We start from the raw sequence: 57,671 nt of genomic DNA, 5'->3' as shown, positions 1-57,671 counted from the left end.
CGAGCGAGGGTTTGTCTCCCCAAGCTTTCGAGAATTGCTTCTCTTGTTTCTGTGTGCCCCACAGTACATTTGAGAAATAAAAAGTTTAGTCTCTGATTTTGGCTTACATTAGTTAGCCCAGCTATGTTTTTCGTGGTTTTCGCCACCCACTAACCATTATTGTTTTCCGACCAGGCGTTTGAGCGTGGTGTCTCATGTGTATCGGCGGTTATTCTACCTGTAGTATAGTTATTGTACTCTACAATGAACACAATGCAAGAAAGTTCAAGAAAACACTTAACACAAGTTGATAATTAATTAAAGCCGTCAAGCTTATGACGGGGCTTTAGACCCAATTTCTTGGTAATTGTTGCAAAACTCAGTGAAATTTCTCACAATGTTTTCCGGCAGACTTTCACCATCTCAAATCTCCTCTGATATCCAGATGTTGATTGGGCTATTTTATGTATAGGACGCTACGCCTTGGATTGCAGGCCAGTAGTCGAAATAGTTCCCACTTTTACCTTGAAAAAACTTCACAGCGCGCCGGAATACATTCCCGGTTTGTTTAACTACCGGGGACATCTCGTGCGGGTCATCGAAGTGTGATCACTGATACAGGGGACGCTAAACCCGCGCTTAATTGGGGATAGCCCTGGATATACGCTGTCAATCTAATTCTTAACTTTTTAGATAATATTGTTCTGCTTCCGACCAATTGAGTTTAAGCAACGAATCATCTCCCCATGTCAGCTTGAGACTCGGTTTAATGGCTGTCACGCCCAAAGCGCTAATAATCTGCGCTGCTACAGCTTTCGCCAGTAGCGGCGGTACAGAATTTCCGACTTGGCGAAAACCGTGCCATTTTGTGACGTGAAATCTAAACCAGTCAGGATAGGAATGCAGTCGCGCAGCTTCTCTGACTGTAATGCACCGAGGGGCGATCGGGTGAATCGGTCTCGGCGAAGTATAAGCCCCCCTCGCCCTGTCGGTTCCCGCCCTGAGAGTGTTGCAAACTCCGTCAGGGTGAAGCTTGTAAAAACGGCTGATCGGCTCTTTTTCGCCGTGTTTGGCCGCCTGAAACCTTTCTATACATTCCTGAGAATGTTTAGTTCGCAAACTACAAGATAGGATTTGTCGATCGTACTCGCGATCGTAGGAATAATCATCATCCAAAGCATCAATTCCGCGCATTACACTCCCATAAGTGCTGCACTTTCCGTACTCCGCCATCACCCAATCTCTGTGTAGCAACTCGCTGTACTTTTCCACCTCCGGCAAATCTCCAATTGCATCCCAAACTGTCGGAACAGCAGGCAAATTAATTTTTTTATAACGTTTAGGAATTTTAATTTTCGGCAGTATAGTAGTTTGCTGAGGGTACTTGGGTAGCTCATAACCTTCTTTGCACCCAATCAAAAACAATCGTTTGCGAGCTTGCGGCACTCCATAGTTAACAGCGTTGAGAACTTGATAATTTTCTTCTACTTTATAGCCACGTTTCAGAAAAGAGCTAATTAAAACATTCAGGAGTTCTTTGTGTTCTCCTGATGCAATTCCCGGCACATTTTCCATTACAAAGAACTTGGGTTTTAGCTCCAAAACTAAGCGCTGAAAGTGAAAAATTAGAGAATTTCGCGGGTCGTCCACATCGCGCTTGCCCATCATGGAGAATCCTTGACAGGGCGAACCGCTGATTACTACGTCTATCTCGCGCCGCCCGATCGCCGATTTTTTCCGAATTTCTGAACCCTTAAGTGCTGTAACATCTTTGCACAGAATAGAGCACAGCGGGAAATTAAACTCGTGTGTGGCGCAGTGAATAGGGTCAATTTCGACTGAGGCAAGTACATCAAAACCTGCTTGTTCAAAGCCCAGGGTCATGCCGCCCGCGCCTGCAAATAAATCAACAGCGATCGGTCGCTTTTTCCGATTGCTTGGCATAACATTTCAATAACAAAGTTGCTTTAATAGAAATTCAGGAAATCAACCGCGTTTCTGGTAATAAATCGTGGGTTTGTCAAGGAGCCATCCACAAATAAACCAGGTTTATACATAACTTTTAAATACCAAAATTGCTTTAAGAAGCTGTATTTAATTTGACATTTTTCATTATTTCCGCAGCAGCCCGATCGCACACACCCACATCTCCGAGACTTTCGCGCATTTCCCGATAACCTGCCAAAGTTTGCTGGCGTCGATCGGCATTTTGCAGTAATTCCAGTGCGTGATTCACTATATTTTCCGCAGTCGCCTCGTCTTGCAGCAACTCCGGGACGATCGGCTTCATTTGTACCAAATTGGGCGGAGACATAAAAGGGATCGAAAATTTCAGGACGTGGCGAAAAATCCAAGCCGTAATTGGACTGACGCGATAGAGGACAACTTGCGGAACATCCAGCAAAGCCAACTCCAGATTAACAGTACCAGATTTAGTAATCGCCAGATCGGCAGCGGCTAATATTTCCAGAGTTTGATTTTCTAACAGAGTAGCCCTCAAACCGTAATTCTCGATCGCCTGTTCGATTTTGCTGCGGAAAGCTTTGTTAGCAAGCGGAATCCAGAAATGAACTTCCGGCAATTTAGCTTGAATAATTTGAGCGGCTTCAAATATAACCGGCATCAGGTACTTGAGTTCTTGGTGTCTGGAAGCGGGAATTAGGGCGATCGACACCTGTTCCGGCACAATTCCCAAAGTTTTGCGGGCAACTTCCCGGCTGGGCGCAGATTGCATTCTATCCACCAAAGGATGACCAACCCAACTCACTTGAGCTCCTTTTTTTTGATAATAACAAGCTTCCTCTGGGAAAATTGCCAAAAGTTGGTCGCAAATATTGACAATCAGATCAGTATTGCGAGGAGAAATCGACCAAACCCATTCTTGAGGTGCGATGTACCAAACCACCGGCAAATCAGGCAAACAGCGGCGGATGTAGCTGCCAATACCGAGATTAGGAGTCAAATAATCAATCAATACAACAGCATCCGGGCGGAACTTTTTGAGATATTGTTTAGCTTTTTGCTGAACTTTGATTGTGGGCCAAATGTAGGGCACTGATTCTATAAGACCCATAGAACCAATGCCCAAAGTATCGCCTAAAATAGTAGCACCCGCTTCCGCCATACGAGGGCCGCCCAATCCGGTTATTTCTAACTCCAAACCAGCGGCGACAGCGTAACGTTTTAAGGCTGCAACTAACAAAGCTCCTTGCAAATCGCCCGAAACCTCACCAGTGCTGATAAAAATTTTCATATTCGGACTTTATACAGGTGAGATGTTTGCTAATAACTCGGTAACAGCATCATATTGATCTGGCATATTAGCACAGCGTAGCAGTAATTCTAAGTCCAGATCGGGAAGGAATGCACTCCTGGCCATCTCCTGATAATTTTCACCTGTTAAGTAATAGAGAGATAACTGACTATTTTGCCAAAACCAGACTTCCCGAACGCCCAATCTTTTGTAGAACTCTAGAGTATTTATCCCACCACTGGTAATTACCACTTCAATAGCAATATCTGAGACTATTTTTGGCGTTCCTATATCATAGGAATCATCCGGCTCTTTTCTACCGCCTAATTCTCTGTTACCCAGAGTCGGGGCGCCCTTGCCGTAAAATCGAATCCCATTTGCTCTCATATATGCCTCTAGCAGCATACAGAGAGTTTTCTTGATGATTTCGTGTTCGGGCGAGACAGTCATAATTTGCAGTAGTCGATCGAGATAGAAAAATTTCACACCTCTGAAATCTTTAAAAGCTGCTTCTATAGCTTCAAATTGCTCCCAACTAACATCTGAGAACCTGATGCAGCCATCTGGTTCTGTTTCAGGGGATGTAGATTTGACTGAAGTATATACATTCATAGGGCAACAGTCGCTTAGTTCATAGGTTTATTCTACCTGATTCACTTTTTTCCAGGAATCAAACCGCGCCGCCCTTTGGTTATAGACTGCTGCACAAATCTCTGCAGGTGCTGCAAGTGGGGGTTTTCTGGCAACAAATCCAACTGTTCCAAAGCTTGATTTAGAGTGTAGCCAGAATGGTATAGAATACGAAAAGTTTTCTTCAAAACTAGCAAATCTTCTGGGGTAAAACCGGCGCGTTCGAGGCCTATTTTGTTGATTGCTCGCACTCTCGAAGGATTCCCCTCGACTAGCATATAAGGAGGTACGTCTCGATCGATCCTGCTCAAGCCGCCCACCATAGACAAGCGGCCGATGTGGACAAACTGGTGAACCCCCAAAACACCGCTCAAGCGGGCTTGAGACTCGATTTTAACGTGTCCGGCTAAGGCTACAGCATTGGCGATAATTACTCGATCGGCGATCGCGCAATTGTGTCCCACATGAACATACGCCATCAATAGATTATCATTGCCAATAGTCGTGCTTTCCCCCGCTCCAGTAGCGCGGTTGATTGTCACATATTCCCGAATGAGATTGTTGTCGCCAATTTTCACCCTAGTCAGAGAACCCTCGTATTTCAAATCTTGAGGTTCCAAACCAATCGCCGCACCGGGGAAAATTTGATTGCGAGCGCCTATTTCTGTTAGCCCATCGATAATTGCATGGGCGCCAATCTTAGTATCCGGCCCGATTTTCACTCTTTCCCCAATTACAGCATAAGCTCCCACTTCTACAGTCGGATGCAGTTCGGCGCGGGGATGAATCACAGCAGTTGGGTGAATCAAAGTAAGCATTTTTCAGTTGTCAGTTGTCTGTTGGCTGTTGTCCGTTGTCTGTTGACTGTTGGCTGTTGGCTGTTGCAATGCCCAATGCCCAATGCCCAATGCCCTGTTTGCCCAATGCCCAATGCCCAATCACCAATTTAATCTACCATTGAAAACATCAATTCTCCCTCACAAACTTTTTGTCCGTCTACTTCAGCCAGAGCCTGCATTTTTGCGAAGCGGCGGCGTTTTACCCACAGCAATTCTACAGTCATCAGCAACTGATCGCCCGGTACAACCTGACGACGGAACTTGACTTGATCAATTCCGGTAAACATCCACAATCCTTGCTTGATGTCGGGCAACTGAGCCAGAACAATACCGCCAACTTGAGCCATCGCTTCGACAATTAATACTCCAGGCATAATCGGCCGTCCGGGGAAATGCCCTTGAAAATGCGGTTCGTTGAAAGTCACATTTTTAATTCCTACAGCCTTCTCGGAGGGCACGTAATCAACAATCTTGTCAACCAGTGCAAAAGGATAGCGATGAGGCAATAATTTCTGAACTTCTTCGAGAGTAAAAGTAGATTTAACCGCTGGAGAATCCTCGCCGTTGTTGGTGGGGACGGATTCAGAATTAGCAGTATTTAGGGTGTTAACTTCAGTCAGCGTAGACATTGCTTGAAGACTTTTGAGGGTAGTATTGCAGAAGGCAGAAGGAAGAAGGAAGATGCAATCTTAACAGAAAATCACCTGTTTTTTCCTAACTTTTATCTAGGGTAGCTAGAGCTTCCGATTTCAGGGCTTGGGCGAGTTGGACGTGCAGGTTGTGACTGGCTTTGTAAGCCAAGTAGTGAGCTTTTGGCCAAGTTCCGAGCAGACTGAGGTCGCCTGCTAGGTCTAGGATTTTATGGCGCACTGGTTCGTTGGCAAATCTCAAAGGCGGGTTGAGCCAGCCGGATCGATCGCAAACTAGGGCGTTTTCTAGGGTACCACCTTTGATCAAACCTGCTTGTCGCAATTGGTCAACTTGGCGGGCAAGTCCAAAAGTGCGGGCTGGGGCGATCGCGCTAGCAAAACTTTCTGCCTCTGGCGACCAACTGTACCATTGATTGCCGATCGCCTGTTCCTCAAAATCAATTCCGTAACTAAATCGAGTTTCGGCTGAGGGTAAAGCCGCTGCAAAAGCATCCCCGTGGCGCACCCAAATTGGCTGTTCTAGGACGAAGGAGGCAGTGGAGTCTTGCTTCGATTCTTGAGGAACTAAGCCGGTATGGGCGATCGCCTCTACCCAAACCAGAGCCGAACCGTCCAGCAGAGGCACTTCCGGCCCATCAACCTCAATTCGAGCATTATCCGCTCCCATCCCAGCCAAAGCGGCTAATAGATGCTCTACAGTGCGAATTTCAGCATCGATACCTGCCAGTTCAGTTGAAAGTGCAGTCTGGCAAACCGCCTCAATTTTTGCAGGAATTCTCGGAGCACCAGGCAAGTCAATTCTGACAAAATAGCGGCCTTCCCCAACCGCAGCAGGCAAAACTCGGACGCGAGTTTGTTCGCCGCTGTGCAAACCGATTCCCGACAGTTCAAATTCAGATTTTAAGGTACGTTGAATAGTCATTAGTCATTAGTCAGTAGTTAGTAGTTAGTAGTCAGTAGTCAGTAGTTAGTAGTCAACTGTCAACTGTCAACTGTCAACTGTCAACTGCCAACTGCCAACTGTCAACTGTCAACTGTCAACTGTCAACTGTCAACTGCCAACTGCCAACTGCCAACTGCCAACTGCCAACTGCCAACTTAGAATCGCTCACCAATTCCAAAGTGAATTTGATTGTCGCCAGTGTCGTTGATACCGTAATCGATCCGGATCGGCCCTAAAGGAGATTGAATCCGCACGCCGAGGCCGTAACCGTAACCGCTACCCGGCTTTTCGCGAATACCGGCCGGGTCGCCCGGGACATCTTTGCCAGTGCCCAAGTCAGTGCCAGCATCCAAAAATAGCGCTCCGCCGATAAACGAAATAATCGGGAAACGGTACTCAACGCTGGCTTCTAGGAAGCTGCGGCCTGCTCCCAGGTCGCCTTCGGCGTACCCGCGCACCGAGTTGGCGCCGCCCAAGGCAAAGGCTTCGTAGGGAGGCAAATCTCCGAATACGGTGCCGCCTCTAAAACTGAATGCCAGGGTTTGAGGGCCGGGGGTAAAGTTAGTGTACTTGACTGGTAGATACAAGCTGTAGCTTGCCCGCAGGCGGTTTAAGAGGATGCTGCCGGAACCTACAGGAATCGATTGTTCCATCCCAAATCTGAGCAGGGAACCGCTAGTGGGGCGGAGAGGGTCGTTGCGCCGATCGCGTACAACACCTGCTTGCAAAGTTGTCAAGTCATCCGAACCCGAATCGCTAAAACTCAACTGGTTGCCGAGTTCGTCCTCGGATTCGCGCCTGCCTTTGCGATCGGTAATTGAGACTCGCTGGTACTGTAAGCCGACTGAAGCAGTCCACTCAGGATCGGCAAAAGGATTGCGCGACAGGGGACGGGTGAAATTGATGCCGGCCCCGGTGCGATTGATGCGGGGTCGATCCTCGTTGGGCAATCTGACTTCCCGTTCGCCGCCGTCAAAAATCACGCTGATCGATCGTCTTCTAAACGCATTAATCGTATAAGAAGTCCGGTAAGGATCGCCCGCAATCCAGGGATCTGTAAAACTCAGGTCAAACAGATTTTGGCGTTCCCCGATTTGCACCTCCGCGCCCAACTTTTGGTTCCTACCTCTGAAGTTTTGCTGCTGGTAACTCAGCGTACCGAACAAACCCGTCGCGGAACTCAAACCCGCACCTGCCGCCAGAGAACCGGTATTTTTCTCAATGACGTTGACAATTACCCTTGCCTTGCGGGGGTCAGTCGTTCCCGGTTCCAAGGCAAGTCGCACGTCTTCAAAAATTCCCAAACCAAACACCCGTCTCAAATCCCTTTCCGCCTTGGTGCGGTTAAAGATGTCTCCGGGCTTGAGTTCTACTTCGCGGGTGATGACAAACTGACGGGTGTTGCCTCCGATCGGCTGACCCGTGGCATCTGTTGCCTCTCCCTCCTTGTTCAGGAAGCGAACATCAACGGATTCGATCTGGCCTTCTGCCACTACCAGGGTGACAGTGCCGTCGTCTGCTACTTGCGGGGCATCAGTGATTTGGCCCAAAACATAGCCGTTGTCTTGATACCACGCATTAATTTTTTTCACTCCCTCTTCAAAGCGGCGGAGGTTGAGAATTTTGCCGTATTGATCGCGGAAGCTTTCGTCAATTACGCTTTGGGGCAGCACTTGCTGACCGGTGATTGTCACTCCCCGCAACACCGGATTTGGCTGCACAATAAAAGTCACCCGGACGCCCAACGGGGTGTCTTCCGGTACTGCCCGCACGTTTCTGAAAAAGCCCGTGGCAAAAATGGCGTTGATGTCTTGTTGCAGTTGGCTGCGGTTGGTCGTGCGTCCCGGTTGGGTGCTGATGACTCGGTAAATTTCGGTTTCCAAGTCTTCCGTCGCCCCGGTGACGGTAACTTCTGCAACTAGCACTTGCGGTTCGGCCGCCCCAGCGGGTGCAGGGGTTTGTCTAGGCTGCGGTGCTGGGCCAGGGGGCAATTGGGGAACCGTGTTAGCGGGCGGTCTCGTCGGGGCCGGTATTGTCGGAACTTGGGCGTTTTGAGCGATCGCCCCTGATACCTCTGGTTTCCCTAGCTCTGCTGCGATCCAGGCGGGCGTTACAGCCGATTCATCGGGGGGGAGCGAGCTGTCCTGTTGGGCGTCTGGCAGGGCGTTTTGGCTGCTAGAGGCGGAGGCGGGGTTGGATGCTAGCTCGGGTTTGAGTTGAAAGCTGGCAGGGGAAACCGGGGAGGGCGGGTCTGTGACTAGCCTTGGGGGTTCGCGGTCGTTTTCTCCTCTGGCAGGGGCCGCAGCTATTTTTAGGGCTTCGGCTTTGCTGGTTTTAGCGGCTTTGCGCTTTTGAGGAGGATTTTGGGTTAATTCGGGAATGGGGCGATCGGGTAATTCGATCGACGGGGCGGGCCGGGCGGCAGCCAAAGCTTCCTCTGCTGATTCAGAGTAGGATGTTTGGCCGTTTGCAGAATTTGATAACCCGAATGTTGCTGAGGCAGTAAAAACTGCCACCAATACAGCAGATAAACGCATTTTTGTTCACTTTTTTGGGCAATCCACACACCACATTAGTCATCAGTCATCAGTCATTAGTCATTAGTCATTAGTCATTAGTTATTGAGTCGGTTGAATTTGCCGCTGACTGCTAACTGTTGACTGCTGAGTGCTAAATGTCCGTGACAAACTGTGCAATTGTACCGCATTGTTAAGGCCTCTAGAGTTTCTGAGCTAGAACCCGCTGGAGAACTTGCTGGTAAGCGGTTTCCACCGATCCCAAGTCGCGGCGGAATCGGTCTTTGTCCATCACGCGGGCGTCGGGGTCGGTTTCTGCGTTGTCCCAGAGGCGGCAGGTGTCGGGACTGATTTCGTCGGCGAGGATCAGATTTTGATGTTGGTCGATACCGAATTCTAGTTTGAAGTCTACCAGCGTGATGCCGCACTGGCTGAAAAATTCTTTGAGTATTTCGTTAATTTCGCGGGCGGCGGTTTCTAGTTGGTCTACTTGTTCGGGGGTGGCTAGCTGCATTAGCAGCAGCCTGTCGCGGGTCAGCAGCGGGTCTCCCAAATCGTCGTTTTTGTAATAAAACTCCACCAGCGGCGGATTGACTATTGTGCCGAGGGCGAGTCCGGTTTGCTTGCAAAGACTGCCGGCGGCAATGTTTCTGACTACGACTTCCAAGGGCAAGATTTGGACGCGACAGACTCGCATTTGGTTGGGGGCTGGCGTGTCGATGAAGTGGGTGGGAATGCCTTTGGCTTCTAGCATCCGAAACAGGTGGGCGGATACGGCGCAGTTGATTTCGCCTTTGCCGACGATGCTGCCGCGTTTCTGGGCGTTAAAGGCTGTGGCGTCGTCTTTGAAGTGGGTCAGCAAAATTTCGCTGTCTTCGGTGGAGTAGAGGATTTTGGCTTTGCCTTCGTAGAGTTTGCGATCGGCTGACATGGCGATTAATAATGTAGATGAGTTTTAGATTTTACCGTAGCTCGATCGGGTGTTATTGGCGAGTTTTTGGATCTCCGCTGCACCGCTCATTCTCTGACGGGCGAGTACACCTGTAGGTAGATACCGTCATCGACCCCGGCATAAATGATTCTTGACAAAGGACAATAGAGATTAAACCTGCTGGGTTCGCGATCCGTCCTGACTAAACCTCGCCAACGAGACGGGCGCTTAAAAAACATCTATAAAATGGCTGATTTATGCAAGACAAAAAAATTCATATTCTCTTGGTAGAAGATGATGAGGTTGATGTGATGAACGTCCGGCGAGCTTTCAAAAAAAATAACATCGTCAACCCCCTCTACATTGCTGCCAATGGATTAGAAGCTCTAGCTATATTGCGTGGAGAAGGAAAAATTGATCCTCCAATGCCTCAAGCGCGCCGGTTGATTTTGCTGGACTTGAATATGCCGAGAATGAGCGGGATCGAGTTTTTGCAAGAATTGCGACAGGATGAATGTTTGAGGTCGATTCCGGTAATCGTCCTCACAACTTCTAATGAAGATAGAGATAAAGTAAAAGCTTATAATTTGAATGTAGCGGGCTATATTCTTAAACCTGTTACTTTTTCTAACTTTGTGGAAGTGATGGCTACCCTAAACAGATACTGGATGCTGAGCGAAATTCCCTAAAGTAAGGAAAATTCAATAAAAAATTTATTTTTTAATGTAGCTTGGTGATTTTTCTGCGATGCAGTTATTTTAATTCCTTTTTCCAGACAGCAGCTTTTTCGGAGTAATCCACAATTCGGTTTTTATGGACAAAATTCTCACAATTCTGATAGTTGATGACGATGCAGTCGATCGAATGGCGATCAAACGTTCGCTCAAGTCCGCTGGTGTTTCCGCAGGAGTTACTGAAGCAGAAGACTGCGCGGATGCGCTGGCCAAACTCTCGGTGAGCAAAAATTCTACGCAGGCTACTGCGAAACTCTCCAAACAAAATAAATCTCAACCTCTAAACGAGGTTGAGGAGACAGAAAATGGGCTGCTATTAAATCAAATATTTGAGTGCAAATTTGACTGTGTATTCCTAGACTACGGATTGCCGGACGGAGACGGACTGAGTTTGGTAAAAGATCTACGAGAAGCTGGGCTGAAGGTTCCCTTAATTGTACTCACCGGTCAAGGCGACGAACAAATTGCTGTGGAATTGATGAAGGCAGGAGCTTCTGATTATATCGCTAAAAACAAGCTTTCTCCCGAAAGTTTGTCTCGCAGTTTGTCCAATGCGATGCGCGTTTACCGCGCCGAATTTCAGGCGTTTCATACCAGTCAAAAACTCAAGGAAAGCGAAGAACGATATAGGTTAGTTTTAGAGGGAGTAAACGACGGAATTTGGGATTGGGATTTAAGTAAAAATGAGGTTTATTGGAACGATCGCCTTTTGGAAATTATTGGTTTGTCGCGAAAGCAATTTGGCAGGAGTATGGAAGCTCTATACAACCGCCTGCACCCCGATGACAAGGAGGGAATTATCGCGGCGATCGCCGCTCACTTGGAACAAGAAATAAACTATAATGTAGAATTTCGGCTACTACACTCGAACGGTGTTTACCGCTACTGCACTTCTCAGGGAAAAGCTCAGCGGAATGCCCAAGGAAAAGCACTGCGAATGGCCGGCATGATTAGCGACATTACTGAGCGGAAACAGGCGGAAAATGCTGTGGAAAGGGAACGGCAGCAACTGAGACAAATTATTACTTGCGTGCCTGTAGCAATGGCGATGTTCGATACGGAAATGCGCTATTTAGCTAACTCGCACAAATGGCTGACTCAATTTAATTTTGAGTGGCAGTCGCTGACTAATCTCAGTCATTACGAATTGTTTCCAGATACCCCGAATCGCTGGAAAGTAATGTATCAAGAAGTGCTCAGAGGTGAGGTAGTTTCTGTGAGCGAAGATGCTTGGGAACGAGCAGACGGCTCTGTTATTTACCTGCGCTGGGCCGCTCACCCTTGGTACAATCCCGACGGTAAAGTAGGGGGAATTGTGATGGTTGCCGACAAGATTAATGAGTTGGTAGAAGCGCGGGAAACTGCCTTAGAAGCTAGCCGGGTGAAGTCACAATTCTTGGCGAACATGAGTCACGAAATTCGCACTCCGATGAATGGGGTTTTAGCAATGGCTCAATTGCTGCTGCGCGCTCCTCTGGAACAGAAACAGCGGGACTGTGCTCAGACTATTTACCGCAGTGCTGAACATTTGCTGAACGTTATTAATGATATTCTCGATTTCTCTAAGATTGAAGCTGGAGAAATGCGGCTGGAAAAGGCTAATTTTGATTTGGATAGCTGTGTTGAGTCGGTGATAGAAATCGTAGCGCATTTGGCAGAAGAAAAAGGTATTGAATTGAATATTTTAGTTGACAGTTCCGTACCCAGAAAGCTGGTGGGCGACTCTGGCCGATTGAAGCAAGTTTTGCTTAATTTGACGGGGAATGCCATAAAATTTACCGATAGCGGTCAAGTTCTAATTCACGTAACGGTGAAACAGGGCAACCGACTGGCAGAGGGTAGACAAGGGGCAAGATTGCTATTTTCGGTGCGGGATACTGGCATTGGAATTTCGGCAGAAGGGCAAACAAAGCTGTTCCAATCTTTTTCTCAGGTAGACGATTCTCCTACTAGACCTTACGGTGGTACGGGTTTGGGTTTGGCTATTTCCAAGCAGTTAGTGGAGATGATGGGAGGCGACATTGGAGTTCGTAGTTTGCTAGGCAGCGGTGCGACTTTTTGGTTTGCTGTACCTTTGGAAAAACAGTTGCAAGTTGAGCCTAATAAACCCGAACTTGTGGGCAAGAAGCTGTTAGTAGTCTCTGGAAGTGCTTTGAGGAGGGCAGCGGTGCGATCGCTCGCTCAAAGTTGGGGTGCCCGCTGCGATGAGGCAGAAACTGCTGATGAGGCTTTGAGTTGGTTGAAAAATGCCCAGGGCGGGATTTTTCAGAATTCAGGGGAGGGGGGAAAAAGCTGGGATGTGGTGCTTGTGGACTTGCAAATGCCGGAGTTGGATGGGGAGGAATTTGCTAGGAAAGTGCGATCGACCTCGACAGTTGGCTCGTTAATCGCCATGACTGCTTTGCGAGAACAGCCGAAGGCTGAATCGCTTTGCAGTCGGGGTTTTAACGGATATTTGATCGAGCCGGTGCGGCCTAGCCGCCTGCTTGAGGCAATGCTTGCGCCGGTGAAGCGAACAGGAGATTTTGGGAGATTGGAGGCTGCTAATACTTGCAAGTTGCCACCAGTTAATTCTCAATGTATTACTCCCAATTCGCCGTCATCCCTGAAAATTTTGGTTGCGGAAGACCACCCGATCAATCAACAAGTTCTTGTCGAACAGTTGGCGGTTTTAGGCTATCAAGCTGACTGCGTGGTCAACGGTCAAGAAGCGCTGGATTTGCTGGCAAAAAAAAGCTATGATTTAGTGTTGATGGACTGTCAAATGCCGGTACTTGATGGTTACAAAACGGCGCAAAAGTTGAGACAAATCGAAGGAAGCGATCGGCATACTTTTGTGATGGCTTTAACTGCTCATGCTATGCCGGGGGAACGAGAAAAGTGTCTGGCGGCGGGGATGGACGATTATCTCAGCAAACCTGTAGATTTAGATGCTTTGGCGGCGGCCCTGAAAAAGTATGAAGCCCTAAATGTTCAGGGTGAAAATAAGTATGGAGTTAAAAGTATAAATTTGGAAAATAAATCTCAATTAGCAACAAATTATACAGAAGTTGTGGAAAAAGCGCAGGTTGTGGCTGGGCCGACACCAAGGGCGATCGCACTTCAAACTTGGGAACATAGAGACTACGACGGACTGTTCGACAAGAGCAGATTGGAGCAACTCAAACGAGTTAATATTAAATTGCCAGAGCGACTTTTGCAAGCTTTTGTGGCAGGCGCGCAAGCTGATGTAGCTGCTGCCAAAATAGCCGTAGAAGCTAAAGATTGGCAAGCTGTGGAATATCAAGCACACCGTCTCAAGGGAACTTCGGCTAATGTGGGAGTTGCTCTGATGTCGGATTTGGCCGCACAATTGGAGCATCAAGCGCGAGGCTTTCAATCTGAACCACCAGAGGTGCAATTGTTAAATATTGAGAGGGTTGAAAATATATTAGTGAGTTTGTCAAATCATTTAGCCAGAGTTCAACAATTTGTCGAAACTCGAATGTTTGGTTAGTCGGTTAGTCGATATTAGTCGGCGATTGAAATCGCGCCTAAACAAACGAAGTCCGCCTACGCGGACTAAGAAATAAATTCTTTCTTTCTTTCTTTTTTTCTTCACTCTGTGTTCTCTGCGTTCTCTGCGGTTAATTTAAAAAAAATAATTAATTTAGCTATGAATTACGATACCAGTACAAACACTGTTTTAGATGGCGATTCATTAGAAAATGATGAAAAACTGCTAACGCCTTTGATGGTTTTTGCTCAAGAAGTTTTAGTGTACGAAAACGAGGCTATCTCTGAGCAAGATTCTGTAAATGCTGTGCCGTACCCGCCAGATGAAAGCAATAATTTATGTGTTGACAATCTGGTGGCAAAAGTGTCTCGCTGCTGTCGGGAAAGCAAGGTAGGAAAAAAATTACCGACGGCTTTTTACGTTCACGTTTCGGCTTTGCAGACACTCAACCCTGTCCTTGGAATTTACGAAAATTGTGCCAGACGCACTCTCGAAAATATTGATGAAGCAACTTTAGTTAAAGTTTCACTCCGTCAACCTAAAATATCTTATCTTTTTTACCCTGATTTCGATACAGATGCTCATCCTGCTTTGCAAACCAGCATCCAGATTAATCTAGCAACAGGGGAAGTTAAATATTTCGATTACAGCAACAGCGAAAATCCCCCTGTTTTGCACCGCAAGGAAACTTTTGTAGCTGCAGATTATCCCCATTACGAAAAGTTTGCGAGGCTGACTCGCTGCGAGGAAAAGTGGGGGCTGCTTGACAATACTAGCGTTATCGGAACTCGCGACGGTTGGCTCAAATATTTGGGATATTGCGGTGTGGAAATCCAAGATCATACTGTTGTCGAGCGTTTGAAACAGGAGAATAGTGAGCTATCAATTCCTAAAATCGAGCGACACAAAGCTGCAATGGTACGCAATTCGCTTTCTAAACCTCTGCGTCTGGTTTTAGAAGCTGATTTAGCGAGGGACGGCGCGACTTTTTTTGATTACGGTTGCGGTTACGGCGGGGATATTAAATATATTGCACAAGAGGGTTATGCTATTTCTGGTTGGGACCCATACTATCAGCCGGATACTCCGCGAATTTGTGCTGATATTGTGAATATTGGTTATGTGATTAATGTAATTGAATCTTTGGCGGAACGCCGAGAAGCTTTGCTGAATGCTTGGGAATTAACTAAGAGTTTATTAGTTGTAGCGGCTCAGGTTTTGATTGATGATAGCGATCGAGGTCAAATTGCTTATGGGGATGGGGTGATTACTTCTCGGAATACTTTTCAGAAGTATTACGAACAAGAAGAGTTGAAGGTTTATATTGACCAAGTTTTGAGTGTTGATGCAATTCCTGTGGCTTTGGGGATTTATTTTGTGTTTCGGGATGCTGCGGAGGGTGAAGGTTTTCGTGCTTCTCGGTTTCGATCGCACTTATCGACTCCCAGAGTGCGATCGCAAGTTAAGCGGTTTGAGGATTATGCGGAAATGTTGGCTCCTTTGATGGCTTTTGTGAGCGATCGGGGCCGCCTTCCTGTTAAAGGCGAATTAGCTGAAGAATCGGTAATTAAGGGGGAATTCCACAGTTTTAATCGCGCTTGGAGGGTGATTTTGCAAGCAACGGATGCGGATGATTGGGAGACAATCGCCGACAAGCGCCGCCAGGATTTGCTAGTATATCTCGCTCTCAACGGTTTGGGCGATCGACCTTCAATGCGCCGACTCCCGGCTCAAATCCGCAACGACATCAAAGGTTTGTTTGACAATTATCAAAAAGCTTGCACTTTGGCAGATTTAATGCTATACAGTCTGAGCAAACCTGATATTGTTGCGGATTGCTGCGAAGATAGTGCGATCGGCTACAAACAGCCCGGTTCCCTTTCAGTTCACGTCTCTGCATTAGAAGAACTAGACCCTTTGCTCAGGCTCTACGAAGGCTGCGCCAACCGCACAATTGGCAGGCTTGACGGCGCGACAATCATCAAATTTTACGCTCGCAAACCTCAAATTTCCTATTTATTTTATCCCGATTTTGACACTAACCCGCATCCAGCCCTCCACACGGCTATGCACATACATTTGCGCGACCTTTCTGTCAGCTATCAAGACTATTCTGATTTGTATAATCCACCAATTTTAGTTAGAAAAGAAGCTTTTGTTAGTTCTAATTATCCCCATTACGAGAAGTTTGTAAAACTTACCCGCCAACAAGAAAAGTTAGGGATTCTCGATGGTGGCGCAGTTAAAAAACATCGGGAATGGGTGAAGTGTTTGGAGGAAAATTGCGTTAAAATTAAGGATCATAAGTTGTTTTGGCGATCGAATGCTGAGCCAGAAAAGTTGAAAATGCTGCAAAAAGCTGCCTCGGAACGTCAGCAGAAAAAGATTGAGCTTAATGCAAGAAAGATTGAACAAACCGCAGAGAGCACAGAGGGCGCAGAGGATGGAACGGTTAGTGGCGAACACAGTTAAAATTTGTTGGTGAGGCGTTTACAATTGAGGATTGGGCAGTAGTTTGAAAACGATAGTTTTTTGTGAATAACGTATTGACATTGTAAATACATTTTACCTATACTAGGGAGCCTGAATGGGGGTAGTCATGCACAGTAATGATATCGTTTTGTTATGCAAAAATTATAGTGATGTACAAAGTTAAAAATTGCCCGAATATGGTTTTGCAGTATTCAGCGCTACATAAAAACGGTTAGCTATTGCTTTTTGTGAGGGTGGTTAATTATAGTACAAATCCAGAATCTTTTGTCTACAATCAATAGAATAAACTTTCATTTTTAGTAATGTGTGATACTCGCTACAATCATTGATAGTTGTAAGTCGAGTGAATTCTGTAAGTCGAGTGAATGCTGTGGATGGAGCAACTGCTGTGAGCGATCCATTTAATTAGAGCTGCATGACATTTTGGGGTTCGATATTTTTCACTTTGTTCAAGTCAGTTAGATCATACCTCATTTTTTTGAGAAAGGCTATATTTAACAGTTACTTGTCCAAAAATAATTACAATATCCGAGCGCAGAAACCGTTGAGATACGAGACAAATGATTAATTTTAATATTAAATATTGTCGAGTTGCGAGCGAGCGCAAAAATACGAGTGAACGCCAAACATACTTATGCTTCATTCTCAAATTTTAGCGAGGCTAAAATTTGAGAATGAAGCCGCCCTGCCCCGCAGGGGGCAAGTTCCGTTTAATAATTCCGATACTACCGGAGTTGATATTACGGAGGGATTAAAGGAAAAAACTTTGCCTTTCATAGATCAACTTTGTACAAAATCTGCCTGTAAAGATTTGTGAATGACGACAGGTTTTGTACCATAAGACTGAGGCTAAAAGACGTGGTTTATACGAAAATATGGGCTTTGGTAACGAAACATCTCGGAATCAACCGGGTTTATTAGGAATAGTGCGAACCGGCCCCTACTTCTAAGACGTAACTTCCAACTCGCAACTTCTGAGTGCTGGTGTCCCTATTGCCGAAATTCTAGAGACCGGGGCAGATATATAGCAATCCTTGCAGGAGTCGTAATTTTTGTACCCTACCCTAACCCTCCCCGCGGGTTCGGGGAGGGAGTAAGAAATTCACAAATGATGCGAGGATTGCTATGGCAACCGCGCCAGAGGCTGAGGACGTTCTTAATGGCCCAAACCAATGCGGTCTATTACCCCTTCCCTCTGACTTCTTGTTACCCGATCGCCAAGTGAAATGGCGTTGTTCCTTCTTCCTTTTGCTATATGTCTCAGAAAGCAGTCCGGGTAATACAATTAGATTTAGAAACATGAAAACAGCGAAACCTTGTCAAACCTCACTAACAGGATGAAATTTATGCGTGTGACTACTGTTACGATTTTCAGCTTGATCGCTCTGCTCGCTCCAGGCTTAACCCGAAAGGCAACTGCTGCTTTTGACTCCGAACCATTTGTGCAGGAACAGTACCGCAGAGACTTTACGGCTCCCGCTGATCCTGGTGCGTCAGCATCGCCTGAAGGAAAGTCCCAAGCAGATATGTTTAACAAGCCTTTTTACGCGGGCGAGCAGCCGCCAGTGAGAAAGGAAAAAACTATCTCGGCGGGAGCTGACGGGCCAGAAGTTGCAGCCATACAGCAACGGTTGCAGGTGCACAGTTTCAAGGTGGGGACGATCGACGGTTCGTATGGCTCTCGCACTACATCGGCTGTCAGTGCCTTTCAGCAGTCTAAGGGTTTGAAGTCAGACGGCATTGTGGACAAAGAAACTTGGACAGCTTTAGCAGCAGATCCGGCGCCGGCTCCTGAAACTGTGCAGAGCAATGCTCCAATTCTGAGCAATGCTGCTGTTCCCGGCAATCCTCCAACTCTTCTCAATAAAGGCGCTGTTGGCTCCAAGGTGAAGACGTTACAGGTGCGTTTGGAAATACAGGGTTACGATCCGGGCCCGATAGACGGCATTTTTGGCGCTCGCACTGCTACGGCTGTCAAGAACTTTCAGAAATTTAAGGGTTTGACGGCTGACGGCATGGTGGACGAAACAACCTGGAAGGCGCTCGGCCAAAAGTAAGTGACCAGTGAAAAATACGGAAAATTGCTGTGGCGATAACTCATGATTGAACCCGGTGTCCCAAAATGACCGGGTTTCTCGATGTTGGGCGATCGAGCAATTGGGTCATTAGCCTGCGGATTTATCAGTGGGTCGCTTCCTTCAATTCTAAAATCTAAAATCTAAAATCTAAAATCGATTGACCGATCGCTCTGTTGTGTGGTAAAGTAGTTGAATGTCAAAATGCGGATATGGCGAAATTGGCAGACGCGCCAGATTTAGGTTCTGGTTCCGAAAGGAGTGAAGGTTCAAGTCCTTTTATCCGCACTACTATCAACGCTTTGTACATCAATAGTTTCAGGTTGTTTTCCCATGTCAAATTATTTGTCCGCGTTGACAGATTGCTGTCCGTTTGACAAATACAAGGTACTTTTATAGACGACCTTGGTTACGAGAGTAAAAAAGGGTATCAAAACAGCAATATTGGCAGTCTCAGCATTCGGGCCGGTGCGATCGCCCTTAAGACAGTTGGGTTTGGGGGCGCGACATTGGTAAACTGGGCGGTGTAGAATTATCGATCGAACAGGTAAGCCCGTGCTAGACGAACAAGCTAAAAAGACCATCTTGCGGAAAATCCCTCACGGATTGTACATCTGCGGTGTCAAAGACGGGGAGGAAGTCAACGGTTTCACCGCTAGCTGGGTGATGCAATCTTCCTTTACCCCTCCCTTAGTTGTCAACTGCGTTAAGCAAGACTCCAAATCCCACGGCATGATCAAAGCCAGCGGTGTCTTTGCTTTGAGTTTCCTAGAAGCAGGGCAAAAAGAGTTAGCCCAGAAATTCTTTAAACAGCAGCGCCGCGTTGGCAATAAATTTGAGGATGTAGAATTTTATCCCGGCGCGGAAACTGGTTGTCCGATTATCTCGGATTCTCTGGGTTACGTCGAGTGCAAAGTTGTCGGTTCTGTGGAACACGGGGATCACACGGTTTATGTGGGAGAAGTTTTGGCTGCAGGCGTCCACCGAGAAGGCAATCCGTTGCTGCTAGAAAGCACCGGTTGGAATTACGGCGGCTAATGATTTGGCAGTTGGCAACTGGCAGTTGTCAGTTGTCAGTTGTCAGTTGTCAGTTGTTAGTTGTTAGTTGTCAGTTGTCAGTTGTCGGTTGTTAAGGGAGGCGAGTTAAAATTAATAAAAAATCGGCGACAATTTTGTCGGCATTTTCTTCTGTCAAAATTGGTACGTGTACGAAAATACATTTGGTGCTAAGTTGAGAATCTGCAAGGTGTTTTAAAACTGCATAATAGAGGGCTTCACAAACAAATTTTCCGGCTTCGTGACTAATTTCGGTTGCAGCTAAATCAGCGACTAGCGGTTCTAGATTAACTGCTGTTTTCAGAATGTCGCTATCGCAGCAAGCGCAGGATTCTACGGTTAATTTTTGCCGACTTTCGGCCATGCCGCAGCAGATAATAGTGTCGGGTTGGATCTGGTTGATTTGGGCGATCGCTAAATTAGGTGCTAGCTGAAAATCTACTGGCAGTTTCCTCAAAAAAGTCAGAGAATCAGGCAAAGATTTGATTTGGGAAATCTTGGCTAATAAGTCGTCCGAAGAGTTGGATTTCTGATGGGGAAGCCAAGTATCAAATGAGGTTAGCAGGATTTTCGCCGTCATATTTGTGCAATAATACTGATATTGATAATATAAGGCAAGTAAGTCAATGTCTGTCATTGCAGTAGTAGACTATGACATGGGCAATCTGCACTCAGTCTGTAAAGGCTTGGAAAATGTGGGTGCAGTGCCAAAAATTACAGATTCTCCTGCTATAATCGAGCAGGCTGATGCGGTGGTTTTGCCGGGAGTTGGTTCGTTTGACCCGGCAATGCAGAACTTACGATCGCGCAATTTGATAGAACCGATAAAAAGTGCGATCGCCTCGGGAAAACCTTTTTTAGGCATTTGTTTGGGTTTGCAAATTCTGTTTGAAAGTTCCGAAGAAGGTGTAGAACCGGGATTGGGGGTTATTGCGGGAAAAGTGCGCCGATTTCGCTCGGAACCGGGTTTGACAATTCCCCACATGGGATGGAATCAATTGCAATTTACTCAGCCGGATTTGCCGCTGTGGCAAAATTTACCGTCTGATCCTTGGGTTTATTTCGTGCATTCTTATTATGTCGATCCAGTTGATTTGGAAGTGCGATCGGCAATTGTGACTCACGGTAGTCAAAACGTGACGGCGGCTATAGCTAAAGACAATTTGATGGCCGTGCAATTTCACCCGGAAAAGTCTTCGACTACGGGGTTGCAAATGCTGTCAAATTTTGTCAGTCTGGTGAGGGAAAAAGTACCTGCTTAGGTGGCATGAATCTTAGAAAAAACCCGGTAGATTGCCGAAACCGGGTTTGACATTTTTAACAGTCTTATTCCTTATTCCTTCTTTCTTATTCCTTATTCCTTCTTTCTTCTTCCTTCTTGCCTCTTCTTTCTTCCTTCTTCCTTCTTCCTTCTTCCTTCTTCCTTCTTCCTAAATGAGTTTAAGAATCTGTGGCAATCGCCAAATCAAAACCCTGCCGGGACTCGCAACTCGCCCTACACCTTCGCGAGTCAGAGAAGCTTTATTTAATATTTGGCAAGGGACGATCGCAAATTGCAGATGGCTTGACATTTGTACCGGCAGCGGTTCGATGGGTGCAGAAGCTTTGTGTCGGCAAGCCGCGAGTGTCACTGGCATCGAACAGTCGGCGAAAGCTTGTGCGATTATCCGCGAAAACTGGGAGCAAGTAGCAGACTCGTCCCAAACATTCCAAATACTGCGGGGAAACGCGACGGCGAAATTGGCGGCACTAGCGGGGCAGCAGTTCGATCGCATTTACTTCGATCCGCCCTATGCCAGCGACTTGTACGAACCTGTGTTAAACACGATCGCCAGCCAAGAAATGCTAGCACCAAACGGCGAAATCGCGATCGAACACAGCCCGGAGCGATCGACACAACCGATTTCCGGTCTAGAAATTTGCCGCCATAAAATATACGGCAATACAGCATTAACCTTCTATACCCGCAGTTGCTGATCGGCTCAAACCGCAGCAGCGTCACGCCTGGAGACAGAAATAAACCGGGTTTCGTGGCGTGGGCGCGCCCGGGACTAAAAGTTTTTCCCTTGGATACAATACAAATTTTTCCGATGAAGTTAAGCTTTGTGCGTAGGTTGTCTGAGCAAGTTGCCTCAGCAATTGACGAAATAAATGGAGTTTAGGCTGAAAATAAAGACTTTCAGTTGTAACATGAACCCAAAGTGTGAGTGTGAATATTCCTAAAGGAGTGAATATGGTTCAGACACCTTCGCGCCCTCGTGGCAGCGAGTTTCCGGCTGCTAACTCGGTACAGCCAGTCAAACGCGATACGATTCTGCTGGGAGATAGCCTCCCCCTGCCCAATACCAAACTCTTCGGCACAGACGGCATTCGCGGGAAAGTTGGAGAATTGCTGAATGCACCCCTAGCCCTACAAGTAGGCTTCTGGGCTGGACAAGTTCTACGGCAACATTCCCCTAACCAGGGGCCTGTGATTTTGGGGCAAGACAGCAGGAGTTCCAGCGATATGCTGGCAATGGCACTGTCAGCGGGTTTGACGGCCGCCGGTTTAGAAGTGTGGAATTTGGGATTGTGTCCCACTCCCTGCGTTGCTTATCTGGCAAGCGTTTCGGAGTCGGTCGGCGGAGTGATGATTTCGGCTTCTCACAATCCCCCAGAAGACAACGGCATTAAATTTTTCGGCTCAAACGGCTCAAAGCTGTCGCAGCAATTGCAGGAACAAATCGAAGCGGGAATCCGGGGGGCAAAGGTTCCGGTTGCTAGCTTGGCTTGGGGACACCACTACCATCGGTCTGAGTTGGTTAAAGATTATGCCACTTCCCTCTGTGATTCGCTGCAACAGATGAATTTGGAGGGAATGCGGATAGTTTTGGATTTGGCTTGGGGGGCGGCCGCGGGTTTGGCGCCGGCGGTGTTCGCGCAAATGGGGGCGGATGTGATCTGTTTGCACGACTCTCCTGATGGATCTCGCATTAATGTTAACTGCGGTTCTACTCATCTCGACAGTTTGCAAGCGGCGGTTTTGGAACACAATGCCGATTTGGGATTTGCTTTTGACGGGGATGCCGATCGAGTTTTGTGTGTTGACAACCAAGGTCGAACGATTGACGGCGATTACATTCTTTATCTGTGGGGCCGGCAGTTGCGCGACTCCGAACAGTTACCATCCAATTTAATTATTTCTACTGTAATGGCTAACCTCGGCTTCGAGCGAGCTTGGGAAGAATTGGGCGGCAAACTAACTAGAACCAACGTCGGAGATCAGTACGTTCACGCTGAAATGCAGCGCACTGGTGCGATGTTGGGCGGCGAACAGTCGGGACACATTCTTTGTCCGCATTACGGTGTCAGCGGCGACGGTTTGCTGACAGCTTTGCATTTGGCTTCGCTGGTGCGCCAGTCCGGGCAATCTTTAGCACAATTGGTAAGTGGCAGTTTCCAAACTTATCCGCAGTTGCTGCGAAATATTCGGGTTGAGGATCGCGAAAAACGCCTGAAATGGCAGGAGTGCGAGGCAATGCAAAGTGCGATCGATCGTGCTACAACAGCAATGGGCGAACAGGGACGGGTTTTGGTTCGCGCTTCTGGCACTGAACCGCTAATCCGAGTTATGGTGGAAGCTGCCAGCGCCGAATTGGCTAATTTCTGGACTGAAAATTTAGTTTTAGCCGTTCAGCAACACATAGCTATCTGATGGAAATGGGGCATTAATCTGAAGGAAGAAGGAAGAAGGAAGAAGGAAGAAGGAAGAAGGAAGAAGGAAGAAGGAAGAAGGAAGAAGGAAGAACCCTCTCTAAAAATATAGGGGATATTTAAACCCATTTCTCATTCTTTATTACCTCATTTTTATTCCCTCTCTCCTAAATAACTCAATCCTTCTTTCTTCATTTCCCCATTTCTGATTGTATGAACACCAAATCAATTCAAAATGGGCGGCTGCATCGAATTTCGTTAAAAATTTTAATTGTCGTCATATTAATAACGGGGATATGGTTTCGCTTTACTAATCTGGATCGAAAAGTCTACTCGTTCGACGAATCTATCACCTCGCTGCGAATTTCTGGCTACACCTGGACGGAAATGGTGCAGCAAGATTTTCAAGGCAAAACAATTAGCGTCGCAGATTTGCAGCGGAAATACCAGCAGATAAATCCCGAAAAAGGTTGGTTCGATACTGTTAAAGGTTTAGCTACAGAAGAACCTCAACTATCGCCGCTGTATTTTATTTTAGCCAGGTTTTGGGTGCAGTTGTTCGGCCCGCAAGTGGCGACTGTCAGAAGTCTTTCAGCTTTGATTAGTTTGTTAGTTTTTCCCAGCATTTATTGGCTGTGCTGGGAATTATTTCGCTCTGCGTCTGTGGGATGGGTGGCTGTTACAATCGTTGCTGTTTCACCTTTTCACGTCTTGTACGCGCAAGAGGCAAGACCCTACATGATGTTTGCAGTCCTAGTCTTGCTGTCGAATGCAATTCTGCTGCGGGCGTTAGCGAAGCCCTCGAAGAGGATCGCCCTACAAAATTCTCCTGCCACATCTAAATTGAGCAAGGCTGTTTGGTTTATTTATGCGATCGCCCTGACTTTCGGACTCTATTGTAGTTTATTATTTTTTTTAGTAGTATTCGCCCACGGCATCTATGTAATTATCACAGAAAATTGGCGTTTTAGCAAAACATTAATTGCTTATTTACTAGCTTCAGCGGCAGCAATAATGATTTTTGCTCCTTGGATTTGGATATTAGTTTATAACTCTGAAAAAATTCAGGCAACCGTAGGCTTTCCCCGCTTTTTCATGCCTTTGATGTCTTCACTTAAACCTTTAACTCTCATCACCTGCCGAATGTTTATCGACACGCATTGGGCAGGCGGAATCATCAAATCTGGCTCTAGAAATATGACTACAGATTTAATCAGACTGATTGTAGCCGCCGTATTGCTGTTAGCGATCGCACATTCAATATACTCGCTCTGCCGCTCAACTCCCAAACGAGTTGGGCTGTTTCTATTGACAGCGATCGGAATTACAGCGATAGTATTGATAGCAGTGGGAGGCATTGCAGATCGCTATCTGGTTCCCTATATTTTAGCAATCCAGATAGCTGTTGCCTATCTATTCACTGCTAAAATTGCAGCCGCCACCAATCCCCGCCAACAAAAACTGTGGCAGCTCGGTTTAATAGCGCTAATATCGAGTGGAATAGTTTCTGGTGCCGTCAGCTCACAGTCACAACTTTGGTGGAACAAGTATCCTTCTAGCACTAAATATAATCCGCAACTAGCCGCGATTGTCAATCAAGCGAAAAAACCTTTAGTAATCACTCACGGAGGCAACAACATCACAGGAAAAATACTGTCTGTCAGCTATCTGCTGAATCCACAAGTACAGCTTTTACTGGCAGTAAAACCCAAACAAGTCAAAATTCCTGACGGTTTTAGCGATGTATTTTTATACCGAGCTACAGAAGCATTACAATTTGAACTAGAAAAAGTGCAAAAATATAAAATCACACCAATTTACCAGCCGGGCGATGTTTGGCTTTGGCGTGTAGAGAAATAAGGAAAGTGGCAACTGCACATGATGATTTCTGTTGTGATACCTACCTACAACCGCGAGCAACCTCTGCGAGAGACATTGGCTGATGCGATTCGGCAAAATTACCCGAATTTTGAAGTGCTGGTAATTGATCAAACTCGCACCCATGAATCAGAAACTCAAGTTTATTTAGAGGAATTGGCAAATGCTGGCAAAATTCGCTGGTTTAGAGTAGATTGGGCGAGTTTGCCTGGTGCTCGAAATTATGCAGTGCGACGCGCAGTTGGAGAGATTATTTTATTTATTGATGATGATGTACAATTGCCAGATGGTTTTTTGGCGGCTCACGCTGACAACTATTTAGAAAAACCTGATGTGGGATGTGTGGCGGGCAGGGTTTTTGACAGAATGAAATTGGATTTTTCTGGAGGCGATTTGGCGATCGAATATTTGCCCTCAGAAGCGATGGATGCGGGCATTGCCTGGTATTTTATCGATTTGGTACATACAGTAAAACCGCAGCAGGTGCTCTCAGCTAGGGGCTGTAATATGTCATTTCGCAGGCAGGTATTTGCCGAATGCGGGCTGAGGTTTGACGAGCGGTTTGCAGGGAGTGCGGTGCGGGAGGAGTCGGATTTTTGTTTGAGATTGCGATCGACTGGCATGAAAATTTGGTACGATCCTAATGCGTGTTTAGTTCACTTAGGGGAAGAGAGCGGCGGATGTCACGATGTCAGTACGCGATCGATCGAATATCAAGTCACATTTTATCACAATCACTTTCTAATGGGATTGAAAAATTTAACAGCCTTTCAATGCCTGCGGTTTTTTGCGAAACTATTTGACTGCCACGTTTTGGGAAATCCGCCTTGCTATAAAAGCGCCTCCCCCATTAAAATCATAACGAGATTTGCTTTTTATATCCTGGGTTTTCTCAGTGCTATAAATACACTAATTCAATCTCTGTGGAATGATGGACAAATTTACAGCCATCAAGACAAGATTAACGCTCAATAATTACCTATTCCCCTTCGCCCTTCCCAATAAATGAGAATTCTCGTGGCTAGTCACACCTATATTGTGGACATAAATCGGGAAAAATTCAAGATATTAGCCAACCTAGAACCCGATATTGAAGTAACAGTTGTAGTGCCTCAGCGTTGGAAACCGGGAGGCGTACAAAATAAAATTATAGAAACGCCATTTTATCAAAAAGGCTCATTTAAAGTAGTTCCAGTCTCCAACTTGAGTCAAAACAATCAAGGATTGCTAAGCTTTGGCATTGATTTAATTAAAGTTTTGCAAAACTTTAGACCGCAGATAATTCAAGTTGAGCAAGGTTCAAAATCTATCGCTTGTGCTCAGTTAATCTTACTAAATAAACTGCTAAGATTGCAAGCAAAAAATATATTATTTACCTGGTGGAACCTGCCTTATCAATTGAATTGGCCAATTTCAGTCTTAGAAAATTACAATCTTCAGCACACCGACGGAATTATTGCAGGCAACCTAGATGGAGCTAAAATTTTGCGGCAGCGGGGCTATCAAGGTGCGGTAAAAGTAATGCCACAACTCGGAGTAGATGAAACTTTGTTTCGTCGCACTGGTAAAGACACTGATTTATCGCGCAGGTTCGGTATTGAACCGACTGATTTTGTGGTAGGATTTGTAGGGCGATTTGTTGAAGAAAAAGGATTGTTAACTTTAGCTGAAGCCTTGGCAGGGTTGAAAAAAAACTCTTGGAAGTGGCTGTTAGTAGGACAAGGAAAATTGCGGGCGCACCTCGCAGAAAAATGTATTGAATGGGGAATCAGCGACCGCATAATCTGGGTAGAAAGCGTTTCTCACGAAGAAATCCCCCCCTACATTAACTTAATGAACTGTTTGGTATTGCCATCGCAAACCAGCTATAAATTCAAAACTTTTACCGCTGTGGGCTGGAAAGAACAATTCGGTCATGTTTTAATTGAAGCGATGGCCTGTCACATTCCGGTTATTGGTTCCGACTGCGGGGAAATTCCCCACGTCATCGGCGATGCGGGGTTATTATTCCCAGAAGGAAATGCAGGGGTTTTGCGAGAGTGTTTGCAGAAATTGATGGAGTGGCAGGAGTTGGCAGCAGATTTGGGCGATCGGGGTTATCATAGAGCGATGAGTAATTATACAAATAAAGCTTTAGCTGAGCAGTTATTGGAATTCTACAAAGAATTGTTGTAACTTTTAGCTATAATGCAAGTGTTAAATAAAAACTGTGGTAAATGTCTATTCCTCCCGACATACGCTCTTTGGTTAACGAACTCTACCAGGTACTAGACGATAGTGAGCGCCAAGCAACGCTGGGACTTTTTGCACTTAGAAGAGCCATGTCTCTTTTTCCCCAGAATGAAATACTGATGCAATACTTTTCTTCGATCAGTAATTTTCAATTCTGCGTATCAGGTGTTCGCTTACAAGCAGAGCACATTGTGGGCAATATATTGCTGGATGGTGTGCCCGATGAAGATGTTCAAAAAGCAGGAGATTATTTAGCAGCCTTGCTACATATGGCTCCTGAATCGAGAATTATGATTGACAAAGTAGTTGAGAGATTAGAAGCATTGCCATGAAACAATTACCAGATGAAAGCCTCCTACTGGAAATCCTTGAAATTGTGAAAGCTGCGGAAGCAAAAGCCAGTGAAATGTATGAATTTTCCAAGACAATGGCTCACAATACCCAAATTACAGCAACAAAGAGAGAGGAAGCTGAACAGCTAGACGGGCAACCTTTTGCAGATAATTAAATTTGTCATGGGAGATGTTGGTATGTTGATTTAAATAACTATCCCCCCTGCGGATTCTCCAAATTATCTCCTCAATTTCCCTCGTCTACGGCGGGCCGAGTCAAATGGTACTCGGACTTTCTGGGGCCCTCGCTTCCCGAGGTATTGATGTCACAATTATCACCACAGATTCTAACGGAGATATCGGTCAACATCCCTTAGATGTGAGTCTAAATCAACCAATAAAACAAAACGGTTATCAGATTATTTATTTCCGCTGTTCTCCGTTTCATAGATATAAGTTTTTACTCTCGTTATTGCCGTGAAAGTTGCAGGGCGATCGCATGGGGGGGCTAAAAACCCCGTTTCTATGAGTTAGTTTTGCAAGGAACGAGAAATATACGAAGAAAGCGAGTTTCGGAGGTCTTTTGATAATCAGATGTATGTACTGCCAAAATTCCTCATCAATCAGGAATAAAACTGTTAAGTTCTTCGACTGGCAAATGTACTGTTGTTGAAGGATAGTCAGTTTCAGGATTGGGGCGATCGTATTCAATTAAAAGCCGTTTTGCGTGTTTAATTTCATCCTGGTGTCTGTCTTTTAGTTCCTCATAAATTGTCTCACTGTTTTTCTCATACTTGTGTCCCAGTAACTTCGTCAACATATTTTGATAATCTTTGCGAGAAATTCCAGTATTATAAAAATGGAAGTGTAGTAAATACCAAAGTTCAAAAGCATCATTGGAGTAAGCTACTTTAAAGCCGTTAGTTTTGGCAAGAGTTATAGCTGCATTAAAAATTTGGGCTTCGTGAGGATTTTTATCGTTTCTATCGCGATCGAACACACACCAAAATCGGTCTTTTTCGTCCGATTCTGAGTCGTTTTTTAATTCAATAGCTTTTTCTACTAAACTCTTCATATTTTTTCATTTCAGGGGACTTAAAAGCACAAGTAGAAGCTTATTATAATTAGAATCAGTGAGCCGCCCCTAGGAAGACCGCCAGCAAATGTCAGTAAATCAAAAAAGAAGCAAGCCGCATATGATGAAAGAATTAGAAATGCGATAGAGGGAAAGTTTGGGGGTTGCGGAAACGAAGATTCGGTATCAATCGAGTAATAGCAAAACTTGATTATACATCTGGTACAGTTATTGCAATTACTTTTTTGGTAATGAACCGATGCTTCCTGGTGGCGCCGGGTTTTTTGTGTGTTTTTATGTCTATTTGGAAAAAGAACACCTGTTTTGGGATTGATGATAATTTCCCATTATAATTGGAGTGGATTAACTCAGGAAAAGCTGATTTTTAATCGAGCTTGAATATATCGATCGCTCTTGCTAGTGATCTGCGATCACTTATTCAGCAAAACCTAATTACAAATTCCTAATTTATTGCCCCAAATTTGAGTTCGTACCAGCTAAATTCGGCCGCACTGGAATTTCAATCAAAAACTCCGCGCCCTCTCCCGGTGTCGAAATACAGCTCAATCTGCCGCCGTGGCGATCGACGATAATCGAGTGAGAAATCGACAGTCCCAAACCCGTGCCCTTGCCCACAGGTTTAGTCGTGAAAAACGGGTCAAACAGCCTCGATCGCACCGACTCCGGTATCCCCCGCCCGTTGTCCGCAATCGATACCGCTACGAAGCCAGCAGCAGCCTGATAACTGCGAATAGCGATCGTGCTGGGATGTCGATCGCGCTCCTCGATCGGACGCTGCTTGTCCCGTTCTTCCAAAGCATCGATCGCATTAATTAAAATATTCATAAATACCTGATTCAACTCGCCAGGAAAACATTCAATTTGTGGCAATAGTTGGTAATCTTTAACTATGTTAATTTCTCCATGACTGCTATGAGATTTTAACCGATTTTGCAAAATCATCAAAGTGCTATCAATTCCCTCGTGAATGTTGACCAACTTCCCAGCAGATTCGTCCAATCGGGAAAAGTTACGCAACGATTTCACAATCTCGACAATTCGCTCGGTTCCTACTTGCATCGAATTAAACAATCTCGGGAAATCCTCAGCAATATAATCCAAGTCTATTTCATTAATCTTCTCCAAGACTTGGGCTGGAGGATGAGGACAGTAATGCTGGTAAACTTTAATCACTTCCAGCAAATCTAAAGTGTAATTGCGAGCAGGATTGAGATTGCCGTGAATAAAGCTAACAGGGTTATTAATTTCGTGAGCAACACCAGCAACTAACTGGCCCAAGCTCACCATTTTTTCATTTTGAACGAGCTGAGCTTGAGTCGTTCGGAGTTTGTTAATAGCTGCTTCTAACTCTAGCGCTTTTGAACGTTCTCGCGCTTCCGATTCCTGCAAAGCTGACTCGGCTTGTTTGCGATCGGCAATTTCACTTTGTGCTTGCTCAAACAGCATTGATTGCTGGATCGCGATCGCCAACTGCACGCTAATTTGTTTGAGACACTCGACCTCAATTTCCTGCCAGTGACGGCTGCCCGCGCACTCGTGAGCAATCAATAGCCCCCACAACTTCTCGCCTTGCAAAATCGGCACTACCAAATTAGCTCGCACCTGAAATTGACTTAATAAATTAATGTAGCACTGGGAAAGACCTGCTTTGTAAATATCATCGACAGCTAGAGGGCGACCGTGTTCGTAAGCAGAAGCATAGCTGTCTTGCAAGCAGGAATCTTTAATAGTTATTCCCTGAATCGACTGCCAATTTTTGCCCACCGACTCGACCGTTATAAAACCGCTCCAATCGGGATTAAAGCGATAAATAACTGTCCGATCTGTTTGCAAAAACTGCCGTACTTCAGCAACAGTTTTTGTCAAAATTTCTTCTAAATTGAGAGAAGAGCGAATGCGTTCCAGCATTTTTACCACCAGGCGTTCTCGCTTTAATTGCTGGCGCAAGATAGCCTCGGCAAGTTTGCGAGCGCTAATATCTTCAATCACAGCAATTACATAGCTAGGTTCCCCAAACTCATCCCGCACTAAAGATACAGTCATATTAGTCCAAACAAATGAACCGTCTTTGCGAATAAAGCGTTTCTCAATGGAATAATTAAAAATTTGCCCAGCTAACAGTCTGTCGCGCGACTCGACATCTGCTGCTACATCTTCGGGGTGAGAAATATCCCCAACATTTCGCGCTTTCAGCTCCAATTCTGAGTATCCCACAATATTGCAAAAGCCTTGATTTGCATTCAAAAATTGACCGTCGCGCCACACTTTAACAATGCCAATCGCCGCTTGTTCAAATACAGCTCGAAATCGCTGTTCGCTTTCTTGTAAAGCAATTTCTGCTTTTTTGCGATGGCTAATATCCATTGCCGTGCCACACAGCCGCACCACCTGACCCAACTCATTTTTAACAGCTTTTCCTTTAGCGTTAACGTGCCTAATTTCTCCTGATGGAAAACAGATGCGGTGGTCGATGTCGTAAGCTGTCCCTTCAGTCACTGCGTTTTGCACAACTTGTGTAAAATTTTCTTTGTCATCGGAATGAATTTGCTCTAAAAGTTCTTCCATTGTCGGCGGCTGATTCAATTCTCTACCGTAAACTCGAAATAGTTCTTCCGACCAAGTAATAATTCCTGCCTCAATATCGAATTCCCAATTGCCGATGCGGGCTATTTTTTGCGCTGCTTGCAACTGTTCGGCAAGTTGTTGCAAAGATGCGATCAACTGAGTTTTTTCGGCTTCTGCTGCAACGCGGACACTGATATCTTTGTGAGTGCCTGTTATCCGCAACGGCGCACCCCATTCGTCGTACTCGACTACCTTGCCCATCGCCAGAATCCACTGCCAATTGCCCGCTTTGTTGAGCATCCGAAATTCAAATTCATAGATATCAGTCTCACCTTCCAAATAGGAATTTAAAGATTCCATTACCTTCACTCGGTCTTCAGGGTGCAGCAAGCTTTCCCAACCTTTGAGTTTGTTTTCAATTTCGGTTTCTGCGTAGCCTAGCATTGATTTCCAATAAAAGTCGAAATAAGTTTCACCAGTAGCTATATTCCAATCCCACAGCCCCAAAGAGCTGCCTGAAACTGCCAATTGCAATCGCTCTTGACTGAGTTTTAATGCTGATTCAGTGCGTTTTATTTCTGTGAGATCGGCAATTATGGCTATCATTCCTATCGGCTGACTAGCGCTATCTTTAATGCAGTCAGCTCGCAAGAAAGTTTCTATAATATCGCCATTTTTACTTTTGATTTCTATTTCACTTGCCCAGGAAAAACCTTTCCGCAGCACCCTAAATAACTTTCTCAAATCTTGAGATTTGGGGTACATTACTGCTGGGCCTCCGGCATTATTTAGTTCATCAACTGTATAGCCGTAGCGCTGAATAAATGCTTGATTGTGATAAACGGAATAACCGTCCAAATCTGCGATCGCGATCGCATCACTAGCGCTGTCTACAGCTTGAGTTACCAGGCACAGAGTCAGTTCGGCTTGTTTGCGATCGGTAATGTCAAAAATCGCTCTGTCGAGCCACAAAACTAGCCCTTCTAGATTGTAAGTTGGCCTACCTCTTTCCGACATCCACCGCACCGCCCCGTCATCGCGAACAATCCGGTATTCTAGATTGTACGGCTGTTTCGACTCTACTGCTGCGCTGATTTGTCGATCGACCATTTCCTTGTCTGCCTCGTGGACAATGCTCGCCAAACTCAAGCCGTTGTTGCCAATAAAATCCCCAGCAGGATACCCACTAATTACCTCAATTTCATCGCTAATAAATACCATCGTCCACTCAGCATCGTACAAGCTGCGGCAAATAGCGCCTGGGATATTCTCAACGAGCGATCGAAATCTGGCTTCGCTCTCCCGCAAAGCGGCTTCTGCCTGTTTTAAATCAGTAATATCCAGCACCATGCCTTCCCAAACTATATCCCCTTCCTGTTCTATTTCCGTCGGACAATTAACTCGTTCCGGTCTCGAAACCCCTTGCATCCACTTAAGTTTCCCCGACGGTACAATCGCGCGCCATTCCTGCTGCCAGGGCTGCATATTTGCCGCAGAGACAGCAATAGATTCTTCAAATTTTTGACGATCATCTGGATGAATAAAACTAAAAAGGAGTTGAGGATTATGCTGAATATTGTCTGGTTCCAATTCAAATAAATAGCGACTGCCAGAAGAAATATAAGGGAAACTTCTTTGGCCGTCGATTGAGAGACGAAATTGATAAATTATTCCCGGTAAATTGGCAGCAAGTTGCCGAAGTCTAGCTTCGCTTTCTTGCTGCGCTAATTGTTTGCGCCTATCCTCAGTGATATCTCGAATTATCCCGACGAGAATTTTACTGCCGTCGATATTTTCAAAGACAGTTTTTTTAGTAGACAGAATGTGCTTTGCACCGCTGCTGTCTGTAAATATTTCCTCGGTTTCGTTTTCTTTCCCCGTCCTAAACACTTGTTGGTCAGTATGCCAAAAAATCTCAGCTTCTTGTTGGGGAAAAAAATCGTAATCCGATTTGCCCAGCAGTTCCTCGCGCTGCTTCCCGATCAGCTTGCAAAAAGCATCATTTAACAGTATCCAGCGGTGCTGTTCATCCTTGACAAAAAGTGGGTCTGCAACTGTATCGATTGTATAATTCAAAAACATTTTACTAGCTTCAAGTTCGGAAACTGCTAAAATTTTATCGGTAATATCATTGATAGTTCCTGTTGTCCCCAGCGCCGCGCCGTTCCAGCCAAAAATAAAAAATTCTTGCACTTCTACCCACCGAATTTCCCCATTTTTGGTAATATATCGACTTTGGTAACAACAGGATGTTTCTTGATTTGGTCTCTGACCTCTAAACGAATTTAAATATTGGTATTGATCCTCAGAATGAATGTAACTCAAACAGGAAGTCCCTAAGCTTTCATCAACGGTAAATCCGGTAATTTCCGTCCAAGCCGGATTCAGAAAAGTCCAATTGCCAGCAGTATTTGTTTCAAAAACGACTTCTTTGATATTGCCAACAACCTGCTGGTATTTTTCTTGACTTTTTTGCCATTCTGCTTGCCGTTTCTGGCGGGCGATCGCGCACCTGAGCGTCCGCACCAGCAGCCGGCTGTCTACCTGTCTTTTCACCAGATAATCTTGGGCGCCGGCGGCAATTAACTCGACAGCCAGTTGTTCGTCATCTGCGGCTGTAAGAATGACGATCGGAGTATTTATACCGCAATCTTGAAGGCGCAAAAAAGTATTAAATTTTAGGCTGTCAGGAAGTGAAATATCTAATAAAATTACATCAAAAATTTTGTCGCTTAAAATTTCTATCGCTTCCCGGAGGCGGACTACATTGGTGACATCAATTGATTGTCTTAGTTGGGGTTCAGACAGCAGTCCTTGAATGAGTTCTGCATCTTCGGCACAATCTTCTACTAAAAGAATTTTTAAACAAGCAGGCGTTAAAGTTGACTCAAACACAGATGTCATACCATTTTATATTTTTGATTTGAGATTGGGAATGACTGATGACTATCGCAGTTTGGTTCTTGCGTACATTGGCATTTTTTTTACTGCTATCCTTTAGCTATTTTTTAGTAATTATAAAATCTCACCAGCGGATGCAGCTACCTAGCTGATGATTGGGGAACTTGAACCGCAGCATTTAGAGTGCGCTGTGTGGTTGCAGACCCCGCAGATTTATTTGTAGAATTGAGTTGTTCGCTGCAAGTTTTCCGCCTCGCCCCAAACCTAGTGGCCCAAAACTATCATCCTCTTACCAATATGGCAACTCAACTCTATTTTAATTTACAACGTTTGGCAGGGGAATAGCAAGAGGCAAGTCAAAAGAGCGCGGAGTCATCAGGATTTGCATTGCTGATAGCCTTTGAAACTTTAGATTTTAAATAGCCGTTTAAAGCTTGCCTAAAGTAAAATTATTTATTGGTGAAATGGTATTACTAATAAGCTACGATAATTACCGTTGATTTACAAAATACGCTCTGAGATTGTGTTCGGTTAATTGTCCGCAATTAGCGCCTATTTGTATTGAGCAATGCAAATCCTCTCTTGATCGAGGAACCAAGACTTGCATTCCTTGCTACAAACCTAATTACCAACTTATAGCGTATTCCGGGTTTATGAAGTACACCGCGCTCTCACGGGGTTTCTTTACAGTTCTCGCATCCTTACTGATGCTGTTGCTCGAAACCCGGTTTATCCGTACTACATCTACATGGACTATGCTGTAATTACGGTTGTCTAACCGGACACAATTTAACTCAGTTGAGTCGCTCAATTTGTCTGCGGTTTTGGCAGCACAACTGTAAATACGCTGCCTTGACCGACATTTGTGCTAATAGCAATCTCACCGTTAAAAGGTTTTAAAAGTTCAATACAAGTATAAAGTCCTAGACCAGTTCCTGTCGGTTCGCCTTCGGTTTTTTCCTCGCCTTTAGGGGGCTTGGATGTGTAAAAAGGGTCAAAAAGTTTTGACAAATCTTCAGATGATATGCCGCATCCCGTATCTGCAATATCCATGTATATGTTCGAGTCGTCTTGCCGAGTGACGATAGTTATTTCTCTGCTTTTCTTTTCCCACATAGCATCCATTGCATTATTGATTAAATTATAAAATACTTGAGAAAGATAGGAATAAATTAATGGAATACTGGCAATTTCTTCGTCATAAAAGTATTTTTTTCTAATTTTATTTTTAAAATACAGGTTGCCTTCCAATAGCTGAATTTCTCTCTGCACTAAATCGTTGATATTCACCGGGTGCAAATCTTGCTTTTGCTCGTTTCGGCTTTTCATCATCAGAGTATCCATGATCTGATTGATTTTTGTGACAGCTTGAAAAATATACTTGGTATAATTAAACAGAGAGTCTTCTTGAATTTGTGTGGCTTTTGTTTCAATCAAATCGACGCTAGTCTGGATCACTTGCAGCGGACTTTTGAGATTGTGAACCATTCCCTGGGTCAAACGTCCGATGATGGCTGTTTTTTCCTGGTTTATTAATTGCTTGGTTTTTTGTTCAACAAGTCTTTCCAGGTTTTGGTTGAGGTGGGCCAGTTCGAGGTTTTTTTCTTCGAGTTTTTTTTGCAAGCTGCGGATTGTTAAGTGGGTTTGAATCCGGCTCAAAACTTCTTCGTGCTGGAAAGGCTTAGTGATGTAGTCAACGGCTCCTGTCTGAAAGCCTTTTACTTTATCAGGCGTATCGGAAAGGGCGCTCATAAATATGATGGGAATATCTTGCGTTGACGGGTCTGCTTTCAAACGTCGGCAAGTTTCAAAACCGTCAATTCCTGGCATCATGATATCCAAAAGAATCAAGTCTGGATGGATGTAGTCAATTTGCTCGATCGCACTTTCGCCGTCTAGAGCCACTAATACTTTAAACCCGTAATTCCTTAACAACTCGAAAAGTACGTCAAGATTTGTTTGGTTGTCATCGACAATTAGTATGATGCTTCTTTCTGAATTCTTATCGTTCATATTCAAGGGAAATATTCAAATTTTTGAGTTTTGAGTTGTAGTTTGCGAGTTTAAATCGGGTTCAAGTGATTTTCTGCGGCTCTAGAAATCCGGTTGCTTCCTAGATGCCTTTATTTGCAATCACTCTTTTCTTTTGTAAGCGGGTTCTCCTGCCACCCCACAAGAAATTCAGTCTCTGTGGAAAAAGCCGGAAAGCCTGTTGCTGACAATGGTACAAGATCAGAGATTTAACTGATTTTGAGTTGTCTGTTAGCTACCGCCAATTTTAGGACAAATGTTGCTTCAAAAAATCTCGAATTTGCTTGAGCTGAAATCCTTTAGCAAGTTGGCGCAGGTGATGAACGAAAGGCACTAATTTCGGATCAGAATTTTCTAGTTTAGCAGTTTCTTCTAGAATAGCTTCAATATCCCCCATTGCAGCAAATCTTAACATTGCCAGCACTGACTCTGAGGCAGGAGAAACCATCGTTGAGTCAGCAGCAGCAATCTCAGAGGATGCTTTTGCAGTTTGAGCTTTCCGCTTTTTGGTTTTTGATCTTTCTTCGTAAACCCATTCTAGTCTCAAATGCAGGCGCAATAATTCTAAAAGCTCATTAGTTTGAATCGGCTTGGTGAGAAAATTATCGCAACCTGCAAGTATGCTCTCTTGCTTGGTAGTCTCGTAAACGTTAGCGGACAAAGCAAGGATAACCGTATTTTTTAATTCCGGCAACTGTCGCAGCCGCCTGGTAGCTTCCCAACCGTTCATTACGGGCATCAGCAAATCCATTAAAATTATATCCGGTAGAAATTCCTGTGCTTTATGCAAGCAGTCTTCACCGTCTGTAGCTTGTGCAATTTCAAAGCCCAAACGAGAAAGCAGCCTGTGCAGCATGGCACGATTTACTTCGTGATCGTCCACGATTAGCACTTTCCGCTGCGAGCCGGTAAAACCGACAAGCCGCCTTTTTTCTTGCCGGGAGGGGAGCTTAGAACACTGGGCGACTGCTGGCAAGTCTAGATCCAACCAAAATATGCTGCCTTTGCCGGAGGTACTTTGGACGCGAATTTGGCTGCCCATCATTTTGACTAATTTTTGGCTGATGGAAAGTCCCAGTCCCGTGCCTTCGACGAAATTGTTATGATCGCCCACTTGATGAAAAGGCAAAAATATTTCTTCTAATTTATTCTGAGAAATGCCAATGCCCGTATCTTCGATTTGAAAGCGAATTTTAGGGGTAGGGGATCGGCCGCTATTTTCTGCTGTTATCACCTCCCCCAATTCTGTTGTTCCCAGTGGCGGGCTCGACATTTGCTGCGCGTCTAAAATCGCGGTCAAATTTATCGTTTGAGTGGCAATTTCCGCTGTCAAACTAGAATTTTCGCAGTTGGTTTGAGGATAATTATCGGGAAAATTTTCTGCATAACCGACTTTGAATGTAACGCTGCCGCTGTTCGTAAACTTGACGGCATTACTGAGCAAATTAATCAAAACTTGACGCAACCTTTTTTCGTCTGCTAAAATACCGTCTGGCAGCGCTGACACCTGCTCGTAATTAAAGGCAATTCCTTTTTGAGCCGATCGCATCTGGAACAAATCACTAATACTTTTAACAAAGCTGGAAAAATGCACGTTTGTCAGCGACAGTTCCATTTTACTAGCTTCGATTTTTGAGAGGTCTAAAACATCATTAATCAGCATCAGCAGGTGGTTGCCACACTGGTGAATGTTGTTAAGACTTTCCTGTTGATCTGTGGTCAGGTTTTTATCGACTTTGAGCAGTTGAATGTATCCCAAAATTCCGTTCAAAGGCGTCCGCAATTCGTGGCTCATGTTAGCGAGAAAGTCGCTTTTAGCGCGGTTGGCGGATTCGGCGGCTTCTTTAGCTAATTGCAGGGCGGCTTCTGCAAGTTTGCGATCGGCAATTTCGGTTTGTGCTTGTTCAAATAGCATTGATTGCTGAATGGCGATCGCCAACTGCACCCCCAATTGTTTTAGGCACTCTCCCTCCAATTGCTGCCAGGAACGCGGGCCCGTGCAGTGGTGAGCAATTAACAGCCCCCACAAGTTTTCGCCTTGCAAAATCGGCACTACCAGATTCGCTCTCACATCAAGCCGAGTCAACAAAGCCAAGTGGCACTCGGCCAGGCCGGCATTGTGAACATCTTCTATGGCTCTAATTCTAGCGTCTTGGTAAAGAGGCACGTAGGCTGCCCCGAAACAGGGGTCATAAATTTCCATTCCTACAATTGGTCGGACATTTTCGGCAACCGACTCGACAGCGATAAATCCGCTCCAATCCGGATTGAATTGGTAAATAATAGTGCGATCTACTTGCAAAAAATGCCGCACTTCTTCGACACTTTTGGTAAGAATTTCTTCCAGATTTAGAGAAGATCTAATGCGTTCCAGCATGGCTACTGCCAACTGTTCGCGTTTTAATTTTTGCCGCAAAATCAGTTCTGATTCTTTGCGTTTTGTGATGTCGGTAATTACTCCTATTAAGCCGATGTAATTTCCATTAACATCTTGAATACTGTCGGCTCGCACCAGAGCAGTTACTGCTTCACCGCTTTTAGTTTGCAGCGCAACTTCACCACACCAAGAGCAACCTTGGCGAAGGCTTTTATAGATTTGTTTGTAATTTTTATGCCGGACGTAAAGCGCTGCTATATCGCCAATATCATTTAGTTCATCAACTGTGTAGCCGTAGCGCTGAATGAAGGCTTGATTGTGGTAAATAGACCGCCCTTTCAAGTCGGCGATCACGATCGCGTCGCTGGTACTTTCGACGGCTTGAGTGACCTGCAGTAAAGCTAATTCTGCTGCTTTGCGATCGCTAATATCCGTCATCGAACCCACCATCCGCAGAGGGTTTCCGGCTTCGTCCCATACTGCTTGAGCGCGGGCGAGTACCCACTTATAGCTGCCGTCTTGGCACTGCAAGCGGTATTCGGCGGCGTAATTCGGGATTTGGCGATCGAGATAACCTTGGATCGCTGCTTGCACTCGTGAGCGATCGTCTGGATGGATGCGATCGATCCATGCGCTGTTGCTGCTTTCCATTTCGCCGTCTGCGTAACCGATAATTTCTTGCCAGCGGGCCGATCGAAAAGCTTCATTTGTTTGAAGATTCAGATCCCAAATTCCGTCTTGATTGCCTTTGAGAACTAACTGCCAGCGTTCTTCGCTTTTACGCAATTCTTCTTCGGCTTGTTTGCGCTGAATGTGATCGCCCAACTGAGTCGCTACAGCCTTGACCAACTCTACTATACGCGGTTCCATAATCGAGCGGTCGCGCTTGCAGAATACTAAAACTGCCAGCACCTTTGAACTAGCGTTAATCGGCACTCCGAAACAAGCTTTCAATCCGACTGATGCCGCCATTTGCGATCGGGCAAAAAGATGATTTGTGGCTAGAGAAATATCTTCAATCCATTCTACCTTTCTCGTTGACCAAATGCGTCCAGGTACTGCCACTCCGGCGGCGAATCTAATTTTTTTACTTTCGCGCCCGAACCTATCTAAATCGCGATCGCTAGCGTACCAAGTTTCGCTGTGTTCCAAAAAAGTACCATTAGCAGTCGGTATCCAAGCTTCCGCAAAATTCCAGCCGATCGCATTGCACAGCAACCGCAGGATATCTGGGAGGGCACTCTGAAAATCGGCCGACTGACTAATGGCTTGAGTTGCTGCCAGCAACAGCTTTATTTCATCTTCTACTTGCTTACTTTCTGTAATATCAGTTCCCGTACCGAGAATTTGTTTTAACTTACCGTCTGCTGTTTTCGCAAATACAGTATCTCGGCTGACCATCCAGCGCCAAGAACCATCCTTGTGCCTAATTCGGTATTCAATTTCAAAGATATCCCCTTCGCTGCCTGTTTCGACTTGCTGTAAATAATCAGGCATTTTGATTGAATCTTCGGGGTGGATTAAAGTTGACATCATCCACGGCCCGAGTGCCTGGACCTCCTCTAATGTATAGCCTAGAATGTGGTATATAGAAGCGTTTGCATAGATATTTTTTTGTTCTATTAAGTCGTAAACATACAACATATTAGGACTTGCCCCGGCAATTTGTTGAGTTAACCGCTGGCTTTCTCGTAGTGCTGCTTCGGTTTGTTTTCTTTGGGAAATATCACGAACAATGCAAATGATTTCCCCGTCGGGCAGCATTGTCAGGGAGACATCTATAGGGATTTTCGAGCCGTCGCGGCGGCATCCTACTGTTTCGGTGTTGTAACAACCTTTCTGCACTAAAGCCGGCACAACTTCTTGCTCAAATCTTGGCAATTCTGAACTTTCGTAGAAGACTGTCCAATTTTTTCCTAACAGTTCTTCGACAGAGTCGTAACCGTAGATTTTTAGTCGGGCTGCGTTGCAATAAATCACGTCTCCGCCGGCATCGAGTATGGCGATACCTTCGGAAGCCGCTGCCATTGCTGCTGCTTGCCTCTGGAGTACAGACTCGGATCGTTTGCGTTGAGTGATGTCGCGGACGATCGCGATAATTTCGTCATCCGTGCAGAAAACAATTCTCGCTTCAAAATCGTACAGTTCATCATTAAATGACATTTGATATTCTACAACTTGAATCTCGTCGGTGTCGATCGCTTTTTGGTTGGCCGACAAGATTTTTTCAACAAAAGTAGCCGGTAATATGTCTTGTGCTTTTTTGCCAATTACTGTTTTTTGATGTAGGAGATTCTGGAAATCTTTGGCTGGTTTGAAGTCTACAAAAGTGCCGTCCGCCCGACAGCGAAATATCATGTCTGGTATCGCATTTAAAAGAGCGCGATTAGTGGCTTCGCTTTTCCGCAATTCAGCTTCAGCTTGCTTGTTCAATGTAATGTCACGAGCCACTGCATAAATTAAACCTTCTTCTGCAAACGGCGATGCTGTCCACGACAGCCATTTATAAGTACCATCTTGGCAAAGATAGCGGTTTTCTAAGCTAATAACGGGGTGGCTTTTTTTAAGTTTTTCTAATTCCGCTACAGTAATTTCTAGGTCTTCTGGATGGACTAATTCTATCAAAGGTTTGGCTAAGATTTCATCACTGCTATAACCTAATACATTTGACCAAGCGGGGTTTAAGCGTTTGAAATAGCCATCAAAACCTGCAATGCAAAGTAAATCCAGCGAGAGATTAAAAAATCGATCGCGGTCTTGCTGGGTTTGTTTTAATTCCGTAACATCCATCACCAAACCGTCCCAAACTATATCGCCGTTTGCTTGCCTTTCTGGCTTCGACGCGCCTTGCAGCCATTTCACTCTATCTCCCATAACTTGCCGCCACTGGTGTTGCCAAGCTTGCTGAGTCGCCGCTGAAGTTGCGATCGAGCGCTGTAAGCCTGAGATATCGTCTGGGTGAACTGTTGCAAAAGCCAAAGTGGCATTTTCTTCTATTTGTTCTGGTTCTAAATTGTAGATCTGCCAACTGCCAGAAGAAACGTAAGTAAAAGATATTTTGCCATCTACATAAAGCCGATATTGATAAATCATTCCCGGCACGTTGTCGGTCATTATTTGAAATCGAGCTTCGCTTTCCTGTAACGCAATTTGCTGGCGCTTGTAGTCAGTCACATCTCGCATTGTTCCGACCAACATTTTACGACCATCGGCGTTGTTAAAAACTGTTTTTTTAGTAGATATAATGCGTTCTTTGCCGCCGGCATCGGTAAAAACTTCTTCTGTTTCCTGAGCAAGACTTCTTTGCAATACTTGCTCGTCTTGTTGCCAAAAAAAAGTCGCTTGTGCTGGGGGTAAAAAATCGTATCCTGACTTGCCAATTAGTTCCGATCGCCTTTTTCCTATCAAATTGCAAAAAGCATCGTTTAAAACGAGCCATCTCTGCTGCTCATCTTTAACAAAAATCGGGTCAGGAGTAGAATTAATCGTGTGATTTAAAAACTCTTCTGATGCTTTTAATTGAGCTTCGTAACGGTAGCGATCGCTCACATCCAAGACTACTTTAATCAGGTGGTCGATCGAGCCGTCTCGGGCGCGAATACAGCGCAGGGAAACTCTAGTATAAACTGTTTTTTGGTCTTTTCTGCGCCACCTTTGATCTAAAACATAGCCTTCACTCTCCCCTGCCAAAATTTTATTTAACTGCTCTAAACTTGCCTGCAAGTCTTCAGGAAAACCCCACCTCTCCCAATTCTCGTGCAAAAAATCTTGGCGATCGTATCCCAGCAAATCACACAAAGCATCGTTTACTTCCAACCACTCGTATTTTTCTGGGGCTGAGGGGGAAAGCGGAGGAGCAAGAATGGCAATTCCGACGAGAGAATTCTCGACTACCGAGCGATATTTTTCTTCACTTTTTCGCAAAGCTTCTTGGTTGTGCTGTCGCTCGACTGCGTAGCGGAGCGATCTAATTAACACTTCGCTGTCAATTTTTCGCTTGACTAGATAATCCTGAGCTCCGGCTTGAATTGACTGCACGGCAAGTTCTTCATCGTTGCGGGCAGTCAGTACGACAATCGGAGTATTTAGGCTGTATTCTTGTATTTTGACAATTGTACTTAGGTCTTGGCTGTCGGGCAGCGAAAGGTCTAGTAAAATCACATCAAAATGTTCACCGACCAAAAGTTCCTGCGCTTTGCTGAGACGGTCTGTACAACTTACTGATAGCCTTTGGGGTTCGGCTCTGCTGACATTTGTTTCTAATAATAATTCTTCAATCAGATCGGCTTCTGCTTGATTGTCTTCGACCAGAAGAACTTTAAAGCCGTTTCGCTTTGCGGGTGGGCTCAAAACTGATATCATATACCTTTTTTTTTGTCATAAGGCAGTCTCGGCAACTATTATAGCATATAAAGAATTGTATAGCCACAAATCCCGCCGTTCCCAGTTAAAAACTCTTTGGTTCAACAATTACAATACACTTTATCTCAGATGTTGAACGGTTCTCAAGAACGGGCTTTCCGGCCCATTTCACAAAGAGTAAATTTTCTTGGGAGGGGTTCTTCTAACCAGCCTTAAAAGCCTTATTGAAAATGGTACAATATCTGCTATCTATGCGACTGTGTTTTTCCTCTAAGTAGGCTGACGCAATCACAGGGAAAATTTTTAAGGTTTTTAGAAGCTGGGTGTCAGGAAGAAACTAAGCTGCTTAGTATTTTTTTGGGCGATCGCCCCTGTGACACGATTTTTGATTTTAGATTTAGTCCACAGATGAATCGGGGATGTGGAACTAGAATCTCCTATTTTGGGAGACTCACGACTCCAGTCGGAAAGTAAGTATCGGTTTTTGGCCGGGGTCAGCCGATCGCGCGATCGAACCCCACCCTTTGTTGTCCTTCAATTCCGCTAGCAACACCATCCAAGCGATATCCCCACACCAATGAGCGCTCAACGCCAAAAAAGCCGTGGGCACTATCTTAGCTATTCCTATATTTACCACTTCTTTTATAATACTTTACATAAACTCATTACTGCAATTTCTTTACGTTTTGCAATCAAATCAAATATCTCCACAGGCCTTGCTATTTAGCCAAAAAGTGATAATCTTGAAATAGAGGCAATCGAAAACTCGGTTGATACAGCCTAGGAAAAAATCAGAGAAGTTTGGTAGCCAAATTACAATTCCCAATAAACTGTCTTTTGTTTACTGTCCTTTGACCGAACTGAGATGAAGTTGAGAGGAAAAAAGCAATGATCGAAAATTTAGCAATTAATCAAAAACCCGGTTTAATTCCCAAAGAAAAAGCCTTAGTATTGTTGTTTGATGAAGTCGGCATCGCCGACATCCCATTAGTAGGCGGTAAAAATGCTTCTTTGGGCGAAATGATTCAACAGTTAAGCCCCCAAGGAGTCAGAGTTCCCAACGGATTTGCAACTACAGCATACGCTTATCGGTACTTCATCCAGTCAGCGGGTTTAGAAGCTAAATTGCGCGAAATTTTTGCCGATTTAGACGTAGAAGATCTGCAGAACCTGCGACAAAAAGGCAAGCAAGCGCGGGCACTGATTCTCGACACACCATTTCCGCGAGAACTCCAAGCGGCGATCGCGGATGCTTACGAAAAATTGTGCGATCGCTACGGCGACAGTACAGACGTAGCAGTACGTTCCTCAGCCACCGCCGAAGACTTACCCGACGCCAGTTTCGCGGGACAGCAAGAAACCTACCTCAACGTCCAAGCTTGCGCTGGCGTCCTCGAATGCTGTCACAAATGCTTTGCTTCCATATTCACAGATCGCGCAATTTCCTACCGCCAACAGCGGGGTTTCGACCACTTTGAAGTCGCCCTATCAGTCGGTGTCCAAAAAATGGTGCGATCGGACTTAGCATCCTCCGGCGTCATGTTCAGCATCGACACCGAAACCGGATTCAAAAACGCCGTATTAGTCACCGCCGCCTACGGATTAGGCGAAAATGTCGTCCAAGGAACCGTCAACCCCGACGAATACTTCGTCTTTAAACCAACATTAAAACAAGGTTTTCGCCCGATTTTAGACAAACGCCTCGGCAGCAAAACCCTCAAAATGGTGTACGATATCGGCGGTTCTAAATACACCAAAAACGTCTCCGTGATCGCCGCAGAAAAAAACAAATTTGCCATCCAAGATGATGAAATTCTGCAACTAGCCAAATGGGCCGTAGTCATCGAAGATCACTACTCTAAAGTGCGCGGGACGTACACTCCGATGGACATTGAGTGGGCAAAAGACGGCAATACCGGCGAATTGTTTATTGTCCAAGCGCGACCCGAAACAGTACAATCTCAAAAGTCTGCTAAAGTTTTGCGAAACTACAAATTGCAAGGTAGCAGTGCAATTTTAGCAAAAGGACGCGCCGTTGGCGAATCAATCGGACAAGGAAAAGCCCGCGTGATTTTAGATGTTCACAAAATCGCTGAATTTCAATCAGGAGAAGTTTTAGTTACCAACAAAACAGACCCGGATTGGGAACCGATTATGAAAAAAGCAAGTGCGATCGTCACCAATTCCGGCGGCCGCACTTGTCACGCCGCCATCATCGCCAGAGAAATGGGAATTCCCGCCATTGTCGGCACCGGCGACGCCACCCAAATCTTAAAAAACCATCAAGAAATCACTGTTTCTTGTTCCGAAGGAGACGAAGGCAAAGTTTATGCCGGTTTACTTCCTTTTGAAATTCAAGAAACTGCGATCGAGAATTTACCCCGCACCCGCACTCAAATTTTAATGAATGTCGGGAACCCAGAAGAAGCCTTTGGTTTATCAGCAATTCCTTGCGACGGCGTAGGCTTAGCGCGGTTGGAATTCATCATTGCCAATCACATTAAAGCACACCCGCTGGCACTGATTCATTTTGACGAATTGGTGGATGAATCAGTCAAGGAAGAGATTGCCGACCTGACAGCACTTTACCAACACAAACCCGATTTCTTCACCGACAAACTAGCCCACGGAATTGCCACAATTGCCGCCGCATTTTATCCAAATCCAGTTATCGTGCGGATGAGCGATTTCAAGAGCAACGAATATGCTAATCTTCTGGGAGGGCGGCAGTTTGAACCCAAAGAAGAAAACCCGATGATCGGGTGGCGCGGCGCCTCTCGGTATTATGACCCAAATTACCGCGAAGCTTACGCTTTGGAATGCAAAGCATTAAAGCGAGTTCGCGACGAAATGGGCTTGACAAATGTGATTCCAATGATTCCATTTTGTCGCACCCCGGATGAAGGGCGAAAAGTGTTAGCCGAAATGGCCAAACACGGTTTAGTTAAGGGCGAGAACGGCTTGCAAGTGTATGTGATGTGCGAATTGCCGAGCAATGTCATATTTGCTGACGAATTCGCCCAAGTTTTTGACGGATTCTCGATCGGCTCTAACGATTTAACTCAGCTAACATTAGGATTAGACCGGGATTCTGCTTTAGTCGCGCACATTTTTGACGAACGGAATGAAGCTGTCAAGCGAATGGTAGCAATTGCCATTAAAGCCGCCAAGAAGTACGATCGCAAGATTGGGATTTGCGGTCAAGCGCCCAGCGATTATCCTGAGTTTGCTCGTTTCTTGGTTGAGTTGGGAATTGATTCGATTAGTTTGAATCCCGATTCGGTTTTGAAGACTTTGTTAGATGTTGCTAAGGTGGAAGGTGCGGGTTCGTTGATGGATTTAGCGGGGGATATTGCTAAGGTTTAACCGTTTTGGTTTTGGAGAGCAACCGGTTTCTCAAACAATACCTGCCCCATGTTCTGGCTTCGTTGTTTTTGAACTCGACCCGGTTTCTCATATCTAGTCTGGCAAAATAACCGATCTCGCGTTTGTAGTGATGAATCCAAGTCCTCTAATTTTTATCAGGACTTCCATTCGTCACTACAAACCTATTTTAGTGGGGGTAATTGAGCAGACATAATATCACACCATACCTGCGTCTCTGGCTTGGTTGGCCCTTGCGATGCGCTTTAGCAAGAAAGCGGCACCAAGAACGATCGCCCTCCTCAGCCACCAGCTAACGGTTAATACAGGGGCAGCTAGTTTGAGACTTGATCGGGAACTTTTCTGATTTAAAACCGTCTCTTTGGGGAGGATTTTTTGTTGCCGATCGCCTAAATTAAAACAAATATTCTCCACATAAGCTCTGAAAATGTGCTAACTGCTCTCCTGATTATTTTCATAGGTTTAGCTCCGTCGCTGCTATCTTTGTGGGTGATGCGCTCTGCCCAGAGCCAAGCCCGCGACAGAATTGCAGCGGCCAGACTTGCGGTAGCGAATACACCCATGCGAACTCAACTACCAACGGCCGATCGCACTTACATACAAAGCCTCGGTTATGCGATCGGCGATATCACTTGCGAGTATAACGCCCGCTCTCATTACATTCGCTGCGCTGTCAATCCTTCTGGGCCCTGTCAAGATTGTCGGTACTACCAAGTCAGAACTCTTGACGTTCGCGGTGAAAAGATATAGCTTATATTGGTGCTTGTATCTACGTCTATTTGCGGATGTAATAATCAATGAGTTAATATATACTTAAGTGTAAGGATTATTGTTAAAGCTGGTTTTGGACGACCCACGCCCAAACTCAGCAGTTACAACCTAATCGAGCATTATTGCTTGGTTACAGTGCTTGGTTACAGTTGCCATAACACGCGAATTGTGTTGGGTGTTTTTCTAGTTGAGGACTTACGATCAGAAACAAAGTTTAGATAATAAATTTTGGTTGGGTGGCGAGAAATCTAGGCATAAATCCGGTTTCTAGTCTCCTGGGCGTAAGTCCTGCAGTTAAGAAAATTAGCCTAGCCAACAAAAATCGTAAGTAGCTGAGGCGCAAATCTGCCAATCAGTTTCTCCAAAACATCATGAAACATTCTGCACGAAACATTGTCGCGAGCAATTATCTTAAACAGACACCAGCTCGAAGACTCTAAGTTGACAGTTTGAGAAGTTGCTTATGGGCTGCACTAATCTGTTTTTGCGATCGTAGCGAAACAGTCTCAAACCTAGATTGCTATCTCCAGACTCCAAGTCATGAATTTTTAAGACGCTTCGTCGATACAGGGTATGCCGATTTCAATTGAATCTCATATGTTGCACCATTTTCAAGAATAGGCTTTCCGGCCTGTTCCACAACAAGTGAATTTTCTTATGGGCGGGGCAGGAGAACCCCCCCATAGAAGGGTTATTGAGAATGGTACAAGATCTCAGTTGAATAACACTTCGGGCACGGCCGCCATAATTATGTCACGGCTATCACTTTCTAATTAATGTGTGGTTGCTATTGTGAACAGGGCTTGCACACCAAAACCAAAGAAACCGAGTTGTTTACCGGGAGCGAGGGCTGCAAAGAAGTCTTTTCGTCCCTCAAACCAGGTTTATACGTCTAGAAATAGTGAATTTTCTCTGCAAATTAAAGTGCATTAGACGATATACAGAAAACCTCATCAAGTAAATTTTTGAGACATCGTGTTCTTATCTACTGCGCGATGTAAGAGATAGGCGTGTAACAGATACACTCGCTAACAGAAAAGAAAAAAGCCGAAGGCAAAATATCACCCGATAGAGAGCTTACTGGGATTTAAACACCAAATCCTCAATTCTTTTGCCGGCGATATTTGCAATGCTATCAAATGTCAATATAGCACTGCTTTGTGCTGAGTAAAATTCGCTCTTTGCTCTTGATCCAAGTCAAGCAGCAGAGCCTCTTACTCTGCAATTAAACCTTTTCAAGAGGTGATAATGATCATCTATAAATAAGTACATCATCTACAATCCGTGAGACAATTTCACCATGCAAAGCATCTGCAACAAACCAATTTTTATCACCCCAAAAAGAGGTTACTCCACCGCAAGGATTGCGGGTACAAAATCCCGAACAACAGCAACTTATCATCATAAAAAAACAATAAAACAAGTAAAAACAGAGGAGTGTTTCCTGTCCCAGAAACTCCGGGGCGGCACAAGAATTGGGCATCCCCACAGAGAATTTTTGCGAGCAACCGTAGGGGAAAACCCTCCGTGGTTGCCCCCTCGGACTATAAAAAATTTACTGTTCCTCGATGCCAGAGTAGAGAACTGCGACAGCTTGGCAAGAGGAGCAACAGCCGATACAGAGGTATTTGTACTGGACTCGACGCGGGATGGAGTCGAGCAAATTACTAGAATTTTGGCGGTTTGCAGCGATTTAGAAAGCCTTCAGATAGTTTCTCACGGTCGAGAAGCTCTGGTGCAGCTAGGGTCGATCGAACTCTGCAACGACAACTTACAAACCTACAGCCATTTGTTACAGCAGTGGGGAAAAGCCCTCAGCGAGAGAGGAGATATCTTGTTATTCGGGTGCAGCGTCGCAGCGGGGGAAAGCGGCGAGGCCTTCGTGCGGCGGCTGAGCTTGATGGTCGGTGCAGATATTGCTGCTTCCGACAACTTGACGGGGAGTGCGGCACTCGGCGGCGACTGGGAATTAAAATTTGCGACAGGGGAAATAAAAGCGAGAATCGCCATTGAAAAAGAAGTGATCGAAGCCTACCCTTACGCCCTCGGCACATTAGTTAACGAAACTTTCAAAAACTCCACAGTTAGGGGGCCTTGGATTTACGGGGGAAACAACGGGGCACTGTTCAATCCCAGCAGCGGGGTTCCAGCAGCCCAACAACTTATCCCCGGCATTACCGGAGGCACTGTATCCGGCGTACTTCCGGCTTTGGGCGGGGCAAGTCCCGGCGAGGGCGCTCTGCTATTAACTCCAGCAGTAAACCTTCGGGAAGCCTTCGTCATCTACAACAACCCCATTCCTTCAACCGACGGTATCAGAGTCCAGTTTGATTTTTATTCTTACGGTTCAAACCAGCAATTTGAGCCTCCGCAACCCTTTATTAGCCCTCAGCCAGGGGACGGGCTGGGTTTTTTCTTGATTGACGGCACTGTTAGCCCAACAAGGACAGGGGGTTATGGCGGTTCTCTTGCTTACGCTCCACGAACGAATATACCCGGCATTGAGGGAGGTTATTTAGGCATTGGGCTTGACGAGTTTGGCAATTTTTCAACATCCACAGAAGGGCGCTCCGGCCCGGAGCCACCTCCGATTCCCGGCTCCTCTATTGGTTCTTTCAGACCTGATTCAGTAACTCTTAGAGGAAATCAAGCAGACGGTTATCCGTTTTTAACAAATGCGATCGTTCCCTTCGGCATCGATAACATTCCTACGAGTATTAACTTTATCGGCCCTCCCGGCACCACTTTTAACTTCAGCAATACGTTCACGAGCGATCGCAATTTAGCCAAAAGATCCGTTCAAATTACGCTGAATCCATCTAACGATCCGGTGGAACCCTCTCGCCTCACCGTTGCCTTCGATGAAAATTTCGACGATATCTACGAAACTACATTGATCGACATCCCCAACTTAGCAACCGAAAACGGCCCAGTACCGCCAATTTTCAAATTTGGTTTTGGCAGTTCCACAGGAGGCGCCAACAACATTCACGAACTTCAAAACCTGGTAGTTGAAACTATCAATCCTCCCAGTATCGCCGCTGAGGTTGCCACTATTAAGACCGGCCCGCAGTTCGTCAAGTCCGAAGGCAGCATTACCTACACGATTACTACTGTAAACAGGGGGCCAGCGCCTGCTACAAATGTTCTGATTCAAGACGAAATACCTTTAGAACTGCTGCTTCCGGGCGGATTGCCGCCGGATCTGATTGCCTCCAACAACGGCACTTACGTGAACCAAACGAAAGCTGTCACCTGGCCGTTAATTCCGGTTCTCAATGCGGGTGAGACTCTGACTTACACCCTGACTATTGATTTGCCGCCCGGTTTAACCAGCGGTAGCAGTTTTGCCAACGTTGCATTCAGCACTAGCTCAACTTTCGACCCCGACCTCAGCAACAACAGCGGTATACTCGCGCCAGGGCAAATCGAGGGGCCTGGTGTAGTCTCTACCACAGTTGTTGATACAGTCGCGGATTTAGTTACTACCAAAAGTGGCCCTGTGACTACCTCAGCCGGGTCAAGCGTCGCCTACACGCTGACCACGACTAACAGGGGACCCGACCCCGCGGCCGATGTGACCATCACTGACAGCATTATTCCGGGTTTAACAGAAGTCAGCGTATCGGACGGCGGCACTTACGACCGAGTTTCGGGCATTGTCACCTTCCCAGCACTGACAGCGCTGGCAAATGCGGCTACTGCGACCCACACCGTCAGTTTCAGTGCCCCAGCCACCCTTACTGCCATCAGCAACACGGCTCGGAGCAGTTCGGCGACTTTCGATCCGATCGTCACTAACAACAACGGCCGGGCGACCAACAAAGACGGCACTCCCACTAACTCTACGGTTACGACAAGTATTGCGCCCAACGCGGATCTTGTTACCACGAAAACGGGATCTACGAGTGCTAACGCCGGTAGTTCGGTCAGCTATTCGATCGCCACAGTCAACTTAGGGCCGAGCCCTGCAGAAGCTGTAACCATCACTGACAGCATAGTTCCGGGGTTAACCGGAGTCACGGCATCTAACGGTGGCGTTTACGATCCAGTAACCGGCATTGTCACCTTCGCGCCCGTGGCAATAGCCAACGCGGAGACAGTCACCCGGACGATCGGCTTCACAGTACCGCCCACCCTAACTTCCATCAGCAACACGGCCAGAAGTACCTCCATCACTCCCGACTCCACTCCGGCCAACAACAACGGTACAAACCTCAACGCCACCGTTATTACCTTGATCGATGCTGTGGCCGATGTTGTCACCCAAAAAACGGCTCCGGCCACCATCAAGGCGGGCGACACGCTACTTTATACAATTACTACTACCAACAACGGGCCGAGTCCTGCGACCAATGTAGTCATTACCGACAGCCTGATTCCCGGCTTAACTAATGTCAGCGTGTCCGATGGCGGAACCTACAATCGGGCCACAGGGGCGATCGAGTTCCCAGCGATCGCGACTTTAGCCAGCGGCAGCAACCAGAGCCGCACCATCAGCTTTGTACCGCCGCCTACTCTGACGAGCATCACGAATATTGTATTGAGTCGATCGTCCACTTTTGACCCGGACTTAACCAACAACGACGGCTCGACAGTCGCAGTGCCCGGTCAGGCGGGGGGTAGAGTCATTACCTCGATCGATGCAGCCCGCGCCGACCTGGTTACCACCAAGAGCGGTCTCACATCTGCTCCTGGTGGTAGTTCCGTGACTTATACTATAACTACTGCCAACAATGGGCCGAATGCTGCTGAAAACGTAGTGATTACAGACAGCATCATTCCCGGTTTAACGGGAGTCAGCGCATCCGATAACGGCACTTACGACCCCGTGACAGGGGTTGTCACCTTCCCAACAATTCCCAGTTTGACTAGCGGCAGCAACATCAACCGCGAGGTAACATTAGTCGTTCCAGCGACGGGCACTATTAGCAATACTTCCCAGAGTCGATCGACCACTTTTGACCCCCAACCCAGCAATAACAACGGTTCCGAGTCCAGAGCCACTGTCACCACCGCCATTTTACTCGCGCAGCCAACACCCAACAAGCTTCCATCAGCCGACAGCCGCAATGTGGCGATCGGGCCCAACAGCGTTGTCCAAATTAGCGGGCTCGGAGGCAGAGACTCAGACGGCACAGTGGTTACATTCACCATCAGCACCCTGCCGCCGGCAAATCAAGGCGTCCTGTTTTTGGGCGACCCCGCAACGGGGGGAGTCGCCGTCACGGCAGGTCAAACCCTGACAGCCGAGCAAATTACGCAGTTATTCTTCCAGTCGGTCGGCAATTTCACAGGAGCTAATTTTACCTACAGCAGCAAGGACAATCTCGGTGGCAGCAGTCCTGCCGCCACAGTTTCTCTGGTGTCGCTGGCGTTCAACTACCCGCCGGTACCCACAAACTTCAGCAAGACACTGGCGCCAAACAGCACCGTCAACCTTACAGGGCTGACGGCCAAAGACCCCGACGACTCGATCGAATTCTTCACTATCAACACCCTGCCGGGGGCAAATCAAGGCGTCCTGTTCTTGGGCGACCCCAGCCAGGGAATCAGGATCACGGCAGGCCAAAGACTGAGCACAACTCAAATCAGCCAGTTATTCTTCCAAGCAACCAGCGAATTCGCAGCCACAAACTTTACCTACAGCGCCACAGACCGCCGCAGCGCCATCAGTCCAGCCCCCGCTACAGCCTCCCTGCTAGCACTATTACCTCCCACCGACCAGCCACCCGTCGCCAACAACTCCAGCCTTGCTGTGTTGCTGGGAACAACCGTGAACATCCCTGGACTCGGAGGAACCGACCCAGACGGCACGGTGGTTTCCTTTACCGTAAACACCTTGCCACCAGCCAATGAAGGCACGCTGTTCTTGGGCGACCCCAGCCAGGGAGTGCGGGTCACGGCAGGTCAAACCCTGACAGCCGAGCAAATTACCCAGTTGTTCTTCCAGGCATCTGACAATTTCATAGGGGCAAATTTCACCTACAGCGCTACAGATAACCTCGGCGCCACCAGTGCGGCAGTCGCCACTGTCTCTCTCATTCCCCTTAAGGAACCGACACCACCAACACCGTCACCAACTCCAACACCCGTGCCGACACCACCAACACCGGCACCAACTCCAACACCCGTGCCGACACCACCAACACCGGCACCAACTCCAACACCCGTGCCAACACCACCAACACCGGCACCAACTCCAACACCGACCCCCGCAGCGGAACCAGCCCCGACGCCCATACCCGGGCCAACACCAACACCCGCGCCGGAACCAACACCAACACCCGCGCCGGAACCAACACCAACACCCGCGCCGGAACCAACTCCCACACCCGCGCCGGAACCAACACCAACACCAGCCCCGGAACCAACACCACCAACACCAACACCACCAACACCAACACCAGCCCCGGAACCAACACCAACACCAGCCCCGGAACCAACCCCCATATTCAACCCAGTACCCGAACCCGATACCAGTTGCGGTTGCGACCCCCTGCCCTTGTTGCCGAATATCACATTTATCCCCCCCCAGCCATCGCCCATACTCAACTTCGACTCCAACGCCGCCCAACTCATCGACATCCAAAACACCAGCATCGGCACTCCCGGAAACGATTCCCTAACAGGAAACGACACCAACCAACTATTTCTTTCCAAAGGTGGCGACGACACAGTATTAGGTGAAGGCGGCAGCGATCTCATCTTCGGCGAACAACAGCCAGACTTCATCGCAGCAGGACTCGACAACGACATCATTTACGCAGGCATTGACAACGATGTAGTATTTGGCGGCAAAGACAACGATCGCATTTTTGGTGATCGCAACTCCGACACATTGTACGGCGATCGCGGTGCCGACACCATAGTCGGCGACAACGGCAACAACATCGACTTAACCGACAACGACGGCGACCTGATTTTTGGCGGCGCTTCAGGCGACGCCATTTCAGGCAACCAAGGTTCGGACACCATTTTCTCCGGCAAAGCTGGCGACATCGCCTATGGTGGCATCGACAACGACCTGATTTGGGGTGACAAAGGCCCCGATACCCTTGGAGGCGACAACGGAGACGACTCTGTGTTTGGTGGCGTACTCAACTCCCTAGACAGCGACCCCGACGGCTTCGATTTGCTGTTGGGAGGTGATGGCAACGACTTACTTCACGGCCAAGAACAAGACGACACCTTGCTGGGTGGCAACGGCCGGGATGTGGTGTTTGCAGGCAAAGGGGGCGATCGAATTTTCGGCGAAACTGACTCGGATACTCTCTACGGCAATCAAGGTTCCGACACCATAATCGGCGACTACGGCACTGCAGCCGGTAGCACAATTGCGACATCTGAAGGCGACTTAATTTTCGGCAACGACACGGGCGATATCATCGGCGGTGGCAGCGGTAACGATAGCATTTTTGCCGGCAAAGGTAATGACTTAGTTTACGGTGGCAAAGATCATGACCTGATTTGGGGCGAACTCGGTGCCGATACCATTGTCGGAGACGAGGGAGACGATTCGCTTTATGGTGGCTTGCAAAACGAGTTAGTGTCCGATGTGGATGGCCGCGATTTGCTATTTGGGGGAGATGGCAATGACTTCCTCAACGGTGGTGAGAGTTCCGATTCTTTGAGTGGGGGTTTTGGTAACGATACCCTTCGTGGAGGCAAAGATGATGATTTAGTACAGGGAGATGCGGGCGATGATTTGATCTACGGCGATGATGGCAGCGATATTTTGTGTGGCGATGAAGGTAACGATACCATTAGTGGCGATCGCGGGCAAAATGAGCGAGGCGCTGTGGGTGAGGACGGTCAGCAAGACTGTATTAATGGTGGTAGTGGCGATGACTTGTTATACGGCAATGAAGGTCAAGATACTCTCAACGGTGAGGAGGGTAATGACACTATTTACGGCGGGAAAGATAACGATATTCTCAATGGGGGTGCAGGGGATGACTGGCTGTTTGGCGATGGGGGAGATGATACTTTGATTGGGGGTATTGGCAATGATCGCTTTGTGTTAAGCGCTAATAGCGGTATCGATACTGTACTCAATTTTTCCGTAGGAACTGATAAGTTTGTGATCGCTGGTGGTTTGAGTTTTGAGGCTTTGCAAATTAACTCGACGGTGAATGGCACATTGCTACAAGTTGCGGGGACTGGGGAGGTTTTGGCTCAGGTTTTTGGGGCCGATCATCCTATTACTTCTCGGGATTTTCTCACTCTTTCTTTTTAAGACAAGCCTCACAAAAAACAGCGTGTAGGGTTCCATTCACACAGCACCTTACCGCTGTTTATTCAAAAATTCTAACCCTAAAAAAATAGCTGCGATGCTTCCTGCTACAGAAATTTCTCGGTTTTTTATTTTCAAAATTACTTCAGCAATAGGGACTAAAACTACTTCAATATCTTCTGTAACATCTAATTGTATTTGGCGGGCAAGCATGACATCTTTAGCAAAGTAGAGGTAGATAGAATTGGTATCTTTTACGGGGTTATCATATAAGGTTGCTAGTTCCAAAATTTCTTCAGCAACATATCCCGTTTCTTCGGCAAGTTCTCGGGCTGCTGCCGATTTCCCACTCTCTTCAGCAGGGTTGAAAGATCCAGCAGGCAGTTCCAGCAAAATTTCGCCTACTCCGTGCCTGTATTGCCGCACTAATACAAGTTCTTGCTGCTCTGTCGTGGCAAATACGAGGGCGATATTGGGTCGGACATTAACAAAAAAGTCGTCTATAATTTGTCCGCTTGGCAATTCTATTTCATCTTGTCTAACCTGACACCACTTGTTGGTAAGAACGAAGCGCGATCGCAATAATTTCCATTTAGTTAAATTTTTCATATCGCCATAATGCTAAACTTTCAGCGTCATCCGAAGGCAAAATTTTCCCATCCATAATCTATTTCAGATCGAAAATTTCACCCAGCCGCCATGCCATACAAAAAATTACTCACCAGATTTGAGGAAGACTTACAAAAATTGACTGTTAATTCTCTAGCACCCGGATTGTTTGCGATCGAGTCACTGAGTCTGAGTCTAGCAGTCGTCGCCGCAGTTGCAGCAGTGCCCGCAACACTGGAACGAGCAAATGCTTCTACAGTCACAAGTTGGAAATTCGATCCCGCGACAAATCAGCTAGAAATTACTCTCCCAGAGGGAACAACCCCCACATATTCTCTACTCAACCCGTCTCAGATTGCTGTGGATTTGCCCAATACTGAGATCGGGGTAGATGCAACTCAGCTATACCCACAAGGTAGAGTGCGTTCTGTGGGAGTGAGTCAACTTCAACCGGGAACGGCGAGAATTCTGGTCAATTTGGCTCCTGGAGTCGGTTTCAGCGCAGGGCAAGTTCAATTCCAAAGAATTGGGGTAGAAAATCGCTGGGTGTTGCGTCCTTCGATCGAACCGACTCGAATTATGGCAACTCCCGAAACTCAACCCCGGTCTGCAATACAAGTACCGCAAAACCAGCCACCGACAGATTCCAGGTCAATTAGTGCCCCAGAGGTCGATCGACCTGAGCCTCCTACTTCCCTGAATCCAGCTACAAATTCTTCGCAGCAGCCAACTCCAAATGACCAAATCCGGCCGCTAAGAGTGCCTTTAGTCAATGTTCGCCTTGACGAACGCCGTGGGGTACAAGCTGCTGCTCTACCCCGCCTAGACCCTCAAATAACGGCTGCTGCACCCCAACAGCGGACGCTTACTTTTGGTGAACCGCTTCCTCGCGGACGATCGAATGCTCCTTTGCAGGCTGCGGCTGGGGCGAATGTCTTGTTGCCGGCGGGCACGGAACTCAGTTTGCTCTACCCCGGCGATCGGGCTTTGCGGCTGCAAGCGAAGCCCAGCCGAGAGGAAGTGCTGTTGCTGCAAGGGGGAATTTTCGACAGTCGCGGTAATACGATCGTACCTGCTAATACGCCGGTCATAGGTCGGTTTGAAACAACGAACCTCGGCAGTCGATATGTGGTCGAAGCTATTAGTCTCAACGGCCGCAATATCCCTCTCTTCGCTCGCTCGGAGCCCGTGGGAGGCCGACGGCCTCAGCCTTCCGATCGCAGTTTGTTGCGAAATACTGGTATTGGTGGCTTAGCTTTGTTCTTGCTGAGCGGCTTTTCTGGTATCGGTTTGTTGGCGGGAGCAGCCGCTGGTGTTGCTACAACTTACGTCGCTACTCCTCAACCTGCTACGATTCAACCCGGCCAAATTTTCCAAGTTCAGTTAACGGAAGATTTCCCGCAGTTTGGTTTTTGAAGGAAGAGGGAAGTTCGGCAACGGATTTTGTAACGGATGTAACGGATGTAACGGATGTAACAGATGTAACGGATGTCAGGAAGAAGGAAGAGGGAAGAAGGAAGAGGGAAGAAGGAAGAGGGAAGAAGGAAGAAGGAAGAAGGAAGAAGGAAGAAGGAAGAAGGAAGAAGGAAGAAGGAAGAAGGAAGAAGGA

Annotated in this window: 35 protein-coding genes, 1 tRNA gene and 2 pseudogenes; 23 read left to right on the top strand and 15 right to left on the bottom strand. The window is 46.4% G+C overall.

Annotated features, from left to right (window positions below):
- The first annotated feature begins 462 nt into the window (after positions 1–462).
- A complete protein-coding gene (locus QUA43_RS30940) occupies positions 463–588 on the top strand; it encodes a hypothetical protein (RefSeq protein WP_333086225.1) in 126 nt (41 codons plus the stop codon).
- 72 nt (positions 589–660) lie between these two features.
- Here the strand turns inward: QUA43_RS30940 and QUA43_RS22630 are convergent, their stop codons facing one another.
- From QUA43_RS22630 to purC, 8 genes are all read right to left on the bottom strand, one after another.
- Entirely contained in the window at positions 661–1,923 is a 1,263-nt protein-coding gene (locus tag QUA43_RS22630; protein ID WP_333376686.1) for a DNA cytosine methyltransferase, read from the bottom strand.
- Positions 1,924–2,059: 136 nt separating this feature from the next.
- Complete coding sequence (gene lpxB / locus QUA43_RS22625; protein WP_333376684.1) at positions 2,060–3,232, bottom strand: lipid-A-disaccharide synthase; 1,173 nt, start codon at positions 3,230–3,232, stop codon at positions 2,060–2,062.
- Positions 3,233–3,241: 9 nt separating this feature from the next.
- Positions 3,242–3,844, bottom strand: coding sequence for a Uma2 family endonuclease (locus tag QUA43_RS22620; RefSeq protein ID WP_333376683.1), 603 nt, complete (start codon positions 3,842–3,844; stop codon positions 3,242–3,244).
- A gap of 41 nt (positions 3,845–3,885) precedes the next feature.
- The gene (lpxA, locus tag QUA43_RS22615) at positions 3,886–4,680 is read right to left on the bottom strand and encodes an acyl-ACP--UDP-N-acetylglucosamine O-acyltransferase (RefSeq protein ID WP_333376681.1); all 795 of its coding nucleotides are present in this window, start codon (positions 4,678–4,680) and stop codon (positions 3,886–3,888) included.
- A 128-nt stretch (positions 4,681–4,808) separates the two neighbouring features.
- Positions 4,809–5,330 (bottom strand): 3-hydroxyacyl-ACP dehydratase FabZ, encoded by a 522-nt coding sequence (fabZ, locus tag QUA43_RS22610; protein WP_333376679.1) that lies wholly within the window; start codon positions 5,328–5,330, stop codon positions 4,809–4,811.
- Positions 5,331–5,415: 85 nt separating this feature from the next.
- Positions 5,416–6,273 (bottom strand): UDP-3-O-acyl-N-acetylglucosamine deacetylase, encoded by an 858-nt coding sequence (lpxC, locus tag QUA43_RS22605; RefSeq protein WP_333376677.1) that lies wholly within the window; start codon positions 6,271–6,273, stop codon positions 5,416–5,418.
- Between the two features lie 176 nt (positions 6,274–6,449).
- Positions 6,450–8,831, bottom strand: a complete 2,382-nt coding sequence (locus QUA43_RS22600; RefSeq protein WP_333376675.1) for a BamA/TamA family outer membrane protein — start codon at positions 8,829–8,831, stop codon at positions 6,450–6,452.
- Positions 8,832–9,012: 181 nt separating this feature from the next.
- A complete protein-coding gene (gene purC / locus QUA43_RS22595) occupies positions 9,013–9,741 on the bottom strand; it encodes a phosphoribosylaminoimidazolesuccinocarboxamide synthase (protein ID WP_333376673.1) in 729 nt (242 codons plus the stop codon).
- A 257-nt stretch (positions 9,742–9,998) separates the two neighbouring features.
- Between purC and QUA43_RS22590 the strand changes: the two genes are divergently transcribed.
- The 7 genes from QUA43_RS22590 (at position 9,999) to QUA43_RS22560 (ending at position 19,577) form a co-directional block, all read left to right on the top strand.
- Positions 9,999–10,430, top strand: a complete 432-nt coding sequence (locus tag QUA43_RS22590; RefSeq protein ID WP_333291917.1) for a response regulator — start codon at positions 9,999–10,001, stop codon at positions 10,428–10,430.
- Between the two features lie 124 nt (positions 10,431–10,554).
- Positions 10,555–13,971, top strand: a complete 3,417-nt coding sequence (locus tag QUA43_RS22585) for a response regulator (RefSeq protein WP_333376671.1) — start codon at positions 10,555–10,557, stop codon at positions 13,969–13,971.
- Positions 13,972–14,130: 159 nt separating this feature from the next.
- Positions 14,131–16,443, top strand: a complete 2,313-nt coding sequence (locus QUA43_RS22580) for a DNA phosphorothioation-associated putative methyltransferase (RefSeq protein ID WP_333376669.1) — start codon at positions 14,131–14,133, stop codon at positions 16,441–16,443.
- Between the two features lie 655 nt (positions 16,444–17,098).
- Positions 17,099–17,281: a hypothetical protein gene (locus QUA43_RS22575; protein ID WP_333376667.1), complete on the top strand. Its 183-nt coding sequence runs from the start codon at positions 17,099–17,101 to the stop codon at positions 17,279–17,281.
- Positions 17,282–17,810: 529 nt separating this feature from the next.
- Positions 17,811–18,521: a peptidoglycan-binding protein gene (locus QUA43_RS22570; protein WP_333376665.1), complete on the top strand. Its 711-nt coding sequence runs from the start codon at positions 17,811–17,813 to the stop codon at positions 18,519–18,521.
- Between the two features lie 224 nt (positions 18,522–18,745).
- A tRNA-Leu gene (locus QUA43_RS22565) sits at positions 18,746–18,827 on the top strand.
- Positions 18,828–19,094: 267 nt separating this feature from the next.
- A complete protein-coding gene (locus QUA43_RS22560) occupies positions 19,095–19,577 on the top strand; it encodes a flavin reductase family protein (protein WP_333376664.1) in 483 nt (160 codons plus the stop codon).
- A 91-nt stretch (positions 19,578–19,668) separates the two neighbouring features.
- Here the strand turns inward: QUA43_RS22560 and QUA43_RS22555 are convergent, their stop codons facing one another.
- Positions 19,669–20,175, bottom strand: coding sequence for a pyroglutamyl-peptidase I family protein (locus QUA43_RS22555; protein ID WP_333376662.1), 507 nt, complete (start codon positions 20,173–20,175; stop codon positions 19,669–19,671).
- 46 nt (positions 20,176–20,221) lie between these two features.
- Here QUA43_RS22555 and hisH point away from each other — a divergent pair, with 46 nt between their 5' ends.
- From hisH to QUA43_RS22515, 8 genes are all read left to right on the top strand, one after another.
- Positions 20,222–20,857 (top strand): imidazole glycerol phosphate synthase subunit HisH, encoded by a 636-nt coding sequence (hisH, locus tag QUA43_RS22550; RefSeq protein WP_333376660.1) that lies wholly within the window; start codon positions 20,222–20,224, stop codon positions 20,855–20,857.
- Between the two features lie 172 nt (positions 20,858–21,029).
- Positions 21,030–21,572 (top strand): 16S rRNA (guanine(966)-N(2))-methyltransferase RsmD, encoded by a 543-nt coding sequence (rsmD, locus tag QUA43_RS22545; protein WP_333376659.1) that lies wholly within the window; start codon positions 21,030–21,032, stop codon positions 21,570–21,572.
- 256 nt (positions 21,573–21,828) lie between these two features.
- The gene (gene glmM / locus QUA43_RS22540) at positions 21,829–23,289 is read left to right on the top strand and encodes a phosphoglucosamine mutase (protein WP_333376709.1); all 1,461 of its coding nucleotides are present in this window, start codon (positions 21,829–21,831) and stop codon (positions 23,287–23,289) included.
- Positions 23,290–23,501: 212 nt separating this feature from the next.
- Positions 23,502–25,148: a glycosyltransferase family 39 protein gene (locus QUA43_RS22535; RefSeq protein WP_333376657.1), complete on the top strand. Its 1,647-nt coding sequence runs from the start codon at positions 23,502–23,504 to the stop codon at positions 25,146–25,148.
- A gap of 18 nt (positions 25,149–25,166) precedes the next feature.
- A complete protein-coding gene (gene hpsN / locus QUA43_RS22530; RefSeq protein ID WP_333376656.1) occupies positions 25,167–26,141 on the top strand; it encodes a hormogonium polysaccharide biosynthesis glycosyltransferase HpsN in 975 nt (324 codons plus the stop codon).
- Between the two features lie 30 nt (positions 26,142–26,171).
- Positions 26,172–27,341 carry a hormogonium polysaccharide biosynthesis glycosyltransferase HpsO gene (gene hpsO, locus QUA43_RS22525; protein ID WP_333376654.1) on the top strand — a complete coding sequence of 390 codons (1,170 nt, stop codon included), beginning with the start codon at positions 26,172–26,174 and terminating at the stop codon, positions 27,339–27,341.
- Between the two features lie 41 nt (positions 27,342–27,382).
- Complete coding sequence (locus QUA43_RS22520; protein WP_333376653.1) at positions 27,383–27,730, top strand: hypothetical protein; 348 nt, start codon at positions 27,383–27,385, stop codon at positions 27,728–27,730.
- On the top strand, positions 27,727–27,906 hold the full coding sequence (locus QUA43_RS22515) for a hypothetical protein (RefSeq protein ID WP_332977946.1): 180 nt from the start codon (positions 27,727–27,729) through the stop codon (positions 27,904–27,906). The genes QUA43_RS22520 and QUA43_RS22515 overlap by 4 nt, the downstream gene beginning before the upstream one ends.
- A gap of 443 nt (positions 27,907–28,349) precedes the next feature.
- On the opposite strand, the gene QUA43_RS22510 is transcribed toward QUA43_RS22515, so the two are convergent.
- The gene (locus QUA43_RS22510) at positions 28,350–28,805 is read right to left on the bottom strand and encodes an RloB family protein (RefSeq protein WP_333376651.1); all 456 of its coding nucleotides are present in this window, start codon (positions 28,803–28,805) and stop codon (positions 28,350–28,352) included.
- A gap of 48 nt (positions 28,806–28,853) precedes the next feature.
- On the opposite strand from QUA43_RS22510, the pseudogene QUA43_RS22505 reads away from it, so the two are divergent.
- Positions 28,854–29,204, top strand: a pseudogene (locus QUA43_RS22505) (transposase); the annotation flags it as partial.
- A gap of 69 nt (positions 29,205–29,273) precedes the next feature.
- Here QUA43_RS22505 and QUA43_RS22500 read toward each other — a convergent pair.
- Positions 29,274–34,295, bottom strand: coding sequence for a PAS domain S-box protein (locus QUA43_RS22500; protein ID WP_333376650.1), 5,022 nt, complete (start codon positions 34,293–34,295; stop codon positions 29,274–29,276).
- A gap of 189 nt (positions 34,296–34,484) precedes the next feature.
- Between QUA43_RS22500 and QUA43_RS22495 the strand changes: the two genes are divergently transcribed.
- The gene (locus QUA43_RS22495) at positions 34,485–34,637 is read left to right on the top strand and encodes a hypothetical protein (RefSeq protein ID WP_333376648.1); all 153 of its coding nucleotides are present in this window, start codon (positions 34,485–34,487) and stop codon (positions 34,635–34,637) included.
- Between the two features lie 462 nt (positions 34,638–35,099).
- On the opposite strand, the gene QUA43_RS22490 is transcribed toward QUA43_RS22495, so the two are convergent.
- From QUA43_RS22490 to QUA43_RS22480, 3 genes are all read right to left on the bottom strand, one after another.
- A complete protein-coding gene (locus tag QUA43_RS22490; protein ID WP_333376646.1) occupies positions 35,100–36,305 on the bottom strand; it encodes a hybrid sensor histidine kinase/response regulator in 1,206 nt (401 codons plus the stop codon).
- 265 nt (positions 36,306–36,570) lie between these two features.
- Positions 36,571–43,062: a PAS domain S-box protein gene (locus tag QUA43_RS22485; protein WP_333376644.1), complete on the bottom strand. Its 6,492-nt coding sequence runs from the start codon at positions 43,060–43,062 to the stop codon at positions 36,571–36,573.
- A gap of 451 nt (positions 43,063–43,513) precedes the next feature.
- Complete coding sequence (locus QUA43_RS22480) at positions 43,514–43,699, bottom strand: hypothetical protein (RefSeq protein WP_333376642.1); 186 nt, start codon at positions 43,697–43,699, stop codon at positions 43,514–43,516.
- Between the two features lie 251 nt (positions 43,700–43,950).
- Between QUA43_RS22480 and ppsA the strand changes: the two genes are divergently transcribed.
- From ppsA to QUA43_RS22465, 3 genes are all read left to right on the top strand, one after another.
- Positions 43,951–46,428, top strand: coding sequence for a phosphoenolpyruvate synthase (gene ppsA, locus QUA43_RS22475; RefSeq protein WP_333376640.1), 2,478 nt, complete (start codon positions 43,951–43,953; stop codon positions 46,426–46,428).
- A 447-nt stretch (positions 46,429–46,875) separates the two neighbouring features.
- Complete coding sequence (locus QUA43_RS22470) at positions 46,876–47,196, top strand: DUF6464 family protein (protein WP_333376638.1); 321 nt, start codon at positions 46,876–46,878, stop codon at positions 47,194–47,196.
- 1,519 nt (positions 47,197–48,715) lie between these two features.
- Positions 48,716–55,456 carry a DUF4347 domain-containing protein gene (locus tag QUA43_RS22465; protein WP_333376636.1) on the top strand — a complete coding sequence of 2,247 codons (6,741 nt, stop codon included), beginning with the start codon at positions 48,716–48,718 and terminating at the stop codon, positions 55,454–55,456.
- A gap of 48 nt (positions 55,457–55,504) precedes the next feature.
- On the opposite strand, the gene QUA43_RS22460 is transcribed toward QUA43_RS22465, so the two are convergent.
- Positions 55,505–56,062 carry an NUDIX hydrolase gene (locus QUA43_RS22460; RefSeq protein ID WP_333376635.1) on the bottom strand — a complete coding sequence of 186 codons (558 nt, stop codon included), beginning with the start codon at positions 56,060–56,062 and terminating at the stop codon, positions 55,505–55,507.
- A gap of 90 nt (positions 56,063–56,152) precedes the next feature.
- On the opposite strand from QUA43_RS22460, the gene QUA43_RS22455 reads away from it, so the two are divergent.
- Positions 56,153–57,478: an AMIN domain-containing protein gene (locus QUA43_RS22455; protein WP_333376633.1), complete on the top strand. Its 1,326-nt coding sequence runs from the start codon at positions 56,153–56,155 to the stop codon at positions 57,476–57,478.
- A pseudogene (locus QUA43_RS22450) lies at positions 57,475–57,671 on the top strand (hypothetical protein); the annotation flags it as partial. The gene QUA43_RS22455 and the pseudogene QUA43_RS22450, both read left to right, overlap by 4 nt.

Origin of the sequence: Microcoleus sp. N9_B4, assembly GCF_036701635.1 — a bacterium.
In the GTDB taxonomy this organism is placed as follows: domain Bacteria; phylum Cyanobacteriota; class Cyanobacteriia; order Cyanobacteriales; family Microcoleaceae; genus Microcoleus.
Note: the sequence above shows the minus strand (reverse complement) of the source record. Positions and strands in the feature narration are given on the sequence as shown.

Excerpts from the sequence above, each read along its gene's own strand:
- QUA43_RS22580 (WP_333376669.1), top strand. The coding sequence starts at position 14,131 with ATGAATTACGATACCAGTACAAACACTGTTTTAGATGGCGATTCATTA.
- QUA43_RS22575 (WP_333376667.1), top strand. The coding sequence starts at position 17,099 with ATGCTTCATTCTCAAATTTTAGCGAGGCTAAAATTTGAGAATGAAGCC.
- QUA43_RS22600 (WP_333376675.1), bottom strand. The coding sequence starts at position 8,831 with ATGCGTTTATCTGCTGTATTGGTGGCAGTTTTTACTGCCTCAGCAACA.
- QUA43_RS22510 (WP_333376651.1), bottom strand. The coding sequence starts at position 28,805 with ATGAAGAGTTTAGTAGAAAAAGCTATTGAATTAAAAAACGACTCAGAA.
- purC (WP_333376673.1), bottom strand. The coding sequence starts at position 9,741 with ATGTCAGCCGATCGCAAACTCTACGAAGGCAAAGCCAAAATCCTCTAC.
- QUA43_RS22485 (WP_333376644.1), bottom strand. The coding sequence starts at position 43,062 with ATGATATCAGTTTTGAGCCCACCCGCAAAGCGAAACGGCTTTAAAGTT.
- QUA43_RS22515 (WP_332977946.1), top strand. The coding sequence starts at position 27,727 with ATGAAACAATTACCAGATGAAAGCCTCCTACTGGAAATCCTTGAAATT.
- QUA43_RS22585 (WP_333376671.1), top strand. The coding sequence starts at position 10,555 with ATGGACAAAATTCTCACAATTCTGATAGTTGATGACGATGCAGTCGAT.
- QUA43_RS22620 (WP_333376683.1), bottom strand. The coding sequence starts at position 3,844 with ATGAATGTATATACTTCAGTCAAATCTACATCCCCTGAAACAGAACCA.
- fabZ (WP_333376679.1), bottom strand. The coding sequence starts at position 5,330 with ATGTCTACGCTGACTGAAGTTAACACCCTAAATACTGCTAATTCTGAA.
- hpsO (WP_333376654.1), top strand. The coding sequence starts at position 26,172 with ATGAGAATTCTCGTGGCTAGTCACACCTATATTGTGGACATAAATCGG.
- QUA43_RS22455 (WP_333376633.1), top strand. The coding sequence starts at position 56,153 with ATGCCATACAAAAAATTACTCACCAGATTTGAGGAAGACTTACAAAAA.
- QUA43_RS22490 (WP_333376646.1), bottom strand. The coding sequence starts at position 36,305 with ATGAACGATAAGAATTCAGAAAGAAGCATCATACTAATTGTCGATGAC.
- QUA43_RS22500 (WP_333376650.1), bottom strand. The coding sequence starts at position 34,295 with ATGACATCTGTGTTTGAGTCAACTTTAACGCCTGCTTGTTTAAAAATT.
- lpxA (WP_333376681.1), bottom strand. The coding sequence starts at position 4,680 with ATGCTTACTTTGATTCACCCAACTGCTGTGATTCATCCCCGCGCCGAA.
- QUA43_RS22570 (WP_333376665.1), top strand. The coding sequence starts at position 17,811 with ATGCGTGTGACTACTGTTACGATTTTCAGCTTGATCGCTCTGCTCGCT.
- QUA43_RS22555 (WP_333376662.1), bottom strand. The coding sequence starts at position 20,175 with ATGACGGCGAAAATCCTGCTAACCTCATTTGATACTTGGCTTCCCCAT.
- hisH (WP_333376660.1), top strand. The coding sequence starts at position 20,222 with ATGTCTGTCATTGCAGTAGTAGACTATGACATGGGCAATCTGCACTCA.
- hpsN (WP_333376656.1), top strand. The coding sequence starts at position 25,167 with ATGATGATTTCTGTTGTGATACCTACCTACAACCGCGAGCAACCTCTG.
- lpxB (WP_333376684.1), bottom strand. The coding sequence starts at position 3,232 with ATGAAAATTTTTATCAGCACTGGTGAGGTTTCGGGCGATTTGCAAGGA.
- rsmD (WP_333376659.1), top strand. The coding sequence starts at position 21,030 with ATGAGTTTAAGAATCTGTGGCAATCGCCAAATCAAAACCCTGCCGGGA.
- QUA43_RS22630 (WP_333376686.1), bottom strand. The coding sequence starts at position 1,923 with ATGCCAAGCAATCGGAAAAAGCGACCGATCGCTGTTGATTTATTTGCA.
- lpxC (WP_333376677.1), bottom strand. The coding sequence starts at position 6,273 with ATGACTATTCAACGTACCTTAAAATCTGAATTTGAACTGTCGGGAATC.
- QUA43_RS22535 (WP_333376657.1), top strand. The coding sequence starts at position 23,502 with ATGAACACCAAATCAATTCAAAATGGGCGGCTGCATCGAATTTCGTTA.
- QUA43_RS22520 (WP_333376653.1), top strand. The coding sequence starts at position 27,383 with ATGTCTATTCCTCCCGACATACGCTCTTTGGTTAACGAACTCTACCAG.
- ppsA (WP_333376640.1), top strand. The coding sequence starts at position 43,951 with ATGATCGAAAATTTAGCAATTAATCAAAAACCCGGTTTAATTCCCAAA.
- QUA43_RS22590 (WP_333291917.1), top strand. The coding sequence starts at position 9,999 with ATGCAAGACAAAAAAATTCATATTCTCTTGGTAGAAGATGATGAGGTT.
- glmM (WP_333376709.1), top strand. The coding sequence starts at position 21,829 with ATGGTTCAGACACCTTCGCGCCCTCGTGGCAGCGAGTTTCCGGCTGCT.
- QUA43_RS22460 (WP_333376635.1), bottom strand. The coding sequence starts at position 56,062 with ATGAAAAATTTAACTAAATGGAAATTATTGCGATCGCGCTTCGTTCTT.